Origin of the sequence: Pseudomonas alloputida (assembly GCF_021283545.2) — a bacterium.
Classification (GTDB): Bacteria; Pseudomonadota; Gammaproteobacteria; order Pseudomonadales; family Pseudomonadaceae; genus Aquipseudomonas; species Aquipseudomonas alloputida.
Genome location: NZ_CP128540.1, coordinates 56,498 through 112,753, shown reverse-complemented (window position 1 = coordinate 112,753; position 56,256 = coordinate 56,498). Strand labels below are relative to the sequence as shown.

General features: G+C 61.8%; 55 protein-coding genes (1 of these 55 running past the window's edge). 26 read left to right on the top strand and 29 right to left on the bottom strand.

Annotation, left to right across the window (positions count from 1 at the left end; translation table 11 throughout):
* The first annotated feature begins 8 nt into the window (after positions 1-8).
* Genes LU682_RS00545 through LU682_RS00535 form a run of 3 tightly spaced genes read left to right on the top strand, consistent with a single transcriptional unit; the run spans position 9 to position 2,611 of the window.
* Positions 9-302, top strand: coding sequence for a DUF2388 domain-containing protein (locus LU682_RS00545; RefSeq protein ID WP_010951544.1), 294 nt, complete (start codon positions 9-11; stop codon positions 300-302).
* 36 nt (positions 303-338) lie between these two features.
* Positions 339-659, top strand: coding sequence for a DUF2388 domain-containing protein (locus LU682_RS00540; RefSeq protein ID WP_003252932.1), 321 nt, complete (start codon positions 339-341; stop codon positions 657-659).
* Positions 656-2,611: a DUF7844 domain-containing protein gene (locus LU682_RS00535; RefSeq protein WP_232914919.1), complete on the top strand. Its 1,956-nt coding sequence runs from the start codon at positions 656-658 to the stop codon at positions 2,609-2,611. Before LU682_RS00540 ends, LU682_RS00535 begins: the two co-directional genes overlap by 4 nt.
* 38 nt (positions 2,612-2,649) lie before the next feature.
* On the opposite strand, the gene LU682_RS00530 is transcribed toward LU682_RS00535, so the two are convergent.
* Positions 2,650-3,051, bottom strand: a complete 402-nt coding sequence (locus LU682_RS00530) for a GFA family protein (RefSeq protein ID WP_049588409.1) — start codon at positions 3,049-3,051, stop codon at positions 2,650-2,652.
* A 267-nt stretch (positions 3,052-3,318) separates the two neighbouring features.
* On the opposite strand from LU682_RS00530, the gene LU682_RS00525 reads away from it, so the two are divergent.
* The 9 genes from LU682_RS00525 to LU682_RS00485 all read left to right on the top strand — a co-directional run bounded on the left by LU682_RS00525 (position 3,319) and on the right by LU682_RS00485 (position 13,590).
* On the top strand, positions 3,319-4,626 hold the full coding sequence (locus tag LU682_RS00525; RefSeq protein WP_010951541.1) for a CitMHS family transporter: 1,308 nt from the start codon (positions 3,319-3,321) through the stop codon (positions 4,624-4,626).
* Positions 4,627-4,695: 69 nt separating this feature from the next.
* Positions 4,696-5,466, top strand: coding sequence for a TerC family protein (locus tag LU682_RS00520; protein ID WP_049588412.1), 771 nt, complete (start codon positions 4,696-4,698; stop codon positions 5,464-5,466).
* Positions 5,467-5,748: 282 nt separating this feature from the next.
* A complete protein-coding gene (locus tag LU682_RS00515; protein WP_010951539.1) occupies positions 5,749-7,407 on the top strand; it encodes a Na/Pi cotransporter family protein in 1,659 nt (552 codons plus the stop codon).
* A 30-nt stretch (positions 7,408-7,437) separates the two neighbouring features.
* On the top strand, positions 7,438-8,844 hold the full coding sequence (locus LU682_RS00510) for a M16 family metallopeptidase (RefSeq protein ID WP_010951538.1): 1,407 nt from the start codon (positions 7,438-7,440) through the stop codon (positions 8,842-8,844).
* Between the two features lie 93 nt (positions 8,845-8,937).
* Positions 8,938-9,963, top strand: coding sequence for a DUF5924 family protein (locus LU682_RS00505; RefSeq protein ID WP_010951537.1), 1,026 nt, complete (start codon positions 8,938-8,940; stop codon positions 9,961-9,963).
* A 131-nt stretch (positions 9,964-10,094) separates the two neighbouring features.
* On the top strand, positions 10,095-11,228 hold the full coding sequence (locus LU682_RS00500; RefSeq protein ID WP_010951536.1) for an ABC transporter permease: 1,134 nt from the start codon (positions 10,095-10,097) through the stop codon (positions 11,226-11,228).
* Complete coding sequence (locus LU682_RS00495; RefSeq protein WP_010951535.1) at positions 11,225-12,016, top strand: ABC transporter ATP-binding protein; 792 nt, start codon at positions 11,225-11,227, stop codon at positions 12,014-12,016. The genes LU682_RS00500 and LU682_RS00495 overlap by 4 nt, the downstream gene beginning before the upstream one ends.
* A gap of 3 nt (positions 12,017-12,019) precedes the next feature.
* Complete coding sequence (locus tag LU682_RS00490; protein ID WP_010951534.1) at positions 12,020-12,958, top strand: MlaD family protein; 939 nt, start codon at positions 12,020-12,022, stop codon at positions 12,956-12,958.
* Positions 12,955-13,590: an ABC-type transport auxiliary lipoprotein family protein gene (locus LU682_RS00485; RefSeq protein WP_010951533.1), complete on the top strand. Its 636-nt coding sequence runs from the start codon at positions 12,955-12,957 to the stop codon at positions 13,588-13,590. Before LU682_RS00490 ends, LU682_RS00485 begins: the two co-directional genes overlap by 4 nt.
* Here the strand turns inward: LU682_RS00485 and LU682_RS00480 are convergent.
* From LU682_RS00480 to LU682_RS00455, 6 genes are all read right to left on the bottom strand, one after another.
* Complete coding sequence (locus tag LU682_RS00480; protein ID WP_010951532.1) at positions 13,572-14,801, bottom strand: nucleoside recognition domain-containing protein; 1,230 nt, start codon at positions 14,799-14,801, stop codon at positions 13,572-13,574. The two genes, LU682_RS00485 and LU682_RS00480, sit on opposite strands and share 19 nt — an antisense overlap.
* A 147-nt stretch (positions 14,802-14,948) precedes the next feature.
* Entirely contained in the window at positions 14,949-16,277 is a 1,329-nt protein-coding gene (gene gltP, locus LU682_RS00475; RefSeq protein WP_010951531.1) for a glutamate/aspartate:proton symporter GltP, read from the bottom strand.
* 745 nt (positions 16,278-17,022) lie between these two features.
* Entirely contained in the window at positions 17,023-17,493 is a 471-nt protein-coding gene (locus LU682_RS00470; protein ID WP_010951530.1) for an inhibitor of vertebrate lysozyme family protein, read from the bottom strand.
* A 2-nt stretch (positions 17,494-17,495) separates the two neighbouring features.
* The gene (locus tag LU682_RS00465) at positions 17,496-17,657 is read right to left on the bottom strand and encodes a DUF1328 domain-containing protein (RefSeq protein WP_003252966.1); all 162 of its coding nucleotides are present in this window, start codon (positions 17,655-17,657) and stop codon (positions 17,496-17,498) included.
* Between the two features lie 43 nt (positions 17,658-17,700).
* Positions 17,701-17,991 (bottom strand): hypothetical protein, encoded by a 291-nt coding sequence (locus LU682_RS00460; RefSeq protein ID WP_049588414.1) that lies wholly within the window; start codon positions 17,989-17,991, stop codon positions 17,701-17,703.
* A 174-nt stretch (positions 17,992-18,165) separates the two neighbouring features.
* A complete protein-coding gene (locus LU682_RS00455; protein WP_010951529.1) occupies positions 18,166-18,987 on the bottom strand; it encodes a BON domain-containing protein in 822 nt (273 codons plus the stop codon).
* A 210-nt stretch (positions 18,988-19,197) separates the two neighbouring features.
* Between LU682_RS00455 and algB the strand changes: the two genes are divergently transcribed.
* A complete protein-coding gene (gene algB, locus LU682_RS00450; protein WP_010951528.1) occupies positions 19,198-20,544 on the top strand; it encodes a sigma-54-dependent response regulator transcription factor AlgB in 1,347 nt (448 codons plus the stop codon).
* Positions 20,541-22,322 carry a KinB sensor domain-containing domain gene (locus tag LU682_RS00445; protein WP_010951527.1) on the top strand — a complete coding sequence of 594 codons (1,782 nt, stop codon included), beginning with the start codon at positions 20,541-20,543 and terminating at the stop codon, positions 22,320-22,322. Before algB ends, LU682_RS00445 begins: the two co-directional genes overlap by 4 nt.
* A 14-nt stretch (positions 22,323-22,336) precedes the next feature.
* Here the strand turns inward: LU682_RS00445 and LU682_RS00440 are convergent, their stop codons facing one another.
* The 7 genes from LU682_RS00440 to LU682_RS00410 form a co-directional block, all read right to left on the bottom strand.
* Positions 22,337-23,935 (bottom strand): EAL domain-containing protein, encoded by a 1,599-nt coding sequence (locus LU682_RS00440; RefSeq protein ID WP_019437393.1) that lies wholly within the window; start codon positions 23,933-23,935, stop codon positions 22,337-22,339.
* Positions 23,936-24,139: 204 nt separating this feature from the next.
* Entirely contained in the window at positions 24,140-24,928 is a 789-nt protein-coding gene (locus tag LU682_RS00435) for an N-acetylmuramoyl-L-alanine amidase (protein WP_010951525.1), read from the bottom strand.
* A 73-nt stretch (positions 24,929-25,001) separates the two neighbouring features.
* On the bottom strand, positions 25,002-26,939 hold the full coding sequence (locus LU682_RS00430) for a GGDEF domain-containing protein (RefSeq protein WP_010951524.1): 1,938 nt from the start codon (positions 26,937-26,939) through the stop codon (positions 25,002-25,004).
* A 27-nt stretch (positions 26,940-26,966) separates the two neighbouring features.
* A complete protein-coding gene (locus tag LU682_RS00425; RefSeq protein ID WP_003252985.1) occupies positions 26,967-27,821 on the bottom strand; it encodes an endonuclease/exonuclease/phosphatase family protein in 855 nt (284 codons plus the stop codon).
* Positions 27,822-27,833: 12 nt separating this feature from the next.
* Positions 27,834-28,466, bottom strand: coding sequence for a thiol:disulfide interchange protein DsbA (gene dsbA, locus LU682_RS00420; RefSeq protein ID WP_010951523.1), 633 nt, complete (start codon positions 28,464-28,466; stop codon positions 27,834-27,836).
* 151 nt (positions 28,467-28,617) lie between these two features.
* Entirely contained in the window at positions 28,618-29,235 is a 618-nt protein-coding gene (locus tag LU682_RS00415; RefSeq protein WP_003252989.1) for a c-type cytochrome, read from the bottom strand.
* A gap of 31 nt (positions 29,236-29,266) precedes the next feature.
* Positions 29,267-29,569, bottom strand: a complete 303-nt coding sequence (locus LU682_RS00410; protein WP_003252992.1) for a c-type cytochrome — start codon at positions 29,567-29,569, stop codon at positions 29,267-29,269.
* Between the two features lie 201 nt (positions 29,570-29,770).
* Between LU682_RS00410 and yihA the strand changes: the two genes are divergently transcribed.
* Complete coding sequence (yihA, locus tag LU682_RS00405; protein WP_010951522.1) at positions 29,771-30,403, top strand: ribosome biogenesis GTP-binding protein YihA/YsxC; 633 nt, start codon at positions 29,771-29,773, stop codon at positions 30,401-30,403.
* Between the two features lie 370 nt (positions 30,404-30,773).
* Here yihA and polA read toward each other — a convergent pair whose 3' ends face one another.
* Positions 30,774-33,521, bottom strand: a complete 2,748-nt coding sequence (gene polA, locus LU682_RS00400) for a DNA polymerase I (RefSeq protein WP_010951521.1) — start codon at positions 33,519-33,521, stop codon at positions 30,774-30,776.
* Between the two features lie 75 nt (positions 33,522-33,596).
* Between polA and LU682_RS00395 the strand changes: the two genes are divergently transcribed.
* Together LU682_RS00395 and LU682_RS00390 are read left to right on the top strand one after the other, a co-directional pair.
* The gene (locus LU682_RS00395) at positions 33,597-33,884 is read left to right on the top strand and encodes a DUF2782 domain-containing protein (protein WP_010951520.1); all 288 of its coding nucleotides are present in this window, start codon (positions 33,597-33,599) and stop codon (positions 33,882-33,884) included.
* A gap of 69 nt (positions 33,885-33,953) precedes the next feature.
* On the top strand, positions 33,954-34,904 hold the full coding sequence (locus LU682_RS00390) for a homoserine kinase (protein ID WP_003252998.1): 951 nt from the start codon (positions 33,954-33,956) through the stop codon (positions 34,902-34,904).
* Between the two features lie 49 nt (positions 34,905-34,953).
* On the opposite strand, the gene LU682_RS00385 is transcribed toward LU682_RS00390, so the two are convergent.
* Positions 34,954-35,862, bottom strand: coding sequence for a zinc ABC transporter substrate-binding protein (locus LU682_RS00385; protein ID WP_010951519.1), 909 nt, complete (start codon positions 35,860-35,862; stop codon positions 34,954-34,956).
* A gap of 66 nt (positions 35,863-35,928) precedes the next feature.
* Here LU682_RS00385 and zur point away from each other — a divergent pair, with 66 nt between their 5' ends.
* The 4 genes from zur to LU682_RS00365 all read left to right on the top strand — a co-directional run bounded on the left by zur (position 35,929) and on the right by LU682_RS00365 (position 38,793).
* Complete coding sequence (zur, locus tag LU682_RS00380) at positions 35,929-36,414, top strand: zinc uptake transcriptional repressor Zur (RefSeq protein WP_003253002.1); 486 nt, start codon at positions 35,929-35,931, stop codon at positions 36,412-36,414.
* Positions 36,411-37,184: a zinc ABC transporter ATP-binding protein ZnuC gene (gene znuC / locus LU682_RS00375; RefSeq protein ID WP_010951517.1), complete on the top strand. Its 774-nt coding sequence runs from the start codon at positions 36,411-36,413 to the stop codon at positions 37,182-37,184. The genes zur and znuC overlap by 4 nt, the downstream gene beginning before the upstream one ends.
* Positions 37,177-37,959 carry a zinc ABC transporter permease subunit ZnuB gene (gene znuB, locus LU682_RS00370; protein WP_010951516.1) on the top strand — a complete coding sequence of 261 codons (783 nt, stop codon included), beginning with the start codon at positions 37,177-37,179 and terminating at the stop codon, positions 37,957-37,959. The genes znuC and znuB overlap by 8 nt, the downstream gene beginning before the upstream one ends.
* Positions 37,960-38,085: 126 nt before the next feature.
* Complete coding sequence (locus LU682_RS00365; RefSeq protein WP_010951515.1) at positions 38,086-38,793, top strand: PA5502 family lipoprotein; 708 nt, start codon at positions 38,086-38,088, stop codon at positions 38,791-38,793.
* 60 nt (positions 38,794-38,853) lie between these two features.
* Here LU682_RS00365 and katE read toward each other — a convergent pair whose 3' ends face one another.
* On the bottom strand, positions 38,854-40,989 hold the full coding sequence (katE, locus tag LU682_RS00360) for a catalase HPII (RefSeq protein WP_010951514.1): 2,136 nt from the start codon (positions 40,987-40,989) through the stop codon (positions 38,854-38,856).
* A 227-nt stretch (positions 40,990-41,216) separates the two neighbouring features.
* Here katE and LU682_RS00355 point away from each other — a divergent pair, with 227 nt between their 5' ends.
* The 3 genes from LU682_RS00355 to LU682_RS00345 all read left to right on the top strand — a co-directional run bounded on the left by LU682_RS00355 (position 41,217) and on the right by LU682_RS00345 (position 43,730).
* On the top strand, positions 41,217-42,224 hold the full coding sequence (locus LU682_RS00355) for a methionine ABC transporter ATP-binding protein (protein WP_003253013.1): 1,008 nt from the start codon (positions 41,217-41,219) through the stop codon (positions 42,222-42,224).
* Positions 42,224-42,895 carry a methionine ABC transporter permease gene (locus LU682_RS00350; RefSeq protein ID WP_010951513.1) on the top strand — a complete coding sequence of 224 codons (672 nt, stop codon included), beginning with the start codon at positions 42,224-42,226 and terminating at the stop codon, positions 42,893-42,895. The genes LU682_RS00355 and LU682_RS00350 overlap by 1 nt, the downstream gene beginning before the upstream one ends.
* A gap of 64 nt (positions 42,896-42,959) precedes the next feature.
* The gene (locus tag LU682_RS00345) at positions 42,960-43,730 is read left to right on the top strand and encodes a MetQ/NlpA family ABC transporter substrate-binding protein (RefSeq protein WP_010951512.1); all 771 of its coding nucleotides are present in this window, start codon (positions 42,960-42,962) and stop codon (positions 43,728-43,730) included.
* Positions 43,731-43,823: 93 nt separating this feature from the next.
* Here the strand turns inward: LU682_RS00345 and LU682_RS00340 are convergent, their stop codons facing one another.
* From LU682_RS00340 to LU682_RS00320, 5 genes are read right to left on the bottom strand one after another with little or no spacing between them, the layout of a single operon-like run.
* Positions 43,824-44,456, bottom strand: a complete 633-nt coding sequence (locus LU682_RS00340) for an SCO family protein (RefSeq protein ID WP_060489468.1) — start codon at positions 44,454-44,456, stop codon at positions 43,824-43,826.
* Complete coding sequence (cyoE, locus tag LU682_RS00335; protein WP_010951511.1) at positions 44,453-45,346, bottom strand: heme o synthase; 894 nt, start codon at positions 45,344-45,346, stop codon at positions 44,453-44,455. Before cyoE ends, LU682_RS00340 begins: the two co-directional genes overlap by 4 nt.
* Positions 45,331-46,410: a COX15/CtaA family protein gene (locus LU682_RS00330; RefSeq protein ID WP_010951510.1), complete on the bottom strand. Its 1,080-nt coding sequence runs from the start codon at positions 46,408-46,410 to the stop codon at positions 45,331-45,333. The genes cyoE and LU682_RS00330 overlap by 16 nt, the downstream gene beginning before the upstream one ends.
* 9 nt (positions 46,411-46,419) lie before the next feature.
* A complete protein-coding gene (locus LU682_RS00325; RefSeq protein ID WP_010951509.1) occupies positions 46,420-47,001 on the bottom strand; it encodes a PA_0111/PP_0108 family redox-active disulfide protein in 582 nt (193 codons plus the stop codon).
* The gene (locus tag LU682_RS00320) at positions 46,970-47,707 is read right to left on the bottom strand and encodes an SURF1 family protein (RefSeq protein WP_049588418.1); all 738 of its coding nucleotides are present in this window, start codon (positions 47,705-47,707) and stop codon (positions 46,970-46,972) included. Before LU682_RS00320 ends, LU682_RS00325 begins: the two co-directional genes overlap by 32 nt.
* A 51-nt stretch (positions 47,708-47,758) precedes the next feature.
* On the opposite strand from LU682_RS00320, the gene LU682_RS00315 reads away from it, so the two are divergent.
* A complete protein-coding gene (locus LU682_RS00315; RefSeq protein WP_003253030.1) occupies positions 47,759-47,962 on the top strand; it encodes a twin transmembrane helix small protein in 204 nt (67 codons plus the stop codon).
* Positions 47,963-47,993: 31 nt separating this feature from the next.
* On the opposite strand, the gene LU682_RS00310 is transcribed toward LU682_RS00315, so the two are convergent.
* The 4 genes from LU682_RS00310 to coxB are packed head-to-tail and all read right to left on the bottom strand — an operon-like array spanning position 47,994 to position 52,234.
* Positions 47,994-48,881 (bottom strand): cytochrome c oxidase subunit 3, encoded by an 888-nt coding sequence (locus tag LU682_RS00310; RefSeq protein ID WP_010951507.1) that lies wholly within the window; start codon positions 48,879-48,881, stop codon positions 47,994-47,996.
* A gap of 16 nt (positions 48,882-48,897) precedes the next feature.
* The gene (locus LU682_RS00305) at positions 48,898-49,464 is read right to left on the bottom strand and encodes a cytochrome c oxidase assembly protein (protein WP_003253035.1); all 567 of its coding nucleotides are present in this window, start codon (positions 49,462-49,464) and stop codon (positions 48,898-48,900) included.
* A 9-nt stretch (positions 49,465-49,473) separates the two neighbouring features.
* The gene (gene ctaD, locus LU682_RS00300) at positions 49,474-51,063 is read right to left on the bottom strand and encodes a cytochrome c oxidase subunit I (protein ID WP_010951506.1); all 1,590 of its coding nucleotides are present in this window, start codon (positions 51,061-51,063) and stop codon (positions 49,474-49,476) included.
* 43 nt (positions 51,064-51,106) lie between these two features.
* Complete coding sequence (gene coxB / locus LU682_RS00295) at positions 51,107-52,234, bottom strand: cytochrome c oxidase subunit II (RefSeq protein WP_010951505.1); 1,128 nt, start codon at positions 52,232-52,234, stop codon at positions 51,107-51,109.
* 369 nt (positions 52,235-52,603) lie between these two features.
* Between coxB and LU682_RS00290 the strand changes: the two genes are divergently transcribed.
* Complete coding sequence (locus LU682_RS00290; RefSeq protein WP_014861534.1) at positions 52,604-53,245, top strand: hypothetical protein; 642 nt, start codon at positions 52,604-52,606, stop codon at positions 53,243-53,245.
* A 147-nt stretch (positions 53,246-53,392) separates the two neighbouring features.
* On the opposite strand, the gene LU682_RS00285 is transcribed toward LU682_RS00290, so the two are convergent.
* The 3 genes from LU682_RS00285 to LU682_RS00275 form a co-directional block, all read right to left on the bottom strand.
* On the bottom strand, positions 53,393-54,925 hold the full coding sequence (locus LU682_RS00285; protein WP_020191557.1) for a SulP family inorganic anion transporter: 1,533 nt from the start codon (positions 54,923-54,925) through the stop codon (positions 53,393-53,395).
* A 192-nt stretch (positions 54,926-55,117) separates the two neighbouring features.
* Positions 55,118-55,837 carry a carbonic anhydrase gene (locus LU682_RS00280; RefSeq protein WP_003253046.1) on the bottom strand — a complete coding sequence of 240 codons (720 nt, stop codon included), beginning with the start codon at positions 55,835-55,837 and terminating at the stop codon, positions 55,118-55,120.
* 306 nt (positions 55,838-56,143) lie between these two features.
* On the bottom strand, positions 56,144-56,256 hold the final stretch of the coding sequence (locus LU682_RS00275) for a PA0069 family radical SAM protein (RefSeq protein WP_010951502.1). The gene runs 946 nt beyond the window's last position; 113 of the gene's 1,059 nt are visible here — the last part of the coding sequence; its start codon lies beyond the right edge, outside the window; the stop codon is at positions 56,144-56,146.

Below are 56,256 nucleotides of genomic sequence, written 5' to 3'. Positions count from 1 at the left end.
GAAAGCTCATGCGTTATCTGTTGCCATTGCTGTTCGCCGCCGCAGGCATGGCCAGCGCCCATGCCATGGATACCACCACACAAAGCCTGGTCATCACCGGCTATGTCACCAGCCAGGTCACAGTCGCACCATTCGATCGCAAACTGCTTACACAGGCCCGCGACGATGCCGCCGCATTCGTTGCCAGCGACGGGCTGATCCGTGGTGCACGCCTGGAAGCCGCCCTGGAATCATTACGCCACAATTGCGCACGGCACGCCGTCGGCGATCTGGAACTGGCGCAGGCAATTCTCGTCCAATAACTACATCTGACTCCCTGTATTTTTCGGAGATGCTCCATGCGCAAACCGCTGATTGCCGCTTCCCTCGGCATGCTGCTGCTGGCCGACCTGGCCCAGGCACAGACCCTGGTGGCCACCAGCAACATCATCGTGCGTGCCTTTGGCCGTTCGATCGACTTCACCTCAGACACCACCACCTCGATCCGCGACTCCAAAGTGGTGCGCGAAGCCCACGACGACGCTGCAAGCTTCGTCGCCAGCAACGGTGACATCCGCGGCGTACAACTCGAGGCGGCCTTCAATACCCTGCGCGAGCGAGTACCGGAAGCGCGCGGCGCCAGCGACCAGGTATTGGCTGAAGCCATACTCGCACTGTGAAGCGCGTGCGTGCCTGGCTGCTTGGCTGCGCCCTGACGCTGCTCGGCACGCCCGCCTTGGCCGACCTGCAGCTTGAGCTGCAGGCGTCCGGCCTCGACCCACAACAAACTAAAGCCTCCCAAGCCCTGCTCGACGAGGCCATGGGCAAGCTGCCACCGCGCTTCAAGCAACAGCTGGACCGCCGCGTGCGGGTCAGCTGGAGCGACAACATGCCTGCCGACGCCTATGGGCAGGCATCACTGCTATCCACCCTCGAGCTCAACCGCCGCTTGCTGCCCAGCCTCGCCGATGGCAGCGCCGCCGCTAAGCGCACCGACCGCCCACATGGCACGGTGCGTGAAGAGCTGCTGGCCACCGTGCTGCACGAGCTCACCCATCTCTACGACCGTGCCCGCCTGTGGCCCAGCGCCGAAAATGCGCTGATTGCACGCTGCAAACGCCAGCAAGGCACGCTGGGCAAGGTCGGCCTGCCGGAAGAATGCCGCGGGCAGGCCGAGCGCCGCTTCACCCTGAGCGACGACCCACGCCTGCTCGACCTGGCCGGGTGGCAGCAGTACGTGGGCCGACGAGGCGAGCGCGAACAGCACAATGGCCAATTCGTGCGCAGCCCCGACAGCTATGAGTTGAGCAGCCCCAAGGAATACATCGCGGTCAACATGGAGTATTTCCTCCTCGACCCGAGCTACAACTGCCGTCGCCCGGCGCTGTATCAGTACCTTCGCGAACACTTCGGCTGGGCACCCCAACAGGACACCTGTGCCAAGGGCCTGCCATTCATCAATGCCGGCAGCGACTTCGCCCGCCAGCCCCTAGGTGAAATAGACCCGGAAAGGGTCTACGAAGTGGACTATCTGCTGGCTGAAGCCAATCAGAACCTGGTCAGCCGCTGGGGGCACAGCATGCTGCGCCTGGTGATCTGCAAGCCGGGCCGCCCACGCGGACCAGACTGCCGCCTGGACCTCGATCAAAGCCTGGTGCTGTCGTACCGCGCCTTCGTCAACGACGTGCAACTGTCCAGCTGGGACGGCCTTGTCGGCAACTACCCGTCGAGGCTATTCGTGCTGCCGCTGGGCCAGGTGATCGACGAATACACCAAGACCGAGCTGCGCAGCCTGGCCTCGGTGCCCTTGAAGCTCAACCGCGACGAAATCGAGAACCTGGTGCGCCAGGCCGCCGAGATGCACTGGAGCTATGACGGCAACTACTGGTTCCTGTCCAACAACTGTGCCGTGGAGTCGTTGAAGCTGCTGCGCAGCGGCACCGCCAATCCACGCCTCAACGACCTGGACAGCATCATGCCCAACGGTTTGCTGGCCGTGCTCAAGGGCAGGGGACTGGCAGATACCAGCGTGCTTGATAACCCGCGCGAAGCGTTACGCCTGGGCTACCGCTTCGATTCTTACCGCGACCGGTACCAGGCCATGTTCGAGGTGCTGAGAAAGCAGTTACCAATCAAGCAAGCTCTGGTTGAAGACTGGCTGGCCCTCAATGCCGAGCAGCGCCGTAGCTGGTTCGCCAAGGCTGACCTGCGCACCAGCGCGGCACTGCTTCTGCTTGAACAGGCCAGCCTGCGCCGGCAGCTTCTGCTGGCCCAGGACGAGGTCAAGCAGCGTTACCTGAATGCCGCAGCCTTGAAGGATGGCAGCATCAACAAAGCCGATGCCACGCTCAAGCAAATGCTTGCCAACAGCGGTTTTCTCAGCCGCCCGGCAGAGTTGCTCGATTCCAAAGGCTACGGACTGCCGCAGCCAGAAGAGCGCAAGCACCTGGAGCAGGTGAGCAGAGAGCGCCAGGCACAGCTGTTGCGCTTGAGCACCAGCCTGGACAAAGAGGTGAGGGCGCTGCTGGAGCCGTCGCGAGCCAAGGAAATCGCAGCGGTCGAGGCCAACGTGAAGCAGATCGGCCAGCACTTGCGGGCGTTGCACAAGGCTGCTGGTGGCCTGCAGTTGTGATGTATGAAGGGCTGGCCCTTTCGCGGGCGAGCCCACGCCTACAGGCGCTCCTCATCTTCCGAGGGCAAATCCTCATCCAGATGCAACCAAGGCAACCGGCTGCCTGCCCAGATATGTCGGTTGGCTCGTACCCGCTCAGGGTGATCCAGCGTCGCCACCGTCACATCGATCGTCTGCGGGCTATGCGTGGTCACCAGCGCCACATGCGCCCCACACTGCCCACAGAAGTAGCGGCTGCAACTGGCAGGCGCCACATAGCAGCTCGGCTCGCCCGTTAACCACTGGAACCCAGAACGGGGCAGGGTAAGCCAGGTGACCACCAGTCCACCGCTGACCCGCCTGCAGATCGAACAATGACAGTGGGCAATGTCCGTCAGGTTGCCCTCCAGCCGATAACGCAGGGCTCCACAATGGCAGCCACCTTCGGTTACATCCTGCATCACCTACCTCTCGTCACCTTTGCTTCAGCGAAAGCTGGCTGAAAGCTTGCCCTTTTAGGATAGCGCCCACTACCGGCACAAGACCGGTCAGCCAGGGCACCCGGTCAATACCGCGCCCGGCCCAATCAACAACAACAATGGTGATTCTGATGTATTCCTGTGCCCGCCTTTTCGTAGTCCCCCTCCGCATGCTCCCCGCACAGCGCCCTACGCGCTGATACGCCCGAATCGACTGTCCTTTCGCCGCGCCACGCCTGGAGTATTGCCATGCTGACCTTCCTCGGCTTTGCCATGGTCATCACGTTCATGTACCTGATCATGACCAAGCGCCTTTCGGCCTTGATCGCGCTGATTCTGGTACCGATCCTGTTCGCCCTGTTCGGTGGTTTTTCCGCCAAGATCGGCCCCATGATGCTAGAGGGCATCAGCAAGCTCGCACCTACCGGCGTGATGCTGATGTTCGCCATCCTCTATTTCGCCCTGATGATCGATTCCGGCCTGTTCGACCCGGCCGTTCGCAAGATCCTCAAGCTGGTCAAGGGCGATCCGCTGAAAGTCTCGGTCGGCACCGCTGTACTGGCCCTGGTGGTCTCGCTCGACGGTGACGGTGCCACCACCTACATGATCTGCTGCGCCGCCATGCTGCCGATGTACAGCCGCCTGGGCATGAGCCCGCGGATCATGGCCGGCCTGATCATCCTTGCCGGCGGCGTGATGAACATGACCCCATGGGGTGGGCCGACCGCGCGTGCTGCCAGCGCCCTGCACGTAGACCCGTCAGACATCTTCGTACCGATGATCCCGGCCATGTTGTTCGGTGTACTGGCGATCCTGGCCATTGCCTACATGTATGGCAAGCGTGAGCGTGCCCGCCTGGGCGAACTGCATCTGCCTACCGACGACATCGACCACAGCGAAATCACCGTCTCGCAGTACCCGGACGCACGCCGGCCCAAGCTGCTGTACTTCAACGGTGCCCTGACCGCTGCCCTGATGGTCGCGCTGATCGCCGGCCTGCTGCCGCTGCCAGTGCTGTTCATGATTGCCTTCAGTATCGCCATGATCGTCAACTACCCGTGCCTGCAACAGCAGAAGGACCGCATCGCCGCCCACGCCGGCAGCGTACTGGCCGTGACCGGGCTGATCTTCGCCGCCGGCATCTTCACCGGCATCCTGTCCGGCACCGGCATGGTCGACGCCATGTCCAAGAGCCTGCTGGCGGTCATCCCCGAGGCGCTGGGCCCATACCTGGCCGTGATCACCGCGATCGTGAGCATGCCGTTCACGTTCTTCATGTCCAACGATGCATTCTACTACGGCGTGCTGCCGGTGCTGGCCGAAGCCGCCAGCCACTATGGCATCACCCCGGTGGAAATGGCCCGTGCGTCGATCGTCGGGCAGCCGGTACACCTGCTCAGCCCGCTGGTACCCTCCACCTACCTGCTGGTAGCCCTGGCCGGTATCGAGTTCGGCGATCATCAGCGCTTCACGCTCAAGTGGGCAGTGCTGGTATGCCTGTGCATAATGCTCGGCGCACTGCTGATGGGGATTTTCCCGCTGTTCAGTAGTCTTTAATACATCCGTATCACGTACGCGACGCGCCCTGACCGGGGCGCGTTGCCATTACCGCTCGAAGGAAAATACATGGAATGGCTGACCAGCCCGGAAATCTGGGTTGCCTTTTTCACCCTTACCGCGCTTGAGATCGTCCTCGGTATCGACAACATCATCATGATCTCGATTCTGGTCAGCCGCATGCCCAAGCACATGCAGCCACGCACCCGGATCTTCGGCCTGGCCCTGGCCATGGTCACCCGTATCATGCTGCTGCTGTCGATTACCTGGGTCATGCGCCTCACCGCCGACCTGTTCGTGGTCTTTGGCCAAGGCATCTCCGGGCGTGACCTGATCCTGTTCTTCGGTGGCCTGTTCCTGCTGTGGAAGAGCTCGCAAGAGATCTACCACGGTCTGGAAGGCGAGGACGAGAACGTAGAGGAGCCCAAAGGCGCAGGTGGCAAGTTCTTCTACACCATCATCCAGATCGCCATCATCGACATCGTGTTCTCGCTGGACTCGGTGATCACCGCTGTGGGCATGGTTTCCCACGTACCGGTGATGATCGCCGCCATCGTTGTGGCCGTGCTGGTGATGATGCTGTGCGCCGGCGCCATCAGCAATTTCATCGACAAGCACCCGTCGCTGAAGATGCTCGCGCTGTCGTTCCTGATCGTGGTCGGTACTGTACTGATCGCTGAAGCGTTCGAAGTGCATGTGCCGAAGGGCTATGTCTACTTCGCCATGGCCTTCTCGCTGGCGGTGGAAGCCATCAACATCCGCATGCGCACCGCCATGGCCCGCAAGGATGGCAAGGATCATGAACCGGTGAAACTGCGCAAGGACATTCCGGGTCAATAAGGCCAAGGAAGTGCAGCACAACAAGGGCCCTTCGCAGGGCCCTTTTTAATGCCTTTTTTCTGTGCGTTTTTTCCTGCGCGTTGTCACTGTGGTGGCTTGCCCGCGAAGCAGCCCCCACGGGCAGTCATTCGTTTCAAGATCTGTTTCAAATAAATGACTGCCATGCGAAGCTGGCGACAGCTGGGCAAAACAGCTAAAGCTTTGAGTGAGCACCGAAAATTCTTCAAACGCTCACGTTTCTTTTCTTGGCCCGATGGGCCTATGCAACAGGGGGCCTTCGCCATGCTGACCCTGCTCAACCTGCTCTCGGCCGTAACGCTTCTGGTCTGGGGTACCCACATTGTGCGCACCGGTATCCTCCGGGTATTCGGCTCGAACCTGCGACGCATCATCAGCCAGAACATGGACAAGCGCCCGCTGGCATTCATCGCCGGTATTCTGGTCACGGCCATGGTTCAAAGCAGCAACGCTACGGCCATGCTGGTCACCTCGTTCGTCGGCCAAGGCCTGATGGCCATGACCCCGGCGTTGGCGATCATGCTGGGTGCCGATGTGGGTACCGCACTGATGGCCCGGGTACTGACCTTCGACCTGTCCTGGCTGTCGCCACTGCTGATCTTCCTTGGCGTGATCTTCTTCCTTTCGCGCAAGCAGACACGGGCCGGCCAACTGGGCCGGGTGGGCATCGGGCTTGGCCTGATCATCCTGGCACTCGAACTTATCGTGCAGGCAGCGGCGCCGATCACCCAAGCCCAAGGCGTGAAAGTGCTGTTTGCCTCACTGACCGGCGACATCATGCTCGACGCTCTGGTCGGGGCAATGTTCGCCATGATTTCCTATTCCAGCCTGGCCGCCGTTCTGCTCACAGCGACACTGGCCGGCGCCGAACTGATCAGCCTGCCGGTCGCCATCGGGCTGGTGGTCGGCGCCAACATCGGCAGCGGGCTGCTGGCCTTCATCAGTACCAGCATGCAGAACGCCGCCGGGCGCCGGGTGGCCTTGGGCAGCCTGCTGTACAAGCTGATCGGCCTGGTGCTGATCATCCCTGTGCTGCACCCGCTGGTGGCATGGATGGACTCGCTGAGTTTCAGCCCTCAGGAACTGGTCATCGGCTTTCACCTGCTCTACAACACGCTGCGCTGTCTGATCATGCTGCCCACGGTCAAACCGATGGGTCGGCTGTGCAACGCCCTGCTACCTGAACGGGAAATCGGCAATGGTCAGGTGCGCCCGCGCCACCTTGACGCCTCGGCCCTGGAAACGCCCAGCCTGGCCCTGGCCAACGCCGCCCGCGAGACCTTGCGCCTGGGGGACATCGTCGACAGCCTGCTCGAAGCCATGCTTGGAGCTCTGCGTGGCACCCAGACCGCCTTGCCACAGCAAGTTCGCGCCTTGGGCGAAGACGCCGAAGCCCTGTACAGCGCAATCAAGCTGTACCTGGCGCAGATGTCACGGGAAGACCTCAGCGAACAGGACAACCGCCGCTGGGCCGAAATCATCGAGCTGTCAATTAACCTCAAACTCGCCTGTGACCTGATCGAACGCATGCTGCGCAAGGTCCAGCAGCAGAAAACCAGCCAGCGACGGGAGTTTTCCCAGGTAGGCCTGGAAGAGCTGACCGGCCTGCAGGAGCAATTGCTGGCCAACCTGCGCCTGGGCCTGTCGGTGTTCCTCAGTGCCGACCCGGAAAGCGCCCGCTTGCTGCTGCGGGAAAAACGCCGGTTCCGTGCCCAGGAACGGCGCCTCGCCCACGCCCATGTCAGCCGCCTGCAGCGCAAGGTCGTGCAAAGTATCGAGACCAGTTCGCTACACTTGGAGCTGATCGCCGACATGAAGCGGTTGAACTCTTTGTTCTGTAGCAGTGCCTATGTGGTACTGGGCGGCTCGGACACCGGAGGGCTGATGCTCGACAGTGTGCCCGATGAAGCCCGCCTGCCGTGATTTCTCCTAGCTGAGGACCCTCGCTCGCCCATGCGTTGCCTGATGTTCGTTTGCCTGCTGATCTGCAGCCTGCCCTCGTTCGCCCTCGACCGCTCGCGGGTTGAAGGCTACCTGTTGCCCAATGGTCTGCAGGTCATCCTGAAAGACGGCTACGAACGTGACCATGTGGCGATTCGTCTGGTGGTCGGCGTGGGCCTGGATGATTTCGACTGCGAGCAGAAAGAGCTGCCACACCTGCTTGAGCACCTGCTGTTCAGTGGCATCGACGAAACAGGCGAAGGCGGGCTGGAAGAGCGCCTGCAAGCGCTCGGCGGAGAGTGGAACGCCTATACCAGCAGTGCCGACACAACCTTTGTCATCGAGGCCCCGGCACGCAACCAGCGCAAGGTCCTCGACCTGCTGTTGGCAGTCATCCGCGATACCACCATCGACGCCAAGGCCCTGGCCACCGCCAAGCGCATCATAGAGCGCGAGGACGGCGGCCACTATGGCCATCTGCAGCGCTGGCTCGACCGCCAGGACATCGGCCACCCCGCCAGCGACCAGTTGGCCACCGAGCTGGGGCTGAAATGCCCGGAGCGCTCCAACCTCGACGACATGACCTTGGCGCAAGTTCAGGCGTTGCGTGACCGCTGGTACGCCGCCAACAACATGACCCTGATCATGGTCGGTGGCCTCGACCGCCTGCTTCCGGCCTATCTGGAGCGGTCGTTTGGCGAACTGCCCGCCACTGAACCCGAAGAGCGCCGCAACCTTGAAAGCATCACCCGACAGGCCGAGCAGCGTCGCAACCTGACCCGCGGCTGGCTGGGTGATGGCGTCAAATTGCACTGGCTGTTCATCGAGCCGGTGCTGGACAACGACCACCAAGCCACCCTCGACCTGCTGTCGCGCTACCTGGACTGGGCGCTGTACGACCAGCTGCGCCTGCGCAACGAGCTGTCCTACGGCCCCTCCGTGCAGCGTGAGAGCTTTGGCGACACCGGCCTGCTCAGCCTCAATGCGGACCTTGAGCGCGATGACATCGACAAGGCTGTCAAGGTGATGCAGGCCCTGTTCGACCACCTGCGCAAGGAAGGCCTGGACCCGGACACCTTCGCCCGCATCAAGGAAGCCAGCATCGCCAAGGAAAGCTGGAGCACCCAAGGCAACAGCGCCTTGGCCGACTACTACTGGGGGGCGCTGAACGACTATACCGACGGGCGCTTTGCCAACCCGATGCGCAAGCTGCGCCAGGTCAGCCTGGAACAGGCCAACGAGGCATTGAAGGATCTGCTCAAGGAAGATGGCTATGTGCGCATCGAAAAGCCGTTGCTAGGCTATGACGAGCTCTACGGGTTGATGGCCTTGCTTGTGGGGCTGGGCCTGGCGGCGGGGCTGTTGCGCTGGCGGCGGCATGGACCTGAACGGCCCAGTGGTGCTACACGGCAGCGGTAAATCGGCGGTATCCTTTTGCCAGTACCGACCCTTTCGCGGGCTTGCCCGCGAAGAGGCTGGCACAGCCACCTCACTTTTCTGTCGTAGCCCCCAATGCCCCAAATCCCCCATATCGTCCAGCGCATCATCGAACTACTCAAGCGCTACCCGGGCATCATTGCGCTCGGCGGTTTCCTCTCCGGTATCGGCAGCTTCATCCTGGTCGACCGCCAGGCTGGCCTGGCCAGCTGGGTCGCCGTGCTCATGCTGGTCAGCTGGGTCTGGCTGATGCTGGAGAACACCCTCACCGGGCTGTTCGCGCGCACTTTCAACCGCGAGATTCCTCAGCCGCTGCTGCGCTACGCAACGCAGATGATCCACCAGGAAACGCTGTTCTTCGTGCTGCCGTTCTTTTTCATCACCACCACCTGGAACAGCGGTCAGCTGGTCTTCACCGGCTTGCTCGGCGCCGCTGGCCTGGTTTCGATCACCGACCCGCTGTACTACAAGTGGCTGGCACCACGGCGCTGGCTGTTCCTGGCGCTGCATACCCTGACGTTGTTTGCCGCTCTGCTGACCGCGCTACCGATCATCCTGCACCTGACCACCGCACAAAGCTTCAAGCTGGCCCTGATCGCGGCCATGGCTCTGTCATTCCCCAGCCTGGCCAGCAGCTTCCCGATCAGCAACTGGCGCCGCGCCGTGGCACTGGTGCTGGTTACCCTGTCGGTCGGTGCCGGCGGCTGGCTGCTGCGCTCCTGGGTACCGCCGGCAACCCTGTGGATGACCGAGGTGGCGGTGAGTACCGAAGTAATGAACCGCCAACCGGGCGACTCGCTGGACGAAATTGCCGCCAGCCGCATCCGCAGCAGTGGCCTGTATGCCTACACCGCCATCAACGCGCCACGCGGCCTGAACGAGCGGATCTACCACGTGTGGCAGAAGGACGGCCAAGAGGTCGACCGCATTGCCCTGGACATCCACGGCGGGCGCAAGGAAGGCTATCGTGCCTGGACCCACAAGCAGAACTTCCCGCCCAACCCGGTAGGCAAGTGGCAGGTGAGGGTGCTGACCGAGGATGGGCAAGTGATCGGCGTGCTGCGGTTCAAGGTGGTCAATGATGCCCCCGCGGGTAGTTGACCCCCTGCCTTGCGCAGCACAAGGCGGCTGCAGGTCACTGTTGCCAAGCGTACACACAGCACATAATCACCAAACAGCCCATGCCCCCTGCGCTATGATCAGCCCCTAAGCCTTAGCGCCGAGTCAATTGCATGGAGCCTATGACCAACCCCAGCGCCACCCTGGACACCAGCAGCCAACCGGCCTGCCTGCGTATTACCGGTGACTGGACCCTGGCACACTACGCCAACCTCAAGCGCGAGAGCGAGCGCCTGCGCTCGCATTGCCCTGCCGACACCGTCGCCGACCTCAGCCAGCTGGGCCGCCTGGACACTGCCGGCGCTTCGCTGCTGGCCGAACTGCTAGGCTCCGAGCGCCTGTCGCACTGCACCCACGCGCTGCCTGAAGCCAGCCAGGCGCTGCTGAAAAACGTCTACTGCTCGGTCCAGGATTACTGCATCCCGGTCAAGGAGCCCGAGCGCAATGTGCTGTTGCTGCTGCTGGAGCGTATCGGCCGCGCCGTCGGCACGCTGTGGCAGGACAGCATGCAGCTGCTTGGTTTCGTCGGTGTGATTCTGGAAACCTTGCTGCGCCGCGCCTTCCAGCCACATCGCTGGCGCTTCACTCCTGTGGTGGCACATATTGAGCAGACCGGGCTGGACGCCGCGCCCATCGTTGCGTTGCTGACCTTTCTGGTAGGCGCCGTAGTCGCTTTTCTCGGTGCCACGGTGCTGGCCGACTTCGGCGCGACCATTTTCACCGTCGACCTGGTTGCGTTCTCGTTCCTGCGCGAGTTCGCCGTGCTGCTGACAGCCATTCTCATGGCCGGCCGCACTGCCAGCGCGTTCACCGCGCAGATCGGCTCGATGAAGGCCAACGAAGAAATTGACGCCATCCGCACGCTGGGCCTCAACCCCATGGAGCTGCTGGTGGTGCCGCGGGTACTGGCCCTGCTGATTTCGCTGCCGTTGCTCACCTTTGTCGCCATGATCTGCGGCATCGTTGGCGGGGCGGTGGTATGCGCCCTGACACTGGATATTTCGCCGGCCATGTTCCTGTCGCTGCTGCAAAGCGACATTGGCGTGCAGCACTTCCTGGTAGGCCTGGCCAAGGCACCGTTCTTTGCCTTCCTGATCGCCGCCATCGGCTGCCTGGAAGGCTTCAAGGTCAGCGGCAGCGCCGAGTCGGTGGGGGCACACACCACCTCGGCAGTGGTGCAGTCGATTTTTGTGGTCATCGTGCTGGATGCGGTGGCAGCGCTGTTCTTCATGGAGATGGGCTGGTGAGTGGCCAGAATTGCGTAATCGAAGCCCGCGGCATCTGCAACCGCTTCGGCCGCCAGGTGGTGCATGAAAACCTTGACCTTGACCTGTACCGCGGCGAAATCCTCGCCGTGGTAGGCGGTTCAGGCAGCGGCAAATCGGTGCTTCTGCGCAGCATCATTGGGCTGCGCCGGCCCAATGAAGGGCAGATCAAGGTGCTCGGCCAGGACCTGACCGGCCTGCGCGAAGAACAGCGTTCACTGGTCGAGCGGCGCTTTGGCGTGCTGTTCCAGAAGGGGGCGCTGTTCTCTTCGCTGACGGTGACCGAAAACGTGGCCTTGCCGCTGATCGAGCACGCTGGGCTGTCTCGTAGCGATGCCGAGCACCTGGCCGGGGTGAAACTGGCCCTTGCCGGGTTGCCGATCTCGGCTGCCGACAAGTACCCGGCCTCGTTGTCGGGGGGCATGATCAAGCGCGCAGCGCTGGCCCGCGCCTTGGCCCTGGACCCGGACATCCTGTTCCTCGACGAACCCACGGCTGGCCTGGACCCGATCGGTGCCGCGGCATTTGACCAGTTGATCCTTACCCTGCGCGATGCGCTGGGCCTGTCGGTGTTCCTGATCACCCACGACCTCGACACCCTGTACACCATCACCGACCGCATCGCGGTGCTGTCGCAAAAGAAGGTCCTGGTGGCCGGCCCGCTGGCCGAGGTCGAGAAGACCAACGACACCTGGATCCAAGAATACTTTCACGGCCCACGCGGGCGCGCAGCCGAACAGGCTGCCACCCGTGCCGGGCAGGAGCGCTGAGCAATGGAAACCCGAGCCCATCACGTCCTCATAGGCCTGGTCACCGTTCTGGTGGTGACAGGGGCCATGCTGTTCGGCCTGTGGCTGGCCAAGTCCAGTGTCGACGACGCCTTCAAGGATTACGAAGTGGTGTTCAACGAAGCCGTGTCCGGCCTTTCTCCCGGCAGCACGGTCCAGTACAACGGCATCAAGGTGGGCGATGTGTCCACCCTGCGTCTGGACCCGAAAGACCCGCGCCGGGTACTGGCACGCGTGCGCCTGAGCGCCGATACCCCCGTGAAGGAAGACACGCAGGCCAAGCTGACCCTGGCCGGCGTCACCGGCAACTCGTTCATCCAGCTCAGCGGCGGCACCCCGCAAAGCCCCGAGCTTAAAGGCAAGGATGGCAAGCTGCCGGTGATCATCGCTTCGCCATCGCCAATCTCGCGTCTGCTCAACGACAGCAGCGACCTGGTGACCAACATCAACATGCTGCTCCATAACGCCAACCAGATGTTCTCCGAGGACAACATAGGCCACCTCAGCAACACGCTGGCCAACCTCGACAAGACCACCGGCGCCTTTGCCGGCCAGCACGGCAGCATCGCCGAGGCCATCGCACAGCTGGTGCAGGTGGGCAAGCAGGCCAGCGCCACTCTGGCCGAAACCCAGGCATTGATGCGCAATGCCAACGGCCTGCTGGATAGCGAAGGCAAACAGGCGATCGGCAGCGCCGAACAGGCCATGCAGTCACTGGCCCAAAGCACGGCAACCATCAATAACCTGCTCCAGAACAACAGCGAGGCTATCGGTGACGGCGCCCAGAGCCTGAACCAGCTTGCCCCGGCCATTCGTGAACTGCGCGAAACCCTGAACGCACTCAAAGGCATTTCCCGGCAACTGGAGGCCGACCCAAGCGGCTATCTGCTTGGCCGCGACAACAACAAGGAGTTCCAGCCATGAATCCGTCGCTGCGCCTGCTGACCCTGGCGGCCTCGCTGAGCCTGGCCAGTGCCTGCTCGATCCTGCCGCAGAGCGAACCTGTGGATCATTATCGCCTGCCGGTGAACCAGCCCAGCCGCACAGCGCCGCCGCTGGACTGGTCATTGCGCCTGAACAAGCCGCTGGCCAGTGAAGTGTTGGCCGGGCCAAGGATTGCCGTGGTTCCCCAGGGCAATGTGGTGAGCAGCTACAAGGGCGCGCGCTGGAGCGATGCGGCCCCGGTGCTGCTGCGTAACCGCTTGCTCGACGGGTTCCAGCGTGAGGGCCAGGTACAGCGCCTGAGCGCTGACGACAGTAACCTGCAGGCAGACTACGAACTGGCCGGCGAGCTGCAGGCCTTTCAGAGTGAATACCGCACGGATGGGGCAGTGGAGGTGGTGATCCGCTATGACGCTCGCTTGGTCCAGGGCCGCAACCAACGCATCCTGGCCAGCAAGCGCTTCGAAATCCGCCAACCGCTGGACGACAAACAGGTATCAGCAGTGGTCGCCGGCTTCGGCCAGGCCAGCGACCAGCTGGTGGGGCAAGTCGTGAACTGGACCATCACCCAGGCCAATCAGGCACAACTGAAGCTTCAGGCAAAGAACCAGTAGCAGACGAAGATCGCCGCGACTACCCCTGAAAACTCGGCCAGCAGTGCGCAACCGACCGCATGGCGCACGCGCTGGATGCCCACGGCACCAAAGTACACGGCCAGTACGTAGAAGGTGGTTTCGGTGCTGCCCTGAATCGTCGCTGCCACCAAGGCAGGGAAACTGTCCACGCCTTGGGTCTGCATGGTCTCGATCAGCATTGCCCGCGCTGCGCTGCCAGAGAACGGCTTGACCAGCGCGGTGGGCAGGCCCTCGACGAAGCGCGTGTCCAGGCCCATCCAGCTAACCGCATGGCGGATACCGTCCAGGGCCAGCTCCAGGGCACCAGAGGCGCGCAGCACACCCACCGCCACCAGCATCGCCACCAGGTAGGGCAGCAGGCTCTTGGCCACATCGAAGCCTTCCGTGGCGCCTTCGACAAAGGCTTCATACACCTTCACCCGTTTCAGGGCGCCCACCACCAGGAACAGCATGATCACGCCAAACAGCGTGAGGTTGCCCAGGAGCGACGACAGGCTGGCCAGCGCGGCGGCCGACAGGGTGCCAAGAAAAGCCATGAAGCCTCCCAGCAGCAAAGCGCCGGGGATGAAGTAGGCAAGCACCACCGGGTCCCACAGACGCAAACGCTGCATCACTGCCACCGACAGCAGACCAACCAGGGTCGAGACGCTGGTCGCTAGCAGGATCGGCAGAAACACCATGGTCGGGTCTGGCGCGCCTTGCTGGGCCCGGTACATGAAGACGGTTACCGGCAGCAGGGTCAGCGACGAGGCGTTGAGCACCAGGAACAGGATCTGCGCGTTGCTCGCGGTAGTGCTGCCGGGGTTCAGCTCCTGCAGCGCGCGCATGGCCTTCAGGCCAATCGGCGTAGCAGCGTTGTCCAGTCCCAGGCCGTTGGCAGCGAAGTTCATGGTGATCAGGCCCAGGGCTGGGTGGCCGGGCGGCACCTCCGGCATCAGGCGGGCGAACAGCGGGCCTAGCACCTTGGCCAGCCACTCGACGATACCGGCCTTCTCGGCGATCTTCAGAAAGCCCAGCCACAGGGTCAGTGTGCCGAACAGCAGCACCATCACCTCGACCGACAGCTTGGCCATGGCGAAGATGCTTTCGACCATTGCCGCGAAGATGCCTGCGTTGCCACCCACCAGCCATTGGGCCATGGCGGACACCGCCGCCACCAGGAAAAAGCCGAGCCAAAGGCCGTTGAGCATCCGTATGTTCCCCCTGAAAAGTGCCCGAATAATAGCGTATCGCAGCCTGTGACTGGCGATCGCGAGCCTTTGTAGGCGCGGCTCAAGATCTCGCAGATAACAAAAAGCCCCGACAAGTCGGGGCTCTTGGTCAAACAGCCATCAGGCTCAGCGCTTGGCGGTTTCGCCAACCACTACAGCTCCCTGCTTCTCGGCCATCAGCGAGGCGTAGTACTGCTCGCCCTTGACCGCGTCGTACATGCCTTCCCAGCGAGCAATGACCAATGCAGCCAAGGCGTTGCCCACAACGTTCAGTGCAGTACGGGCCATGTCCATGATGCGGTCCACGCCCGCGATGAAGGCCAGGCCTTCCAGCGGAATGCCCACGCTGCCCAAGGTGGCCAGCAGTACCACGAACGATACGCCCGGCACACCCGCGATACCTTTGGAAGTGACCATCAGGGTCAGCACCAGCAGCAGCTGCTGGCTCCACGACAGGTCGATACCGTACAACTGGGCAATGAAGATCGCCGCGATGCTCTGGTACAGGGTCGAACCGTCTAGGTTGAACGAATAGCCGGTCGGTACCACGAACGAGCAGATCGACTTCGGCGCGCCGTACTTCTCCATCTTCTCGATCACCCGCGGCAGCACGGTTTCCGAACTGGAGGTGGAGTAGGCCAGGATCAGCTCATCTTTCATGATGCGCATGATCTTGATCACCGAGAAGCCGAACAGGCGGGCAACCAGGCCCAGTACCATGAAGGCGAAGAAGGCAATGGCGAAGTACACCAGCACCACCAGCTTGGCCAGCGGCAGCAGCGAGCTGAAACCGAAGTTGGCCACGGTCACCGCAATCAGGGCGAACACGCCGATCGGGGCGTAGTTCATGATCATGTGGGTGACCTTGAACATGGTCTCCGAAACAGCCTGGAAGGTACGCACCAGCGGGTCACGCAGCTCTGCCTGCAGGCTCGACAGACCCAGGCCGAACATCACCGAGAAGAAGATGATCGGCAGCATTTCGCCACGCATCAGCGCTGCGAAGATGTTCGACGGAATCAGGTTGAGCAGGGTTTCGATGAACGCGTGCTCATGTTGTACTTCGGCCGCTGTCGCCTGGTACTTGGAGATATCCACAGTGCCCAGGGTGCTCATGTCGATGCCGGCACCCGGATGGAACAGGTTGGCCAGCACAAGGCCTACGACGATGGCGATCGTGGTCACCACTTCGAAGTAGATGATGGTCTTCAGGCCGATGCTGCCCAGTTTCTTCGCGTCGCCAACACCGGCGATGCCCACGATCAGCGACGAAATCACGATCGGGACGACGATCATCTTGATCAGGCGGATGAAGATGTCACCAGCGGGCTGAAGGACGTTGCTGATCCACCATGCCTTTTCTGCACTGAAATGATTCAGTAGCGCGCCGATTGCAACACCCAGGACCAGACCGATGACGATCTGCCAGGCGAGGCTCAGTTTTGCCTTCTTCATGTCTTTACCCTTTGTTTTAGTGGTCATGGCACCTGGCGGAAACACGCGTAACAGAGCCATGGGCAAGGTCACGGGCAATAAAGGCTTCCGTCAGGCGACGTCATGTAAGGACACCGCAGGCGAGCGACAGGGCGCTCTGGCCAGCGAAAAAGGCGGCAACTATTGCGACGGCAAGGGGCGAAAGCTAATGCCTGAAACGCATAGCCCATGCCGTTTATGCATACTGTTTTCGACCTAGCCGGCAGCTTCGCAAGTGCTTGATTTATAACATTCGGAATCCCGAACAAGACCAAACCGCCATATTTCGGCAGATTTGGCGGGACAGATAGGAAACGAAAGATGGCCTGTTCGACAATCCGAATGGCGGAAATGCCACTTGTAGCAGCACCGAGAAGGTCGAAAAAAATTTGATGTACGGTCGAGACAAAATGTGTCCCAGGGGAAAAAACGCGCAAGGGAAGCGACGTTTCCTACATGGCTCCTCGGAAGTCAGGTCTGGCAAGGTATCCCTGTGACACCGCCGACCTGAGACTTCCGATTCCGCCTTTCCTGACCCGGCCCATTACTGGAGGCACTCCCTGTACCCCTAGGCCACTCCGGTCCTGTAACAATCAGAGCAGCCCGACCCCTTGGTCATGTGCTACCCCTCCTCGGGGCGGCGCATCATAGAAGGCTGAACTATAGAAAGCTTCAGCTTCTATTACGTGACAGTGAGTGACCTTTCATCCGTACCGGCAACAAATGCTCAGTACCAGTTCGGGTCACGCTTGAGCTGCTCCTGCAGCATTGCCTTCATGCCGTCGTCAGGTTCGCCCAGCCAGCGGTACTGCGCATGACGGGTGGGCGACTTGTCGCTCGGCAAACCTTCGGGCACCTCGACGAGCATCCCGTAGGCATCATCCTTGTCCCAGCTGAACGCCACGATCAGCCGCTTGTAGGTGCAATTGTCCTGTTTTTCGCACAGCGGGCCGACCAGGTACTTGTCGCCGTCCTCAGTAACGGCAGACATCTGCTGCTGAGAACTGCCGGTCAGATTGACCACCCAATCGGGCAGGCGTTCCTCGCCTTCGAGGGTGTCCTGCCAGGTTTCCCGGTACTCCGGGTCCGAGCCGAGCAGTTGGTCGACCCGAACCTGGCCGTCATTGGCCGCCATGGCCGCCGCGCTGCCGCCCAGCAGCAGGGCGGCGACCACGGCTGAACGAAGCTTCCTGCTCATCTTCAACCTCGTCCGCGTCCAAAGAAGAAGGAGGCTACAAACAACACCAGGAAGACAATGAACAGGATCTTGGCGATACCTGTAGCAGCGCCCGCGATACCACCGAAGCCCAATACAGCGGCGACAATGGCGATGATGAGGAAAGTGATAGCCCAACTCAGCATGGTAGTTCTCCTTTCTTTTTGCGGAATCGATCCGGCCGCCTGGTCAGAAAACCCAGCGCTCCTGGGGAACAACTTTTTCCACAGTGGCCGGTGAGACAATGGCCTGGCCAGCGGGCTGCCAGTCAGCGGCCTTGACCAAGGTGTTGGCACGAGTTGCCTGAATTTGCGTCAACAGGGCAGTCTGAGCCGCCACCTGCTCAGCCAGACGCGCCGTCTGCAAGCTGTAATAGAAGAGGCCAGCGGCCAAGGTCAGCAGCATCGCCATGCCGAGTGTCAGCATCTGGCGCAAAGGCAGTGCAGCGCTCTGCGAGCGGTTGACGGATTGGCGGTTCATGCTGGCTCCTCCTGCTGTATTTTTTGTTCAAACCTGAACAGGTAATTGCAGCCTGCATGCCAGCCTTTTGATTTAAATAAAATCCTTATAAATCAACTATTTAGTGATTATTAAAAAACACTGTGAGGACGTATCCTGCACGATGACGCCTGTGTGGTCGTGCGAATTGCACGATCAGCCTTCCACCTTGGTCGCGACTTTCAGCAGGTCAGCATCCACGCCCCGTACGCCGATGATTTGCCGGGCGATCTCCACGGCGATGGTTTTCTGCTCCGCGCTGACCACCTCGCCCGAGAGCCGCACCATGCCTGCTTCGCTGGCCACCTTCAGGTTCAGGCCATCGAGGTTGCGGCTGAAGCGATAACTGCTCTGGATCTTGTCGATGATCCAGCTGTCGCTTGGCTGCGGCCCGATTGGCGCGCCCGCCGGTGTTTCCCGCGCCTTGGCCATGGCGGCGGTATCGAGGCTGACCAGGTTGTTGACCAGGTACACGCCGTCGGTGGTACGCGCTACCACGCCCGCCAGCTCCTTGGCTTCGGCACTGTCGACCTTGCCACGCAACGTCACCACACCCTCGCTGCTCTGTACTTCTATAGGTGCCTTTTCGGTGGTACGGCTCCACAACAGCCGAGCACGGATCACCGCCGCCAGGGTCACGTCCTCCAGGCGCTGGGCGTAGGCACGCAGCTCCTGCGGACGCTCCACCAGTTGGGCATTGAGCTGCAGCAGGTTCTCTACCTGTTCGATGCCCCGGGTAGCACGGGCCACGTCCTCGGCCAGCTGCCGCTCGACCTCGTTCTCCACCTCACCGGAAAGCCGCGCCTGCTTGCCGTCCACTTCAACCTTGATGCGAAATGAATCAAGCATGCGGTTCAGTGACAAGGCGGTTTGCAGGGCGCCTTCCAGGCGCGCGTCCTGCACAGGGTCGGCGAATGCCGGGGTAAAGATTGGCAGCAGGGTGGCGGCCAAAACGGCTGTACGCAGGGAAAAGGGCATGACAGCGCCTCCTTCGTGGGCAAAATCTGAAAATCATCGCAACCAATGTGCCAGCGCGTGCCTCTAAGCAAATCATTGAAGAATCACGGCTTGTAGACATCGTTTGGCCACTGGCTAGCATGCAAAGGACAGAATCCTTCAGAATTGACCATGCAACTTGCCCGATTTTTCCCACACTAAATAAAGATCTTTCCCTAAGGAGCACAGGAAATGGAATCAGCCCAGGACAACCAAGGCCGAATTCTGCTGGTGGATGACGAGTCCGCGATCCTGCGCACGTTCCGCTACTGCCTGGAAGACGAGGGCTACAGCGTGGCCACGGCGAACAGCGCCGCCCAGGCAGAAACCCTACTGCAACGCCAGGTGTTCGACCTATGCTTCCTCGATTTGCGCCTGGGTGAAGACAACGGCCTCGACGTGCTGGCACAGATGCGTATCCAGGCCCCGTGGATGCGGGTGGTGATCGTCACCGCGCACTCGGCGATCGACACTGCAGTAGACGCAATCCAGGCCGGCGCTGCAGACTACTTGGTCAAGCCATGCAGCCCCGACCAGTTGCGCCTGGCCACTGCCAAGCAATTGGAGGTGCGCCAGCTTTCTGCACGCCTGGAAGCGCTGGAAGGTGAAATACGCAAACCCAAGGACGGCCTCGACTCCCATAGCCCGGCCATGATGGCGGTGCTTGAAACCGCCCGCCAAGTCGCCATCACTGACGCCAACATCCTCATCCTTGGCGAATCGGGTACCGGCAAGGGCGAGCTGGCACGGGCCATCCATGGTTGGAGCAAGCGTGCACGCAAAGCCTGCGTGACCATCAACTGCCCGTCGCTTAACGCCGAGCTGATGGAAAGCGAGCTATTCGGTCATACCCGCGGCGCCTTCACCGGCGCCAGCGAAAGCACCCTCGGGCGGGTCAGCCAGGCTGACGGGGGCACGCTATTCCTCGACGAGATCGGCGATTTCCCGCTGACCTTGCAGCCCAAACTGTTGCGTTTCATCCAGGACAAGGAATACGAACGCGTCGGCGACCCGGTTACCCGGCGTGCCGATGTACGTATCCTGGCTGCCACCAACCTCAACCTTGAAGAGATGGTGCGCGAAAGCCGCTTTCGCGAAGACCTGCTGTATCGCTTGAACGTGATTACCCTGCACCTGCCCCCGCTGCGCGAGCGCAGTGAAGACATCCTCATCCTGGCCGACCGCTTCCTCGCCCGTTTCGTCAAGGAATACTCCCGGCCCGCCCGCGGTTTCAGTGACGAGGCGCGAACCGCCCTGCTCAACTACCGCTGGCCTGGCAACATTCGTGAACTGCGCAACGTAGTGGAACGGGCCAGCATCATCTGCCCGCAGGAACGCGTGGAGATCAGCCACCTGGGCATGGGTGAACAACCCGCCGGCAGTGCCCCGCGCGTAGGTGCCGCACTTAGCCTGGATGAGCTGGAGCGTGCCCATATCGGTGCCGTACTGGCCGCCAGCGATACCCTCGACCAAGCCGCCAAGACCTTGGGCATCGATGCTTCTACCCTGTACCGCAAGCGCAAGCAGTACAACCTATGAAATGGCCGCCCATGAAGCTGCGTACGCGGCTTTTCCTCAGCATCTCGACGCTCGTCACCGTGGCGTTGCTGGGGCTGCTGCTGGGTCTGGTCAGCATGCTGCAGATGGCTACAGTGCAACAGCGACTGGTGCGCGATACCACCCATGCCCTGGAAGTGGGGCTGAAGTTGCGCCAGAACCTGGGCGAACAGCTGATGCTGATTCTCGATGAAGACACCGCCCCAGAAAGCCTGCGGCTGCTGCAGGACAACTTCCAGGACCTGCTCAACCAAGGGCTGGAACAAGGCGGTGAGCGCACCGGTTTCAGCAAGGCGAGCAGCAATTACCAGGCCTTCCTCCAGACCTATCGCGACAGCGCCACACCCGCTCGCAGCATGGGTGTCGATCAGCCTCTTGGGGCCGCGTTCAATCAGGTGCGCACCGACCTCATCGATTCCCACAAGCAGGCATTGGACCTGATTACCCGTAGCGAGGAACGCACCCGTGACCGCGCATTGCTGGTCAGTGGTGTACTCGGCCTGATGGGGTTGGTGGTGTTGGTACTGGGCTTTATCACCGCGCACAACATCGCCCGGCGTTTCGGCCAGCCGATCGAAGCCTTGGCCAAGGCGGCCGACCAGTTGGGCAAGGGCAATTTCGATGTGACCTTGCCGGTCACCCAGGCCGCCGAGCTCAACCAGCTGACCCGCCGTTTTGGTCTGATGGCCGATGCCTTGCGCAAGCACCAGGCCACCAACGTCGACGAGCTGCTGGCCGGCCAGCAGCGTTTACAGGCGGTACTCGACAGCATCGACGACGGCCTGCTGATCATCGACCGTCAGGGCCGCCTCGAGCACCTCAACCCGGTGGCGCAGCGCCAGCTGGGCTGGAACGACAGCCGCTTGGGCAGCAGCCTGGTCGAAGCCCTGCAGCGCCCCGAGCTTGAGCAACAACTGCGCCAGGTTCTGCGCGGGGGCAGCCTCGACCGCCCACCGGACGACCTGAACATGGAGGTCGATGAAGAATCACGTCTGCTCACCTACAGCCTGACCCCGGTCAGCCACCCGCAGGGACCAATCCTCGGCGCGGTGATGGTGCTGCACGATGTGACCGAGCAAAGGGCCTTCGAGCGGGTGCGCAGCGAATTCGTGCTGCGCGCCTCCCACGAACTGCGTACCCCGGTGACCGGCATGCACATGGCCTTCGGCCTGCTGCGCGAGCGGGTCAAGTTCCCGCCCGAAGCCCGCGAGAACGACCTGCTGGAAACCATCGGCGAAGAAATGCAGCGTCTTACCCAACTGATCAACGACCTGCTCAACTTCTCCCGTTATCAGAGCGGTTTGCAAAAGCTCGAGCTGGCCCCCTGTGCCATCGACGACCTGCTGGACCACGCGCAATCGCGCTTTGCCGAACAGGCCGCGCACAAGCAGATCGAGTTGATCAAGGAACTGGACCCGCCGCTACCGCGTATCCAGGCCGACGTCGCCCAGTTGGACCGAGTGCTGGACAACCTGCTGCACAACGCCATCCGCCATACCGCCAACGGCGGGCGCATCCGCCTGCATGCCAGACGGCATGCAGAACGGGTGATCATCAGCGTCGAGGACAACGGAGAGGGCATTTCCTATGGGCAACAAGCGCGCATCTTCGAGCCTTTCGTGCAGGTAGGTCGCAAGAAAGGCGGCGCTGGGCTGGGGCTCGCGCTGTGCAAGGAAATTGTGCAGCTGCACGGCGGGCGCATGGGCGTGTTTTCGCGGCCGGGGCAGGGGACCCAGTTCTACATGGCGTTGCCGGTCTGATCGCTTCGACGCGCCTACACCCGCCGCGGCAGGTGCCCACGAGTCACCAACTCGGCAAACTGCCGGGCGTTCAGCGGCCGGGCAAACAACCAGCCCTGGCCATAATTGACCCCCTCGCTGTTCAGCAGCACCGCCTGGTCCTCGAACTCGATTCCTTCGGCAATTACCCGCAGGTGCAAGTCATGGGCCATGCGGATGATATGCGGGGCCACACCGCTACTGGCGGCATCGTGGCCCAGAGCGTCGATGAATGCCTTGTCGATTTTCAGGCAGTCCACTGGCAGGGTTTGCAGGTAGGCCAGGCTGCAATAACCGGTACCAAAGTCGTCGATCAGCACCTGGTGCCCCACGGCACGTAGCGCCTGCAGATTGTCACGGGCGACCACCACGTCGATCAGGCCGCGCTCGGTCACCTCGAAGGCAATCTGGCTGGGCGCCACTCGATGCAAGGCCAACAAGCGCGCCGCCACCCGGCCAATACGTGGCACCATCACATCGCAGGCCGCCAGGTTTATCGATATGTATAGCTTGGGGTGCGAGCGCAGTAGCTGTCCGAGCTGTTCAAGCACACGCTGCAGGACAAAGTCGGTGATCTGGCGAATCTGCCCGGTATTCTCCGCCAGCGGAATGAAAAGGTCCGGGCTGGTCAGGGTGCCGTCCGGGCGGCGCCAGCGCACCAAGGCCTCGGCGCCCACACAGCGCCGGCTGTCGAGCTCGATGATTGGCTGGTAGAGCACCTGCAGCTCTCCACGACGCAAGGCATTCTGCAACTCTGAACTCATCGACCGTCGTTGCAGAATCAACTGCAGTACCAACCAACCGATGCAGCAGGCCGCCAGCACGCTACCGGGGAACAGCAACCAGAGCATGCCGTTCATCTTCAACGGCAGACTGGCCCTCGGGGCAATCAGCACCAACTGGTAATCCGGCGACTTGGTCGGCATTCGGTAGATCAGCCGATCACTGAGTTCCAACAGAGACTTGTGGCTGGTCGACCAGGCCGAGGGTGGTGGCCATACCTGTGGCGGGCCGAGCACCGGAATGGCCCGGGCGCCGTTGTCCAGCACCACCACCAGGCTGCCACCTGGGGGCAGGTCCACCACATCGGTCAAATGCCCACGGGAGGTGGAAACCAGAAACTTGCCCCGACCCAGCATCAGTGCTGCCAGGTTCTCGTTCGGCTCGGTGGTGGTGTTAAGCCAGTAGCTGTACGTCGGCCCCTGGATATCTGGCGCCCGCAAGGGAACGAACGCTCGCTCATCACCGCGGTTGGAGCAGGCAACATTGCCATCTACATAAGCCGCTTCATAGATGAACCGCGAGTTCAGGCCAACCTGCTGCAAGGCTGCCAACATTGCCGGGCTGCAGCCGCGCAAGGGTTGGGCCTGCAGCAGATCGACCCCTTCGCGCAGTTGGCCGAACACCTGTTCGAGCCGTTCCAGAAAACGCTCGCCCTGGGCATTCATCTGTTCGCTTTCGCTTTGTTTCATTTGTTGCAGGGCAATGCCGATGCTGGCAGAGAGCAACACCGCGGCGCTGGCCAGCGCTGCCAAAGTGGCCAGCATCCAGGGACGGTAAAAAATTTGGCGCAGCAAGGCGATGAAGGCTGACATCGAAGGCATCCAGTTGATAACCAAGGTATAGCAACGGAATCAATAATCACCCTCACCGTTTGGCGCTTCGCTGCAATCCACCCACGCGCTTTGTAGAAACAGCCTTGTGGCTGCGATGCGACCGTTAAGTCGATACAACTGCGTCGACCCAACTCGCCTCTTCGCAGCGCAAGGCTTTGCAACAAGGACCCCGCCCGCCGTGACTCAACGCATGCGGTTAAGTACCTGCAGCATCGCTGCTGTCTGCGCATCCGGCATACCGTCGAAGCGCTGCGGGCGGAAGCGCATCTGGAAGGCGGCGACCACATGACGTGTGGCGACATCCAGCACGCCGGTCTGCTCGATCTGATAGCCAAACCGTGCCAGCTCCTGCTGGTACCAGCCAACGCTTGGCGGGTTGACGCTGAAGTAGGCTTGCTGCCGTGCCACCGCGTTGGCATCCGGCCAGATACCCAGCCCGGCGTCGGCCAGGCGCTTCCACGGGAACAATGGCCCCGGGTCCAGCTTGCGCAGCGGGGCGATGTCACTATGGCCGATGATATGGCGTGGTTCGATGTTGTTGCGTTTGACAATGTCCTTGAGCAGCGCGATCAGCGCCTGGACCTGCGCCTCGCTGTAAGGGTGCCAGACCCGGCCGTTCGGGGTGTCGGTGAAGCCCGGGTTGACGATCTCGATACCAATGGACGAGGAGTTCAGCCAGGTGCGCCCCTGCCACTGGCTCTCACCGGCATGCCAGGCGCGACGGTTTTCATCTACCAGCTGATACACCGTAGCCGGGCCATCGCCGATCAGGTAATGGCTGCTGACTTCACCATGGGTAAGCAGCGCCAGCGAGCGCTCCAGCGAAGCATTGGTGTAATGCAGGACAACGAACTGGATGCGGTTGTCCTGATTGGCCGAAGGGTGACTGCGGTCGATGCGCAGGCCCGTCGAGCAACCGGCGACAGACAATAGCAAAAAGGAAATCAGGGTTTTTTTAAGCGTGGAAAGCACGTCAGTGGCCTCAGCGTATGAGCGCTACAGTATAACGTGCTCACCTGCGCTGTGCCTGCCGGACAGCGGCTGGCTAACCATGCTCGACGCGATTACGCCCCAGCTCCTTTGCCCGGTACAGCGCTGCATCGGCCCTTTTGAGCACCTGGTCGCTGCGTTCGCCAGAACGGAATGCACCCAGGCCGATGGAGGTGGTGATCACCACCCGTTCTCCCTTGAAGTGGAATGGGCAGGCTTCGACTGTGGCACGCAACACCTCGGCCACTTGCGCAGCGACTGCGGGCGTAGTCTGCGGCAGCAGCATGACGAATTCCTCGCCGCCAAAACGGGCGATGAAATCACGGCCCCGCAGACGCTTGCGCAACTGGTCGGCCACGATCTTGAGGACCTTGTCCCCAGCCAGATGACCATAGTTGTCGTTGATGCGTTTGAAATGGTCCAGATCAAGAATCGCCATCGCCAGATGGCCGCCGTTTTCCTGCCAGTCAAGCATTTCGCGTTCGACTCGCTCGCTCCAGGCCGCACGGTTGGGCAGGCCGGTGAGCGGGTCCAGCAGGGCTTTCTGGCGCTGTTCTTCCAGGTGCTCGCGATAGCCAAGCGCCTCATGCTCCATGCTCGCCACCCGCTCCGACAAGCCTTGCAGGCGACCGGCCAGTTCCTGCTCGCGGCGATCACGCTCGTGCTTGTGCTCGTCCATCGTCACCAGCAAGCCTTCCAGGCGGTTTTCCAGAATGTGCTTGAGGCTGTCTACATCGGCGGCACCTTGCACGCTGCTCTGCAGGCCGTCGACGTGCTCACGCAGTTGGCTATCCAGCTCGCGGGCAGCGGTGCTATTGTCCGCGTGGCCGGCGCTGGCCTCGTGCAGGTGGCTCTGGAAACCTTCCAGGCGTTCATTGAGCTGCTGCAGGTAGGTTTCGAATTCGTGCTGCCCGCTGTCGGTGATCGCCAGCATGAGTACTGCCAAGTCATCCAGCACCGGGATCAGTTCATACCAGTTCAAGCCGCGAGCAACCCGCTCGCGCATTTCCTGCGCCTGAGCCTTGTGTCGCTCGGGCAGGCTGAGGTCATCGAGCAGACCGATCAGGGTCTGCTCGATGTGCGCGGCAACCTGGCTGTAAGGCGGCTCCACTGCGTAGGGCAGGGCATAGGGGCCGTCTTCACCAAAGGTTTCTTCAAGGGCTTGTAAGGGTTCTGCCTCAGCCAACGACTCGCTGGCGGAAACTTCAGCTTCCGGCAATGGCGTCTTGTCCCTTGGCAACGGGGCTGGCGGCATTTCGGCCGTTTCGATCAGCGCCGGGCCAAATGCCTCCAGCTCAAGCTCGGGCGCTTCGGCCACCTCGGCAGTCGGAACAGCAGGGGCCGGCAACGGTTGTAGCGCATCGACGTCATCGTGCCGCGAGGGCTCGGCACTGCCGGCTGCCTGGGGTACAACCTCGGCAGCAGGTAACGCTACCGGCGCAAGCTCTGCTCCTGCCTGTGCATCTTCCTCGCGGCTTCCAAACAACCGCTGCAGAAAACCGGGTCGGGCTTCTTCACTCGGCTTGCCAAGGGCCGACAGCGCGCGCCCCTGCAAGCCGCTCAACTCGCCCAACAGCGGCGGCAGCTCGCGTGACTGGGCAACCCCGCCCTCGAGCTTCTTCGCCAGTTTTTTCAATGGCCGCGAGATATCGCTGGGCAGGGGCAGGCCTTGCAGTTGGCCAACCAGTGCGGTCAGCGCATCGCTGACCTGGTTCATGCGGGTTTCGCGACGCTGTTCGGAATCCAGTACCGCTTTCTCAAGGCGCGGAATCAAGCCAGCGAGGCCGGCGTCCATGTTGTCGCTGCGAATGACATCGCGCATTTCCTTCATGCACTCGTCTACCACCTTGTCACTGCCTTCAGCAGCCAGGGTGCTGCGCACCAGGCCTCGGCGCAACAGGTCAAGACGGGCATCCCAACGGCGCTCGAGCTTTTCTTGCTGCTCGATGCTTTTAAGGTATTTTTCTTTCCAGCGCTCAGCGTCTTCAGTCATGCCCGGGTCCGCAAACGGTGATGGCAATTAGCTCAAAACCGGCAGCGTATCCACAGTCAATGCATCAGGCAATCGAATCTCGACAGCAACGGGAAGGTGGTCCGAAATTGGCTGCGCCAGCACCTCGACACGCTCCAGCGTGAGGCTTGAACTGAGCAGAATATGATCGAGGCAACGCTGCGGTCGCCAGCTGGGGAAGGTGGCCTCGACTTGTGGGGCGACCAGGCCCAAATCGCGTAGCGGCGAATGCTCCAGCAGGTCAGTGGCATGGGTGTTCATGTCACCCATCAGCACCTGGTGACGGTAACCGCCTATCAGCTCGCGGATATAACCCAGCTGCAGGGCCCGGGTCTTGGCCCCCAATGCCAGGTGCATCATCACCACTATCAGCGCATCTTCGCCTTCGCCAAACCGCACCAGAATCGCGCCACGCCCGGCCGGGCCAGGCAACGGATGGTCTTCGAGCAGTTGCGGCTTCAGGCGGCTGAGCACACCGTTGCTGTGCTGGGCAAAACGCCCAAGGTTGCGGTTGAGCTGCTGGTACCAGTAGGGGAAGGCCCCCAAGTGGGCCAGGTGTTCGACCTGGTTGACGTAGCCCGAGCGCAGGCTGCCACCATCGGCTTCCTGCAGGGCCACCAGGTCGAAGTCGCCCAGCAGCCTGCCGATCTTCTGCAGGTTACCGGCACGCCCGTTATGCGGCAGCAGGTGCTGCCAGCTACGCGTCAGGTAATGGCGGTAGCGCTCGGTGCTGATGCCCACCTGGATGTTGAAACTGAGCAGCCGCAGACGGCCATCCTCGGGCAGGCCCGGGGCCTGCAGGTGATGCTCGTTGACCTGCGGCTCGTGCAGGCCAATGCCACGCGTAGCTCTGAAGCGGGGCATGGGTGACGCCGCCTACTTGGCAGCGCGCTCCTTGTCGATCAGCTGGTCGGCGACATTCAGCACGCCTTCCGGTCCGCCGGCAGTCCCCAGGTCGAAGCGGTACTTGCCGTTGACGACCAGGCTCGGTACGCCGGTGATCTCATACTTCTTCGCCAATTCCTTGGCCTGTTTGACCTGGCCCTTGATGGCGAACGAGTCGAAGGTGGCGAGGAACTTGTCCTTGTCCACACCTTGAGTGGCGAGGAAGTCGGCCATCTCGTTCTTATCGGTCAGACGCTTGTGCTGGTTCTGGATGGCATCGAACACCGCAGCATGAACCTTGTGCTCGACGCCCATGGCTTCGAGGGTCAGGAACATCTGGCCGTGTGCATCCCACGGGCCACCGAACATGGCCGGTACGCGCTTGAAGTTGACGTCCTTCGGCAGCTTTTCAGCCCAAGGGTTGATGGTCGGCTCGAAGTGGTAGCAGTGTGGGCAGCCGTACCAGAACAGCTCGACGACTTCGATCTTGCCAGGCACGGAAACCGGAACAGGGTTGCTCAGCTCGATGTATTCCTTGCCGGCGACAGGCTCGGCAGCCTGAACGGCAGTCATACCGAATACGCTGGCGGCGACCAGCGCAGCGCTGAGAATCAGTTTACGCATGCTTTACTCCTGAGCAGTCATGGGTCGCCACGACGCGACCTGCACTGAGACAGGCCGGGAAGGGCTCGAGTTCTGTAGTGTAACGGCTGCGGACGGAAAAAAGGGCAGCCCGGCCGCCCTTTCATCATTGACCTACAACATTAACCGAAAGTTAATGCAGGCCCTGGATGTAGCTGGCCAACGCTTCGATGTCATGGTTGCTCAGCTTGCCAGCGATGGTGCGCATGGTCATGGCATCGCCATCGTTGGTGCGGTTGCCTTCGCGGAAGTCAGTGAGCTGCTTGGCCACGTACTGCGAGTGTTGCCCGCCCAGGTGCGGGAAGCCGGCCAGGGCGATGCCCGCGCCGTTGGGCGAGTGGCAGCCAGTGCAGGCCGGCATGCCCTTTTCCAGGTCGCCGCCATTGAACAACGCGCGGCCGCGCTCGACCAGCTTGGGATCGGCGGCCCCCACGCTGCCTTTTTGGCTGGAGAAGTAGGCGGCGATATCGGCCAGATCCTGGTCGCTGAATGCGGCCAGCATGCCGGTCATTTCCAGCACGGTACGCTTGCCCGACTTGATATCGTGAAGTTGTTTTTCGAGATAGCGCTGGCCTTGGCCGGCCAGTTTCGGGAAGTTCGGTGCCAGGCTGTTGCCGTCGGGATTGTGGCAGGCGCCACACACGGCGGTCTTGGCCTGGCCAGCGGCGGCATCGCCTTTGATAGGTTGCGCAGCAGTGGCCGCACCAGCGACACCCAAGGTCAACAGCAGACTCACGACTAGTTTGTTCATCAGCTAATCCAACACGGCTAAGGGTGAAATGTTATGTATCGGGACTGCCGCTCATCCAAAGGATGACCAAACGGTAGTCCTCGGCACTGCAGTCCATGCACAATCCACGCGGCGGCATAGCCTTGAAACCCTGGGTCACGTGCTTCACCAGTACATCCATGCCTTGCGCCAGCCTTGGCTCCCATGCTGCCCGGTCACCCCGTCTGGGTGCCTGTGGCAACTGCCCGGTGTGACAGGCCGCACACGTGCGGTTGTACAACACCTCGGGATCCTGTGTAGCCTGTGCGCTGAAAAACGGCAGGAACATACCGACAGCAAGCAGCCATTTCGCCATGCGGAACGACCTTCAGGGTTGGGGGCCGCGCTGCGTTCTGTTGCGCGAGCTATTGTTCGACACCCCATGCCCGTTCTCCTTCGCTGGGAGAATGAGCACACAAAAACTGGGGCATTATATACTTCCGCCATCCAAACGGAAACGACACCGCTTGCCAGGCTTGGCTCTACAAAGTCAGGCAACACCCACATCGGATATCCCATGCAAGTCAAGAACCCCATCCTCGGCCTCTGCCAGAAAGCCAAATTCGCCCTCAGCGCAGCCAAGGTCGAACAATGCCCGGACGACCAGGGTTACGAGGTGGCTTTTGCCGGCCGTTCCAACGCCGGCAAATCCAGCGCCCTCAATACCCTGACCCATGCCAGCCTGGCGCGTACCTCGAAGACTCCCGGGCGCACCCAGCTGTTGAATTTCTTCAGTCTGGACGATGAACGGCGTTTGGTCGACCTGCCGGGCTATGGTTATGCAAAAGTCCCGATTCCGCTCAAGCAGCACTGGCAGAAACACCTGGAAGCCTACCTGGGCAGCCGTGAGTGCCTGCGTGGCGTGATCCTGATGATGGACGTGCGTCACCCGATGACCGACTTCGACAAGATGATGCTCGACTGGGCCAAGGCCAGCAGCATGCCGATGCACATCCTGCTGACCAAGGCCGACAAGCTGACCCACGGCGCCGGCAAGAACACATTGCTGAAAGTGCAGTCGGAAATCCGCAAGGGCTGGGGGGATGGCGTGACCATCCAGCTGTTCTCGGCACCCAAGCGCCTGGGCGTGGAAGACGCCTACCGTGTGCTGGCGGACTGGATGGAACTGGAAGACAAGCCGGTCGTTTAGTGGTTTGCGCCTGACCCGGGTTTACCCGCGAATGCGGCGGTGTATTCGACATCGCATTCGCGAGAAAACCCGCTCCCGGCAAATTCCGGGCAAAAAAAACCCCGGACTTCGTATGGGGAGGGGGAAGTTCGGGGTCCAAGTCCGGACCGCTAGGGCGGGGTCCAGATATCTGCCAACACTTAACACAACATAGGAGCATCGAAGGGCTTCACCAGCCATTCAGTTACTCTGAGTTCCGCTTCACCGGTTTAGTTCCGAAGCCCATAAAACTATTTGCGATAGTTTCATGAAACTTAAGCACCCCCGGCACTGAGCGGTGCACGGATCCGCGTCACTACGTCGCAGATCCTACACAGTTTTACCTGCTCAATCAGTGAGCTTCGTCCCAATTCGCACCAACGCCTGCTTCGACAAGCAGCGGCACATCCAGCTGCGCGGCCTGGCTCATGTGCTGGCGAATTTCATCTTTCACCTGCTGCACCAGGTCCTCGCGTACTTCAAGCACCAGTTCGTCGTGCACCTGCAGGATCACCCGGGCATCCAGCCCGCTCTCGCTCAACCAGTTATCTACCTTGACCATGGCCCGCTTGATGATGTCGGCAGCAGTACCCTGCATCGGGGCGTTGATCGCCGTGCGCTCGGCGCCCTTGCGCAGGGCAGGGTTCTTGGCATTGATGTCTGGCAAGTACAGGCGGCGGCCAAACAGGGTTTCGACAAAGCCTTGCTCGGCCGCCTGGGCGCGGGTGCGCTCCATGTAGGCCAGCACGCCTGGGTAGCGGGCAAAGTAGCGGTCGATATAGTCCTGTGACTGCTTGCGGTCGACGCCGATCTGCTTGGCCAGGCCAAAGGCGCTCATGCCGTAGATCAGGCCGAAGTTGATGGCCTTGGCGCTGCGGCGCTGGTCGGTGGTCACGTCTTCCAGGGCCACACCGAACACTTCGGCTGCTGTGGCGCGGTGCACGTCCAGGTCATTGCGGAAGGCATGCAGCAAGCCTTCGTCCTTGGCCAGGTGGGCCATGATACGCAGCTCGATCTGTGAATAGTCCGCCGCCAGAAGCTTGTAACCCGGACTGGCGATGAACGCCTGGCGGATACGCCGCCCTTCAGCGGTGCGGATCGGGATGTTCTGCAAGTTCGGGTCGCTCGACGACAACCGGCCGGTGGCCGCCACGGCCTGCTGGTAGGACGTGTGGATACGCCCGGTGCGCGGGTTGATCTGCCCCGGTAACTTGTCGGTGTAGGTGCTCTTGAGCTTGCTCAGGCTGCGGTACTGCATCAGCACCTCTGGCAGCGGGTAGCCTTGCAAGGCCAGTTCGTCGAGCACTGCTTCGGCGGTGGATGGCTGGCCCTTGGCGGTCTTGCTCAACACCGGCATGCCCAGCTTGTCGTAAAGGATCGTGCCCAGCTGCTTGGGCGAGCCGAGGTTGAACGTCTCACCGGCGAGCTCGTAGGCACGCAGCTCCAGCTCAGCCATCTTCACGCCCAGCTCACCGCTCTGTACTTTCAACAGCTCGGCATCGACCAGTGCACCCTGGCGCTCGATCCTGGCCAGCACCGGCACCAGCGGCATCTCGATATCCATCAGCACCGGTTGCACGCTCGGCGTCTGTGCCAGGCGGGCCTGCAATGCATGGTGCAGGCGCAGGGTGATGTCGGCGTCCTCGGCGGCGTAGGGGCCGGCCTTGTCCAGGTTGATCTGGTTGAAGGTAAGCTGCTTGGCACCCTTGCCGGCGATGTCCTCGAAGGCGATCGTGGTGTGGTCGAGGTACTTCTGCGCCAGGCTGTCCATGTCATGACGGGTGGCGGTGGAGTTCAGCACGTACGACTCGAGCATGGTGTCGTAGGCCACACCGCGCATCTCGATGGCGGGGGAGCCATTGGCGAGGATGTTGATGTCGTACTTGGCGTTCTGCCCGACCTTGGCCTTGGCCGGGTCCTCCAGCAGTGGTTTCAGCGCCAGCAGCACGGCCTCGCGGTCCAGCTGGACCGGCGCGCCTTCGTAATCGTGGGCCAGCGGCACATAGGCCGCTTCATGCGGCTCGACTGCGAAGGACAGGCCGACCAACTGCGCCTGCTGGGCGTCCAGGCCGGTGGTCTCGGTGTCGAAGGCAAACAGCGGTGCCTGGCGCAGCTTCTCCAGCCAGGCGTCGAAACGGGCCTGGTCGAGAATGGTTTCGTATTTGGCCTCGACCTTGACCGCAGGCTCCACGGCCGGGGCAACATCGTCACCGGCCTTGGCCGCATCGCGCTGCAATTCGGCGACCCAGCTCTTGAACTCCATCTCGGTGTACAACGCCAGCAGCGCCTCGCGGTCAGGTTCACCGCACACCAGCGCCTCGACCTCCACATCCAGCGGCACGTCAACCTTGATGGTGGCCAGTTCGTAGGACAGGAATGCCGCGTCGCGGTGCTCCTCCAGCTTGGCCGGCAAGGTCTTGGCGCCGCGAATGGCCAGCGCTGGCACTTTGTCCAGGTTGGCGTAAAGGTCGCTGAGACCGCCGCCGATGCCGGTCAACAGCCCCACCGCCGTTTTTTCGCCCACGCCCGGCACGCCGGGGATGTTGTCGACCTTGTCACCCATCAGGGCCAGGAAGTCGATAATGTGTTCCGGGCCGACGCCGAATTTCTCGTGCACGCCAGCCACGTCCAGCACGCTTCCGGTCATGGTGTTGACCAAGGTAATGTGCCCGTCCACCAGTTGCGCCATGTCCTTGTCACCGGTCGAGATGATCACCGGGCGACCCAGGGCGGCACTGCTGCGCGCCAGGGTGCCGATCACGTCGTCAGCCTCGACACCCTCCACGCACAGCAGCGGGTAGCCCAGCGCCTTGACGCTGGCGTGCAGCGGCTCGATCTGTACCCGCAGGTCATCCGGCATGCTGGGGCGGTTGGCCTTGTACTCAGCGAACATGGCATCGCGGAAAGTGCCGCCCTTGGCGTCGAACACCACGGCGAACAGGCTGTCGGGATATTGCTTGCGCAGGCTCTTGAGCATGTTCAGCACACCCTTCACCGCACCGGTCGGCATGCCCTTGGACGTGGTCAGCGGTGGCAGCGCGTGGAAGGCGCGATAAAGGTAGGAGGAACCGTCCACCAGGACGAGGGGCGCTTGGCTCATGAGCAGAATCAACCTTTTCGACGGGTCCGGCGCTAGAATAGCCAGAATCATTGACGACAAAGGGACTAGGTTATCATGCGCACACTCAATCGCCTGTTACTGCTCGGCCTGTTGGCAACCATGCCTGTCGTCACCCTGGCGGCGGACGACGCCCCCTCGGCCGATCCCGAGGTGACCATTCGCACGGAAGGCGATAAAACCATCCAGGAATACCGGCAGAACGGCTTCCTGTATGCGATCAAGATCACGCCGAAAAACGGCAAGCCTTATTTTCTGGTACGCGCTGATGGCACTGATGCCAATTTCATTCGATCCGACCAGCCGGACATGCTGATTCCGTCCTGGAAGATCTTCGAGTGGTAAGCTGACGCGCACCGTTCACATCAACCCGGCACTTCCCGGCGGAAGTGCCCGTATGGGCAATTTTTCATCATGTCAGTCTTCACCCCCGTGACCCGGCCTGAGCTGGAAACCTTTCTGGCGCCGTACGAGCTGGGCCGTCTGCTCGACTTCCAGGGCATTGCCGCCGGTACCGAGAACAGCAATTTCTTCGTCAGCCTCGAACAGGGGGAGTTCGTCCTGACGCTGATCGAGCGTGGGCCCAGCGAGGACATGCCGTTCTTCATCGAGCTGCTCGATACCCTGCACGGTGCCGACATGCCGGTGCCCTATGCCATTCGTGATCGCGACGGCAACGGCCTGCGCGAGCTGTGCGGCAAGCCGGCATTGCTGCAGCCCAGGCTGTCGGGCAAACACATCAAGGCACCCAACAACCAGCACTGCGCCCAGGTCGGCGAACTACTGGCACACATTCACCTGGCCACCCGCGAGCACATCATCGAGCGCCGCACCGACCGCGGCCTGGACTGGATGCTGGCCTCGGGTGCCGAGCTACTGCCACGCCTGACTGCGGAGCAAGCCGCATTGCTGCAGCCAGCGCTGGACGAAATCAGCGCACACAAGGCGCAGATCCTGGCCTTGCCGCGGGCCAACCTGCATGCCGACCTGTTCCGCGACAACGTGATGTTCGAAGGCACCCACCTGACCGGTGTGATCGACTTCTACAATGCCTGCTCCGGGCCGATGCTGTATGACATCGCCATCACCGTGAACGACTGGTGCCTGGATGAGCAGGGCGCGGTGGATGTACCACGCGCCCAGGCGCTGCTGGCAGCTTATGCGGCGCTACGGCCGTTCACTGCAGCCGAAGCCGAGCTGTGGCCGGAAATGTTGCGGGTAGGCTGCGTGCGTTTCTGGCTGTCGCGCCTGATTGCGGCCGAGTCGTTCGCCGGGATGGATGTGATGATCCACGATCCGAGCGAGTTCGAAGTGCGTCTGGCGCAGCGCCAGCAGGTGGCATTGCACCTGCCGTTCGCGCTGTAGACCGCGTCTGCTTCTTCGCGGGCGTGCCCGCGAAGGGGCCGGCACAGGCTTACAACTGCTCCAGGCAGCCTGCCAGGTCACCGCCCAGCTTCTCCAGCAAGCGCTCATACCCTTTGCCATCCACCGGATCGGTGCCACCCAAGGCATCCAGCTCGGCAAGGCGTACCGGCAACCCGGCAGTCAGGGTCTCGGCCAATCGCGGCCGAAGTGGCGGCTCGCTGAACACGCAGGTCTTGCCCACTTCCTGAAGACGCTTGCGCATGGCCGCCACATGCTGCGCCCCAGGTTGCACCTCGGATGCCACGCTGAACACGCCCGCGTGCTTCAAGCCATATTCAGCTTCAAAATAGTCGAAGGCTTCGTGGAAGACGAAGTACGGCTTGCCGGCAATACCGGCCACGCGCGCCTTGATACGCCCATCCAACGCATCCAGGCGTTCATCGAAGGCCTTCAGGTTGCTCTGATAGCGAGCCGCATTGGCCGGGTCGACCTGGGCCAGGTCAGCTGCCATTTTTGCCGCGATCACTCGCGCATTGACCGACGATAGCCACAGATGCGCATCCAGGCTACCTGGGCGGTGATCGTGGTCATGATCGTCATGGTCTTCTTCCTCATGGGAATGGCTGTCCTCGCCAAAGTGGCGCAGCTTCATGCCCGGCAGCGACTGCACAGCCACTGTGGCCTTGCTACGGCTTCCCAGCACACGCGCAAGGAAGTTTTCCATGTCCGGGCCGATCCAGTACAACAGGTCGGCATCGCCTACCCGCCGCACGTCGGAGGGGCGCAGCGCATAGTGGTGGGGGGATGCGCCGGGCGGCAGCAGCACGTCAGGGCTGCCAACACCCTCCTGCACGGCAGCGGCAATCTGCTGCAAGGGCTTGATAGTGGTGAGCACACGCACGTCGGCCTGCGCGGATAATGCGATGAAAGCGACAAACAGAGCCAGGAATCGGGACACGGTGGATACTCGAATCTTCAGAAACAGGTAACATAATAACGTCTCTGTCCAGAACCGTCGCTGCCCATGTCCATCACACCGCTGGCCAACCGTCCTCACGACCACTCCCATTGCGTACACAGCGCACTGGCTGAAGCCGACGCCTTGTGCACCCGCCAGGGCCTGCGCCTGACAGCCCTGCGCCGCCGTGTGCTGGAGCTGGTGTGGCAGAGCCACAAGCCACTGGGCGCCTACGACATCCTCGCTGTGCTCAGTGAGCAGGACGGCCGCCGCGCCGCGCCGCCCACGGTGTACCGTGCGCTGGACTTCCTGCTGGAAAACGGCCTGGTACATCGCATCGCATCGCTGAACGCCTTCATCGGCTGCAGCCACCCCGAGCACGTGCACCAAGGCCAGTTCCTGATCTGTCGGGCCTGCCATGTGGCCATCGAGCTCGAGCAGAGCAGCATCAGCGAGGCCATCATCAACAGCGCCAAAGGCGTGGGTTTCACGGTCGAGACCCAGACCGTGGAAGTGGTCGGCCTGTGCGGTAACTGCCGGAGCGCGGCATGAGCGACGCCCTGATTCGCCTGGATCAGGTCGGCGTCACCTTTGGCGGCGAGGCGGTGCTCGACAGCATCGACCTGTCGGTCGCCCCAGGCCAGATCGTCACCCTGATTGGCCCCAATGGGGCAGGCAAGACGACCCTGGTGCGCGCCGTACTTGGCCTGCTCAAGCCACATCGCGGCAAGGTATGGCGCAAGCCCAAGCTGCGCATTGGCTACATGCCGCAGAAGATTCAGGTTGATGCCACGCTGCCGCTGTCGGTGCTGCGCTTCCTGCGCCTGGTGCCCGGCGTAGACCGCGCGGCAGCCTTGTCGGCGCTGCAGGAAGTGGGCGCCGAGCAGGTCATCGACAGCCCGATCCAGACTATTTCCGGCGGCGAAATGCAACGTGTGCTGCTGGCCCGCGCCTTGCTGCGCGAACCCCAGTTGCTGGTGCTCGACGAACCGGTACAAGGTGTGGACGTGGTCGGCCAGACCGAGCTTTACAACCTCATCACCCGCCTGCGCGACCGCCACGGCTGCGGCGTGCTGATGGTGTCCCACGACCTGCACCTGGTCATGAGCGCCACCGACCAGGTGGTGTGCCTGAACCGCCACGTGTGCTGCTCGGGCCACCCTGAGCAAGTCAGCGGTGACCCGGCGTTCGTCGAGCTGTTCGGCAAGACCGCACCGAGCCTGGCCATCTACCACCACCATCACGACCACAGCCATGACCTGCATGGCTCGGTGGTCGCCCCTGGCACCCATGTTCACGGAGAGCACTGCAAGCATGGCTGATTTTCTTCTCTACGCCTTGCTTGCCGGCTTGTCCCTGGCACTGGTTGCAGGTCCACTGGGCTCCTTCGTGGTATGGCGGCGCATGGCCTATTTTGGCGACACCCTGTCTCACGCCGCGCTGCTCGGTGTGGCCTTGGGCTTTGCCCTGGATGTCAGCCCCGCACTGGCGGTAACCGTGGGCTGCCTGTTGCTGGCGATTCTGCTGGTGACATTGCAGCAACGCCAGCCGCTGGCCTCCGACACCCTCCTGGGTATCCTGGCCCCCAGCACCTTGTCGCTGGGCCTGGTGGTGCTGAGCTTCATGCACGATGTGCGCATCGACCTGATGGCTTACCTGTTCGGCGATCTGCTGGCCATCAGCACCACCGACCTGGCCTGGATCCTCGGTGGCAGCGCACTGGTCCTGCTGCTGCTCGCTGCGCTGTGGCGGCCGCTGCTGGCGGTTACCGTGCACGAAGAACTGGCCATGGTTGAAGGCCTGCCCGTGGCCGGCCTGCGCTTGGCGCTGATGCTGCTGATCGCAGTGGTAATTGCGGTTGCCATGAAAATCGTTGGCGTGTTGCTGATTACCTCACTGCTGATCATTCCTGCCGCTGCGGCACAGCGCCACGCCCGCTCACCAGAGCAGATGGCCCTGGGTGCCAGCCTGATGGGTGTCACCGCGGTGTGCGGCGGCCTGGCCATGTCCTGGTTCAAGGACACCCCCGCCGGGCCCTCAATCGTGGTCTGCGCCGCAGTGCTATTCTTGCTGAGCCTGGCCCTGCCAAAACGCTGAAAAGCAAGGCGTGTGCAGGCACGCCTTGCAACCTTCGGCCCGTAAAGGGTCTGTAAGGCCTATTTTCGAGCGTGCGCACCTGGGTGTAGACTTGCTCGCTTTTTGCGCAAATAGAGAGTCGCAGGAATGAAGCCGTTCGCCTCCCGTTATCTGCTTGTTGCCGCGTTTTCCCTGATCCTGGCTGCCTGTTCCAATGCGCCGGTCGAACAGGCCACCGCACCTGCTCAAGCAGATGCCTGGCAGCAGTTGCAACAGAACATCGCCAGCAACGAGCTGGCTACCGCCGAAGACCAGCTTGCAGCTCTGCAGGCCCAGTCGCCGGATGATGCACGCCTGGAACAATACCAGCGCCAACTGGCCGAAGCTTACCTGCAACGTAGCCAGATCGTCCTGCAGAAGGGCGATGTGAACGCGGCAGCTACCGCGCTGGCCCGTGCCCGGGCCCTGATGCCGCAGGCGCCAGCGGTCACTGGCGGGGATGCCGTGACCCAGGCTCGCAAGGCCGAGCTGGAAAAGGCTGAAGCGGCGCTGAAAGCCGCCGAAGCCAAGCCCGAGGCACGCATCATCGACCCGACAGCGCCAAGTACCGTGGTGGCCTTGAAGACCACTGACAGCCGTGCGCTGCGCCGCCAACTGGACGACATTGCCGCCGATGTGGTGAGTTACCAGTGTGAGGTGGTATTCCAGGTACCGCGCACCGAGGATGCGCCTTGGCTGAAGACTTTGCTGGAAAAGCGCGTGCGCAAGATTGACAGTGGGTTCGAGCTGAAGCAGAAGCATCAGATCCAGCGCTCGCTGCCGGCACAGGTGGTGCTGGTCCCGCATCAGCAGTAAACGCTTCGCGGGTAAACCCGCTCCTACATCAGGAGGGGGTTTACCCGCGAAAAGGCCTTGTCAGGCAGGAACAGCTTCAGCCGCCGCCTCCCGCTCCCACACCCGGTGGCCTTCTACCGCTTTGACAAAGGCATCCACTGCCTTCTGCTCATCCCCGAGCAACAGCCCCTTGTCCTCCTTTAGCCCCAACGCTTTCGCCAATTCCTTGGTCAGCACCAGCGCCTTCAAGTGCTTGTAACCCTCCAGTACGAAGTGCTTGGCCAATCCGCTAGCCGCCAGCGCATCCGTAGAGGCCTTGCCCGCTGGCACGACAATCCCGTCGAACATGATCGAAGGCATCCCCTCCATCGACGCCGCTACTGGCAGTTGCTTGCCATCCGCCGCCTTCACCGGCGCCGAGGTCGGCCCCAGCAGCATCGGCCGGGCACTGTGCGCTTCCAGGGCCTTGACCAGTTTGTCCACGCTGGCAGCGTCCACGCCATCGGCCACCAGCACAGCAATCTTGCGCCCCTTGATACCCACCGAACCTGGGTGGTTCATCTGGCTCAGCGCAGGCGATTGCGCCAACTGGCTACCCTTCACCTTCACCGTACCCGCTTTCGGCGCAGGGAGGCCCAGGTTGGCCGCAACTGCCGCCGCCAGCTTCAGGTCGATGTTGGCGAGAATTTCATTCACTTCCCGGGCGCGGATATGTTCACGCTCCACTTTGCCCAATTCGAAGCTGTAAGCCTTGATGATGTGCTGTTGCTCGGTCGGACTCATGCTATGGAAGAACAGCCGAGCCTGCGAGAAGTGATCGCCGAACGACTCACTGCGCTGGCGAATCTTGTGCGCATCGATACGCTCCTGATAGCTCTCGAAGCCGCCGTCTTGCGCCGCAGGCGGGGTTTCCTTCGGCCAGCCGCCGTCAATCGAGTTGGGCTCGTAGGAAGCCCGGCCCTTGTGCACGACGTGCTGGTGCAGCGCATCACGCTGGTTGTTGTGGTTCGGCGCTACCGGCCGGTTGATCGGGATCTGGTGGAAGTTCGGCCCACCCAGGCGGCTGATCTGGGTATCGGTGTACGAGAACAGCCGGCCCTGCAGCAGCGGGTCGTTGGTAAAGTCGATACCCTGTACGATATGGCCCGGGCAGAACGCCACCTGTTCGACCTCGGCAAAGAAATTGTCCGGGTTGCGGTTGAGCACCATCTTGCCCAGCGGCGTGACGGGTACCAGTTCCTCCGGGATTATCTTGGTCGGGTCCAACAGGTCGAAGTCGAATTTGTGTTCGTCTGCCTCAGGCACAATCTGCACGCCCAGTTCCCATTCCGGGTAGTCACCGGTTTCGATGGCTTCCCATAGGTCACGGCGCTGGAAGTCGGTGTCCTTGCCCGCCAGCTTCTGGGCTTCGTCCCACAGCAGGGAATGCACGCCCTGACGTGGTTTCCAATGAAACTTGACGAAGCTGGCCACGCCCTCGGCATTGATCAGGCGGAAGGTATGCACGCCAAAGCCTTCCATCATTCGAAGGCTGCGCGGGATGGCGCGGTCAGACATGGCCCACATGACCATATGAGCCGACTCCGGCACCAGCGAGACGAAATCCCAGAAGGTGTCATGAGCCGAACCGCCGGTCGGTATCTCGTTGTGTGGCTCTGGCTTCACCGCGTGGACAAAATCGGGGAACTTGATGGCATCCTGGATGAAAAACACCGGCATATTGTTGCCGACCAAGTCGAAATTGCCTTCATCTGTATAGAACTTGACGGCAAAGCCCCGCACATCTCGCACCGTATCGCCAGAACCGCGTGGGCCCTGAACCGTCGAGAAGCGGACAAAAACCGGGGTGATCTTTTCCGGATCTTGCAGGAAGCCGGCCTTGGTCAGCTCGGCGTGGTTGCCATAGCTCTGGAAGAACCCGTGTGCCCCGGTACCGCGGGCGTGCACGATGCGCTCGGGGATACGCTCATGGTCGAAGTGGGTGATTTTCTCGCGCATGATGAAGTCTTCAAGCAGCGAAGGTCCGCGATCACCCGCCTTGAGGGAGTTCTGGTTGTCAGCAATGCGCACGCCTTGGTTGGTCCGCAGCGCCTGCCCGGTCGCATCGCTGCGGTCGGCCTCCAGGCTCTGCAGCTTGGCATTGGTGTTGGCCCTGTCGGGGGTCTGGGTACCGGCGGCCTCGCTGTGCTTGGGCGCATCCGTTTTCTTGCTGGGCATGATCGGCTCTCCTCATCAGTCTTAAGGCGTGCCCGTTCAGGGCTTGTCCAAGTAGTGACTGGAGGGCGTTGCCGAGCGTTCAATCAGGATTACCGGTTGTCGCGATATGCCCGATGGATTGGTGCATGACGAAATAAATGCTAAGAACAGCTATGGGAAAAGGCTAAAATGCGCGACCCCAGCTAACCGCTGACCCAAATTTCAATGCGCCCCACAAGGTTCGCTACGTGATCGAGTTCCAACAGGTACATAAAACCTACCGCGTTGCCGGTAGGGAAATCCCCGCACTGAATCCGACCAGCCTGACCATCGAAGATGGCCAGGTGTTCGGCCTGATCGGCCATTCCGGCGCTGGCAAAAGCACCATGCTGCGCCTGATCAACCGCCTGGAAGAACCTTCCGGCGGCACGATCATCGTCGACGGCGAAGACGTCACCGCGTTCAACGCCAGCCAGTTGCGCGGCTTCCGCCAGCAGGTCGGGATGATTTTCCAGCACTTCAACCTGCTGGCCTCCAAGACCGTCGCCGACAACGTCGCCCTGCCACTGGCCCTGGCCGGTGAGCTGTCGCGCAGCGAAATCGACAAGCGCGTCACCGAGCTACTGGCTCGCGTTGGCCTGTCGGACCACGCCAAAAAGTACCCGGCGCAGCTGTCCGGCGGCCAGAAGCAGCGCGTCGGCATCGCCCGCGCCCTGTCCACCAACCCGAAGATCCTGCTATGCGACGAGGCCACCAGTGCCCTCGACCCGCAAACCACGGCCTCGGTCCTGCAACTGCTGGCCGAGATCAACCGTGAACTGAAGCTGACCATTGTGCTGATCACTCACGAGATGGACGTGATCCGCCGTGTCTGCGACCGCGTGGCAGTGATGGACGCCGGTCAGATCGTCGAGCAAGGCTCGGTGGCCGAGGTGTTTCTGCACCCGCAGCACCCCACCACCAAGCGCTTCGTCCAGGAAGACGAGCAGGTCGACGAAGGCGAGCAGCGCGACGACTTTGCCCACGTGCCAGGCCGCATCGTACGCCTGACCTTCCAGGGCGACGCCACCTACGCGCCGCTGCTGGGCACCGTGGCCCGCGAAACCGGTGTGGACTACAGCATCCTCGCCGGGCGTATCGACCGCATCAAGGATGTCCCCTATGGCCAGCTCACTCTCGCCCTGATCGGCGGAGACATGGAAGCGGCGTTCGCCCGCTTCAAGGCAGCTGACGTACATATGGAGGTACTGCGTTGATGGACGCCCTGAATTTCTTTGCCAACGTCGACTGGGCCGAAATCTGGCTGGCCACCGTCGATACCATGATCATGCTGTTCGGCTCGCTGTTCTTCACCGTGCTACTGGGCCTGCCACTGGGCGTGCTGCTGTTCCTCTGCGGGCCGAAGCAGATGTTCGAACAGAAGGGCGTCTATGCGCTGCTGTCGCTGGTGGTCAACATCCTGCGCTCGCTGCCATTCATCATTTTGCTGATCGTGATGATCCCGTTCACCGTGCTGATCACCGGTACCTCGCTGGGCGTTGCAGGCGCCATCCCGCCGCTGGTAGTGGGTGCCACGCCGTTCTTTGCGCGCCTGGTTGAAACCGCCTTGCGTGAAGTGGACCGCGGCATCATCGAAGCCACCCAGTCGATGGGCGCCACCACCCGCCAGATCATCACCAGTGCGCTGCTGCCGGAAGCCCGTCCGGGCATCTTCGCGGCCATAACGGTAACCGCCATCACCCTGGTTTCTTACACTGCCATGGCCGGTGTGGTGGGTGCCGGTGGCCTTGGTGACCTGGCTATCCGCTTCGGTTACCAGCGTTTCCAGACCGATGTGATGGTAGTGACCGTGGTACTGCTGCTGGTACTGGTTCAAGTCCTGCAGAGCGTGGGCGACAAACTGGTCGTGCATTTTTCCCGTAAATAACCCCAATGGGGTCGGCCTGGCCGACCCGTTCGGGGGCCGTCGCGGCCCTCACAAGGAGTGATCAATGAAGAAGCTGCTTGCTGTCGCTGCCGCTGTCGCGGCCTTCTCGGCCCAGGCCGATACCCTTACCGTCGCCGCCACCCCGGTGCCGCACGCCGAGATCCTCAACTTCGTCAAACCACAGCTGGCGAAAGAAGGCGTAGAGCTGAAGGTCAAGGAATTCACCGACTACATCCAGCCGAACGTGCAGGTGGCGGAAAAGCGCCTGGACGCCAACTTCTTCCAGCACCAGCCTTACCTGGATGAATTCAACAAGGCCAAGGGCACCAGCCTGGTGAGCGTGGCCGGCGTGCACATCGAGCCACTGGGCGTGTATTCGACCAAGATCAAGAAACTGGACGAGCTGTCCTCCGGCGCCACCGTGGTCATCCCCAACGACGCCACCAACGGCGGCCGCGCCTTGCTGCTGCTGGACAAGGCTGGCGTGATCAAGCTCAAGGACAACAAGAACATCCTGTCGACCGTGAAGGATGTTGCCGAAAACCCGAAAAACGTGAAGTTCCGTGAGCTGGAAGCCGCCACCATCCCGCGTGTGCTGACCCAGGTAGATGCCGCCCTGATCAACACCAACTACGCGCTGGAAGCCAAGCTGAACCCGGAAAAAGACGCGCTGGCCATCGAGGGCAGCGACTCGCCCTACGTGAACATCCTGGTTGCCCGCCCGGACAACAAGGACTCGGACGACATGAAGAAACTGGCGGCTGCACTGCACTCGCCTGAGGTGAAGCAGTTCATCATCGAGAAGTACAAAGGCGCTGTGGTTCCGGCGTTCTGATCCGACCTATCAAGCTCTATTCTTCGCGGGTAAACCCGCCCCTACACACATCGTTGTAGGAGCGGGTTTACCCGCGTAGCTTTTGGGGCTGACTCAATCCCGCTTGACCAGCCCCGGCAACTGCGCCCCCAGCTTCTGGTTGTTGAACGGCGCCCGAATGAACCCACGCTGTCTCCCATCCGGGCCGACAATCGCCAGGTTACCGCTGTGATCCACGGTATACCCCGGCTTGCTGGTATCCGCCGGAATGAACGGAATGCTCAAGGCATTGGCCAGCTTCTGGGTATCCTCGATCGACCCCGCCACGCCGACAAAGTCCTTGTCGAAATAGCCCAGATACTGCTTCAGCTGGTTCGGCGTATCGCGGTTAGGGTCCACGCTCACCAACACCACCTGCAGCAGGTCGACGGCATCCTTGGGCAGCTCGCTCTTCACCTGACGCAGCTGGGCCAGGGTGGTCGGGCAGATGTCCGGGCAGTAGGTGTAGCCAAAGAACAGCAGCGACCATTTGCCCTTGAGGTCATCCATCTGCACCGGCTGGCCGTCCTGGTTGGTCATGGTGACATCGGCCACGGCGCGGCTCTGCGGCAGCAGGATGATGCCCGCATCGATCAGCTCGGCAGGGTTGGGCTGGTCACGACCATTAAGCACCTTGTTGACGGTCAGGCCCAGGATCAACGCGACCAGGGCAACGAGGATGAAGACGGTTTTCTGGGTTCGGGTCATAGGTTCAGCAACAGGTAGTGGTCAAGAAGCAACGCAATGAACAGCGCGAACAGGTAGCCGATAGAGTACTTGAAGGTGCCGATCGCCGCGTGCGGCCGGCTGCTACGGTACAACACCCAAGCCCATTGCAGGAAGCGCAGGCCCAAGGCTAGGGCACAGACCAGGTACAGCGGGCCACTCATGTGGATGGCATACGGGAGCAGGCTCACTGCCAGCAGGATCAGGGTGTACAGCAGGATATGCAGTTTGGTGTAGCGCTCGCCGTGGGTCACCGGCAACATCGGGATATCGGCCTTGGCGTATTCCTCCTTGCGGTGGATGGCCAGCGCCCAGAAATGCGGCGGGGTCCAGGCGAAAATGATCAACACAAGCAGCAAGGGTTCGGCGCTGACATGGCCGCTTACCGCCACCCAGCCGAGCAACGGCGGAGCGGCACCGGCCAGGCCACCGATGACGATGTTCTGTGGCGTGGCGCGCTTGAGAAAGCCGGTGTAGAGCACCGCATAACCGAGTAATGAGGCCAGGGTCAGCCAGGCGGTGAGGGCGTTGGTGAACACCAGCAGCAGGACCATGCCCAGCAGCGCCAGGGCCAAGGCGAACAACAGCGCCGGCAGGGGCTCGACTCGGCCTTGGGCCAAAGGCCGTTTGTGGGTGCGTGCCATCAGCGCATCAATGCGCCGATCCACCACATGATTGACCACTGCCGCACCACCCGCACACAGGCCGATGCCCAGGTTGCCGAACAACAGCACGCTCCAGCTGACGCCCGCCCGGGTGGCCAGGAACATGCCCGCCAGCGAGGTGATCAGCATCAGCACCACCACCTTGGGCTTGGTCAGCTCAAGGTAATCGCGCCAGCGGGCCCGTCGTACGCTTAGAAGCGTCGCCACGAGTCGTTCCTCATATGATGGGAGATACCCACCCCGACCACCGGCCGCAGACGCCAGCCATGGCCGACACCCACTCGAACCTTGTCGACCACTCGAATGCGGTAGTTCACCAGCACCATGCTCAGCAGCAGCATCGCCCCGCCGGCATTGTGCGCAACAGCCACCGCCAGCGGCAGGTGGAACACCACGTTGCTGATGCCCAGGCCCACTTGCAAGGCCAGCGCCAGCAGCACCAGCCGCGACAGGCCGGGGAGACCACAGCGGTGCAGCTTCCAGCTGAGCATCAGCAGCACGCAGGTCACCAGCAGCGCGCCCAGCCTGTGGCTGATGTGGATGGCCGTACGCGCATCACTGTCCAACTGCCCGCCAAGGTAATTGGGGCCGACGTGCTGGGTCAGGTGGAAGCCGTTGCTGAAGTCCGCAGCTGGCCACCACTGGCCATGGCAGGTCGGCAGGTCGATGCAGGCCACGGCGGCGTAGTTGGCGCTGACCCAACCGCCCAGGGCGATCTGGCCGATTACCACCAGCAGCGCCAGCGCAGCGATCCGGCGCAGGCTCAGCGGCAGTTTCGGCAAGGGCGCAAAGGCCCGGGACAGACGCAGAGACAACAGGAACAGCAAGCTCAACGTGGTAAAGCCACCCAGCAAGTGCGCCGTGACCACCTGCGGCCATAGTTTCAGGGTGACCGTCCACATACCGAAGGCTGCCTGGGCCAGCACCACACCCAGTAGCAGCATCGGCAGGCGATAAGGCTGCCCATCGCGTGCATGCCGGCGCATTGCCTGGAAAGCGAGCAGGGCGATCACCACGGCCAGGCTACCGGCAAAGTAGCGGTGGACCATCTCGGCCCAGCCCTTGGCAGCTTCCACCGGGTGCTCAGGAAAGTGCAGCTCGGCATGGGCCAACTGCACGTCAGTCTTGGGCACGCTGATAAAGCCATAACACCCGGGCCAGTCGGGGCAACCGAGGCCGGCGTGGGTCAGGCGGGTATAGGCACCGAGCAGGACGACCAGCAGTGCCAGCAGGGTGGCGAACACAGCAAGGCGAAATCCAGGTCTGGCCATGGCAGGCTCCTAGCCGATATTGGACAGCTTGAGCAGGTGGCGCAGGTCATCCAGCACATGCTTGCCGTTGACCTTGCCGTCGTAGCGCAGCACCAGGTTGCCGTGCGGGTCGACGATCCACAGCTGCGGGCCGGGCTCGGCAACCTTCTGCTGGTAGCGTTGCGCATCCAGCGGGTAGCGCTGCAACTGCGGGTACTCGCGGCCGAGCAGTGCCTGATAGTCGGCACTCAGCGGCTGGGCGGCGGCCAGCGCATGGCTGGCGCGGCTGGCATCACGCCCCAGCCCGACCTGAATCTGCCGAGCCAGGTACACCAGGCGCTGACAGTCTTCGGTGCAGGCCTGGGGTGCGCTGACCAGCAACTGCCAGCGATCGTCCTGCTCCGCCACGCCGAGATCGGCACGGCTTTCCCCATTGCCAATCATGGCGCCATGGTAGCTGCGGCCTTCCGGTACCCAGAATTTAAGCTTGTACATGCTGGTGGCCAGAACCATTGGCCCAAGCACCACCAGCAGGATCAGCAAAAGCTGCAAACGCCCACGGGCTCTGGGTTTGCTACGTTCAGGCGCGTCCAGTGGCGTGGCGGTGGCCATGGCGTTTCTCCTTGTTTTGATGCCAGCCGAAGTAGAGGTAGAGCAGAACCAGAGCGGTAGCCAGGGCAAACCACTGCACGGCATAGCCGACGTGTTTTTCGGGGCTCATGGCGACAACCGGCCAGTCCAGGCGATAGCTCGCAGGGCCCGGCTCCAGGCGCAATTCCTGGGCGAAGCCTTCGCGATCAAGCTGTTGCCATAGCTGCGCGGCATCGATAGCGGTCAACAGATGCGGCCATTGCCCGCCGATGGGGTCCGGGTGCAGTTGGAAGGTGCTACCGGGCGCGACATACACAGAGGCATCCAGCGCCAAGGCCTGGGCAGGGGTTTCGAAGTGCACCGGCACCCGGCGGTCCAGCCATGGCAGCCAGCCACGATTGATCAGCAACCACAGGCCGCTGGCTTGGTCGTGGAAGGGCTGCAGCAGCTCGACACCGGCTTTGCCGTCGCGCATGCGGTTGTCCAGCAGCACGCTGTGCTCGGCGTCGAAGCGGCCATACAGGTGCACGCGGCGGAAGGCGTTGTCTTCTTTCGAGAAGAGCTGGGCGGTGGCTATCGGCGCTTCAATCCGCCGTTCTGCATAGGTGGCCAGCAGCACGCGCTTTTCCTCGGCACGGCCGAGTTGCCAGCAACCAAGCGTAATCAGTCCCGGCAGCAGTGCAAGCACCGCCAGCGTCGGTACCCAGCCTGGGCGAAACGGCCTCACGAGCGCCTCGCTATACTTATCCACATCACCGCATCCCCCCGGAGTGACGCCATGCTCAAGGCCGCGATTGTCCTGATGCTGTTGGCCACGATTGCCAGCCTGTTCAGTGGCCTGGTGTTTCTGGTCAAGGATGATGAAAACTCGACCCGCCTGCTCAAGGCCCTGACCGTACGGGTGACTCTGGCGGCCTTGACAATAGGCCTGGTCGCCTGGGGCTTGATCAGCGGTCAACTGGTCTCCCACGCCCCTTTCTGAAGCGCTCACCCGCCCCTACAGGTTTTTGTATTCACAACACATAAACAAAGATGAACAACCCCACCCACACCACATCGACGAAGTGCCAGTACCAACTGGCTGCCTCGAAGCCGAAGTGTTTTTCCGGGTTGAAATGCCCGCGCAGAATGCGCACGAACATCACAATCAGAATGATCGTGCCCAATGTCACGTGGGCACCGTGGAAGCCGGTCAGCATGAAAAACGTCGCACCGTAGATTCCTGAGCCCAGTGTCAGCCCCAGCTTGGTATAGGCCTCGTAGTACTCGAAGGCCTGCAGCGCGATAAAACTGATGCCCAGGACAATGGTCAGCGCCATCCAGAATTTCAGCGGGCCGCGGTGGTCACGGCGCAAGGCGTGGTGGGCAATGGTGATTGTCACACTGGAACTGACCAGCAGGATGGTGTTGATCAGCGGCAGGTGCCACGGGTCGATCACCTCCTTGGGGGGAGGGAACAGCTTGGGGTCGGGGGTGTGCAGCAGCGGCCAGGTGAATTCGAAGGTTGGCCACAGCATGTGCGTAACACCTTTGGCCCCTTCGCCACCCAGCCACGGCCCCGCCAGTACGCGCACATAGAACAGCGCACCGAAGAAGGCCAGGAAGAACATCACTTCGGAGAAGATGAACCAGCTCATGCCCCAGCGGAACGAGCGGTCCAGTTGCGGGCTGTACAACCCGGCGCGGCTCTCCTTGACCACTGCCCCAAACCAGCCGAACAGCATGTAGGCCAGAAACAACGCACCCACGAAGAAAATCAGCGGCCCGTGGGAATCCGGGTGGCCCGCCTTCATGTCGTTGAACCAGGTGCCCAGGCCGAATACCGTGATGAACATGCCGATGGTGGCGATGATCGGCCATTTGCTCTGCGCCGGAACATAGTAGTGCTCATGACTTGCCATTGCTGTTCTCCTTCCCTTAACGGGCGCCCTGGACGTCCTGCGCCGCAACGTGCGCGACCGGCGGGTGGCGAGCGGTGATGTCGAACAAGGTGTAGGCCAGTGTCAGGTGCTTCACGCTGGCCGGCAGGTCGCGGTCGACGATGAAGCGCACCGGCATCTCGATGCGTTCGCCGGGCTGCAGCACCTGCTGGGTAAAGCAGAAGCACTCGGTCTTGTGGAAGTAGGCCGCGGCCTCGGCCGGGGTAATGCTGGGTATTGCCTGCGCACTCATCGGCCGGTCGGTCGGGTTGTGGGCAATGAAGATCATCTGGTTCACCGCCCCCGGGTTGACCTCCAGCTGGTCGGCAGTGGAGTAGAAGTCCCAGACCATGTCGCTGGCATTGGTCGACATGAACTGCACCCGCACAGCACGCGTCGGGTCACTGACCTGGCTACCTTCGTATTGGCCGCCGGTCTTGCCGTTGATACCGAAGGCTTTGCACATGACGTCGTAGATCGGCACCAGCGCGAAGCCGAAGGCGAACATCACCACCGTCAGCATCAACAGGCGCGTTACCAGGCGTTTCACCGACAGGCCGTTCATGGCGGGTTCCTATTTCACTTCCGGGGGTGTCTGGAAGGTGTGGTAGGGCGCAGGCGAGGGTATCGACCACTCAAGGCCCTCGGCGCCATCCCAGGGTTTGGCCGGTGCCGGCGCGCCACCGCGGATGCACTTGATGACAATGAACAGGAAGAAGATCTGCGTGGCGCCGAACATGAACGCGCCGATCGACGACACCATGTTGAAATCGGCGAACTGCAGGTTGTAGTCGGGGATGCGCCGTGGCATGCCGGCCAAGCCTACGAAGTGCATGGGGAAGAAGGCCATGTTCATGCCGACGAACGACAGCCAGAAGTGCAGTTTGCCGAGGGTTTCGTCGTACATGTGGCCGGTCCATTTCGGCAGCCAGTAGTAGGCCGAGGCAAAGATGCCGAAAATTGCACCAGGCACCAGTACGTAGTGGAAATGCGCCACCACGAAGTAAGTGTCGTGGTACTGGAAGTCTGCCGGGGCGATCGCCAGCATCAACCCGGAGAAACCCCCGATGGTGAACAGGATGACAAAGGCGATGGCGAACAGCATCGGCGTTTCGAAGGTGAGCGAACCTTCCCACATGGTGCTGACCCAGTTGAATACCTTCACCCCGGTGGGCACGGCAATCAGCATGGTGGCGTACATGAAGAACAACTCGCCGACCACCGGGATACCGACCACAAACATATGGTGGGCCCAGACGATGAATGACAGGAAGGCAATGGCGCCGGTGGCATACACCATCGAGGTATAACCGAACAGCGGCTTGCGCGAGAACGCCGGGATGATCGAGCTGACCGCACCGAAGGCGGGCAGGATCATGATGTAAACCTCAGGGTGGCCGAAGAACCAGAACACATGCTGGAACAGCACCGGGTCACCGCCACCTGCGGCACTGAAAAAGCTGGTACCGAAGTGGATATCCATCAGCATCATGGTTACCACGCCGGCCAGTACTGGCATCACCGCAATCAGCAGGAACGCGGTGATCAGCCAGGTCCAGACGAACAGCGGCATTTTCATCAGCGTCATGCCGGGGGCACGCAGGTTGAGGATGGTGGCAATCACGTTGATCGCCCCCATGATCGAGCTGATACCCATCAGGTGGATGGCGAAGATGAAGAAGGTGACGCTGGCTGGCGCATAGGTGGTGGAAAGCGGAGCGTAGAAGGTCCAGCCAAAGTTTGGCCCTCCGCCCGGGCTGAACAGCGTCGATACCAGCAGCAGGAAGGCCGCCGGCAGCAGCCAGAAGCTGAAGTTGTTCATCCGTGGCAGTGCCATGTCGGGCGCGCCGATCATCAGCGGAATCATCCAGTTGGCCAGGCCGACGAAGGCCGGCATCACCGCGCCAAACACCATGATCAGGCCATGCATGGTGGTCATCTGGTTGAAGAACGCCGGCTCCACGATCTGCAAACCCGGCTGGAACAGCTCAGCGCGGATCACCATGGCAAACGAGCCACCGAGCAGGAACATGATGAAACTGAACCACAGGTACATCGTGCCGATGTCTTTATGGTTGGTGGTCAGCACCCAGCGCATCAGGCCCTTGGCCGGGCCGTGCGCATGGTCGTGGCCGTGGGCGTGGTCGTCGATCACTGCACTCATGTCCTGTCTCCTGCAATCCATTGATTGCCGCGAGTAACCCGGTTCACTTGGCTTCTGCCTGCTTCAGCGCCAGCACGTCCTTCGGCGTCACCATGTCGCCTTTGTTGTTGCCCCAGGCATTGCGCTCGTAGGTGACTACAGCAGCGATGTCGACTTCCGACAGCTGCTTGCCGAAAGCGGCCATGGCCGTGCCGGGCTTGCCATGGAAGACAATGCTCAGGTGGCCTTCCTTCGGCCCGGTGGCAATCTTCGAGCCTTTGAGCGCCGGGAACATTGGCGGCAGGCCCTGGCCTTCGGCCTGGTGACAGGCCACGCAGGTGGTGTGGTAGACCTTGTCGCCGCGCTCCACCAGCTCTTCCAGGGTCCATTCCTTGCTGGTCAGCTCCTTGAGCTTGGCGGCTTCAGCCTTGCGCTCGCCAAGCCAGGTGTCGTAATCCGCCTTGGACTTGACCTCGACCACCACCGGCATGAAGCCGTGGTCCTTGCCGCACAGCTCGGTGCACTGGCCGCGGTAGATGCCTGGCTTTTCGATCCGGGTCCAGGCTTCGTTGACAAAGCCTGGGATGGCGTCGCGTTTGACCGCGAAGGCCGGCACCCACCAGGAGTGGATCACATCGGCAGCAGTGACCAGGAAGCGCACTTTCGCGCCCACCGGCAGCACCAGCGGCTGGTCGACTTCCAGCAGGTAGTGCTCATCCTTTGGCGCCTTGTTGTGGATCTGGTCGGTGGGGGTGGCCAGGTTGCTGAAGAACTCCACGTCCTGGCCCAGGTATTTGTAGTGCCATTTCCACTGGTAGCCGGTGACCTGGACGTCGATGTCCGACTCGCTGGCGTCATAGATGTCGATCAGGGTCTTGGTAGCCGGAATGGCCATCACCACCAGAATCAGGAAGGGCACCACCGTCCAGAGAATTTCCACCCACGTGTGCTCGTGGAAATGCGCGGCCTGCTGGCCAGTGGAGCGGCGGTGGATGACCATCGACCAGAACATCGCGCCAAACACCACGATGCCAATGATCACGCAGATCCAGAAGATGGTCATGTGCAGGTCGAAGACGGCGTTGGAGACTTCCGTCGCCCCTGGGTGCATGTTCACGGTCCAGGCGGCGTTGGCCTGACCAAAAACCGACCACAACAGGAGGCCCATCCAGACATGTGGATGTCGCATCATTGCGGGTTCCCCTTCTAATTCTTGTTGTCCCGGAGGCATGGCCTGCGGCAAGAGGGAACGGCGGTCAAGACTGCATGGCTTCGACGACCGAGCCCCTGCTAAAAGCAGTCGGGCCTCATCAACGAATCACGTTCAACGGGAGTATAGACAGCGACCAATGGCACGCAATGAAGCCTGTGAAATGAACTTCATGAAATGACCGAATGGCCGGAAAACCGCGTGCTTGACAGGGCATGGCGTAATAATGGCACGTCGATATGCCTGATAGCGCACACGTTTGCGAGGCTTATAACAAATACGTCTTAGGTATTCTGTATACCGAGCTAATTTAGTGTCTTCCGTTTGAAACGTAATGTCCCTGGAGTTGTCATGAACATCGCTGCTGTACGCGAGCAGGTAAGCCAAGCCCATCAACATGAAGGCCAGACCGGCCAATTGAAACAGCGTCTCGAGCTGCAACTGCCCCACCTGCACCCCTCGATCCAACTGCCTGAGCAGGACGCCCAGGGTACTTTGGCGCGCTTCGTCAGCGCCTACATCGATCAGGTTCCGGAATTGCTGGAGGCCGCCCACGAGGTCGCCCGCGAAGCCGGGATCGAATCGCAGATCAAACCTGTACTGAAAATTGCCGAAGCCTACTTCCTGCAGCCGCCCAGCGTGATGCAAGGGCATGTAGGCCTGGACTGCCTTCTGGATGAAGCCTACCTGGCGCACCGCCTGGTGGAAGAGGTGAATGACTTGTACATCCGCCACTTCCAGCAGCCGTTGATCCCGGTCGACACCACGGTCGCCAACCTGATTGCCCACCAGTTGATTGGCGAAAGCTTTGCCAACCAGCTGGATGAGGTGGTGCACCACTCGGTCGACGAAATGCTTAATGATGAGAGCTTTGCCGTTGAATCGGTGGAGGCTTATCGAGAGAAGCTGAGCAGCCCGGCAACTGGCGCGGCGTGGAAGCGCTGGCCGTGCCTGTCGCGCCAACTGGGTGTCGAGCTGGGTCAGCCGGCCTGATATACCTGTCAAGGCCTAGGTGCATCGGTGGTTCGGCGCAGGCCGTCGTAGGAGCGGGTTCACCCGCGAAAGGGCCGGCCCTGCTGGCCAATCTCCACCCGCCGATCACCGTTGCCGCCGCTACCGTATTCGCGGGTAAACCCGCTCCTACGCCCCAACCCCCGCCGTCGTCCGCAACCGCCCCTCGATCCGACGCTTCAGGCGCCGCTGCTCGATCAACAAGCGCGAACCATTGGCAGAATTACTGCGGCTCCAGTCCTCCAGCAACTCAAGGCACGAGTGGTCGATATAACTCAGGTTCCCCAGCGGCACATGCAGCGTGGTGCCCGCCGGTACGGTATCCAGCACCTGGGTCAGCGCCGGCACCTTCAGGAAGGTCGCCGCGCCACTGAGGCGAAGTTCCATGTGCCCATCCTTGGCCAGGCTCACCAGGTTGATCTTCAGCCGCGCCGCCTTGAACGCCAGCTTCAGCAAGGTCAGGGCAAAGCCCAGCAGTACACCGGTCAGCAGGTCGGTAAAGATAATCGCCAGCGCAGTCGCCGCGTAGGTAAACATCGGCATGCGCCCATAACGGCCCAGCCCGCGGAACGCCTTGAAGTCGACCAGTTTGACCCCGGTAAACACCAACACCCCCGCCAAACTCGCCACCGGGATCTGCTGCAGCACGCTGCTCAGCGCCACCACGAAGGCCAGCAACCACAAGCCATGGAAGATTGCCGACGCCCGGGTTTGCGCCCCCGCCTGGACGTTGGCCGAGCTGCGCACGATTACCCCGGTCATCGGCAGGGCACCCAGCACCCCGCACAGCATGTTGCCGATGCCCTGGGCCGACAGTTCGCGGTCGAAGTCCGAACGCTGGCCGCTGTGCATGCGGTCTACTGCTGCGGCCGACAGCAAGGTTTCGGCGCTGGCAATGAACGCCAGGGCAAAGGCGGCGACCAGCAGGGTAGGGTCGGCCAGTTGCAACAGGTCCTCCGGACGAAGCCAGTCGATGGCCTCGGACAGGTCGGCCGGTACCTGCACGCGGTTCACCGGCAAGGCCAGCCACATGCTGATAGCGGTCATGCTGGCCACGCCGAGTAATGCTCCCGGCACGAAACGCAGCCGCTGCGGCCGCAAGCGCTCCCAGCCCCACATGATGGCGATGGTCCCCAGGCCCAGCGCACCGGCCATCCAGCCGGCGCCGGTGCTCTCCTGAGGCAGGGCTGCCGACAAAGTTGCCGGGAACTCCAGCAGGTTCTGCAGGCCCGACGGTTGCGGCGCGGTGTCGAACATCACATGCACCTGCGAAAGCACGATCAACACGCCAATCCCGGCGAGCATGCCGTAAACCACCGCCGGCGCGGTCACGCGGAACCAGCAGCCCAGGCGCAAGCGACCGGCCAGCAACTGCAACAGACCGGCCAGCAACAGGATTGGCCCGAGCATGGCCATGCCGTGCTGGCGTACCAGCTCGAACACCAGTACCGCCAGACCGGCAGCAGGGCCGCTGACCTGTAGCGGCGATCCAGCAAGGAAACCGACGACAATGCCGCCGATAATCCCAGTAATCAGGCCTTTTGCCGGCGGCATGCCAGAAGCGATCGCAATGCCCATGCACAACGGCAAGGCCACCAGGAAGACCACCACCGACGCCAGCAACTCACGCGGCAGGGCCGCTTTCAACTGTGTAATGTTCACCGTGTTTCTCCTTTCTCTAGTCGCACGGCCATTCCCCTGGCCGTGGGCACGTTTGCCCCTGACAAGCGCGCAGGCGCGGGCCGCCAGCGAGCACGCCGGCAGGGCAGTCAGGGAATTCAAGGCAGCCGAAGGCCGCGCCACACCCCTGAAGGGTGCAGCCGGCTATCAAGGTTCTAGCGGCGGACGGGTCGCTTAGTAGCGGCCTCTCGGAGTGGCGCAGGGAACGGGTTCACCCGCGGCCAAGGGCAGGAAGCTGTCGCTGGCGGCGTCGTAGGCTTCGATCTTGCTGGTCTCGATGTCGTACACCCAACCATGAATGAACAGCTCACCGGCTGCCAGGCGCGAGGCCACCGAAGGATGGGTGCGCAAGTGATGCAGCTGGGCGATGACGTTCTCTTTGGTCAGCACTTGCATCGTCTCGTGTTCGCTGCCGCAGGAGCAGTTGTTCTCGACCACGGTGCGGGCCACTTCAGCGTGGCGCAACCAGGCGCCAACAGTAGGCATCTTGGTCAGCGACTGCGGGTTCAGTACCGCACGCATGGCGCCACAGTCGGAGTGGCCACAGATGATGATGTGGTGCACTTTAAGCGCCATTACGGCGTACTCGATGGCGCTGGAAACGCCCCCGTTCATCTGGCCATAAGGCGGTACCACGTTACCCACGTTACGGGTCACGAACAGGTCGCCTGGCGAGCTCTGGGTGATCAGCTCGGGAACGATGCGCGAGTCGGCACAGGTGATGAACATGGCGCGTGGGGTTTGCGCGGTGGCGAGCTTCTTGAACAGCTCTTGCTGATCAGGGAAAACATCATGGTGAAAGCGCAGGAAGCCGTCGACGATGTGCTTGAGGGCAGCATCGGCGCTTTCCGCGGGGACCTGCGGTACGACCTTGGATGGGTCCTTGACGGGCATGATTCATCCTCTTGACGGTGTGTAGGTAAATCCATTTTACCGGTGAAAGATTCAGGCTATGCAGGGTTTTAGATGACACGCACGGGCCATAGATCACAGTCGGTGTGGACTTGTTACCTACGCTAGCGGGGAAAACTTAACTGAAACTTAATTCGAAGGCTCTAGAACGGGCGTTCCAGATGAAAAAGGCGGGAACTGGATAATAGCAAAAAAACATCAGTTGCCAATATGTATTAGCGCAATTATTGGTTGTTATTAGTTGCGTTGTGAGCAATGCGCAGCCCCCTGTGGGGGGTGGGGTTCATGTCAGAACAGCGCCATCTGCCCACCCGGTGGGCAAAACGCCGAGCAATCCAGCTCCTGCGCCTCGCGCCCTTCGAAATCCAGCCGTTTCATTGCCTTGGCAAAGCGCTGCGCCA

Bases quoted from the DNA above. Each gene is read 5' to 3' on its own strand.
- LU682_RS00545 (WP_010951544.1), top strand. From the start codon at position 9: ATGCGTTATCTGTTGCCATTGCTGTTCGCCGCCGCAGGCATGGCCAGC.
- LU682_RS00540 (WP_003252932.1), top strand. From the start codon at position 339: ATGCGCAAACCGCTGATTGCCGCTTCCCTCGGCATGCTGCTGCTGGCC.
- LU682_RS00530 (WP_049588409.1), bottom strand. From the start codon at position 3,051: ATGCAGGATGTAACCGAAGGTGGCTGCCATTGTGGAGCCCTGCGTTAT.
- LU682_RS00525 (WP_010951541.1), top strand. From the start codon at position 3,319: ATGCTGACCTTCCTCGGCTTTGCCATGGTCATCACGTTCATGTACCTG.
- LU682_RS00520 (WP_049588412.1), top strand. From the start codon at position 4,696: ATGGAATGGCTGACCAGCCCGGAAATCTGGGTTGCCTTTTTCACCCTT.
- LU682_RS00515 (WP_010951539.1), top strand. From the start codon at position 5,749: ATGCTGACCCTGCTCAACCTGCTCTCGGCCGTAACGCTTCTGGTCTGG.
- LU682_RS00510 (WP_010951538.1), top strand. From the start codon at position 7,438: ATGCGTTGCCTGATGTTCGTTTGCCTGCTGATCTGCAGCCTGCCCTCG.
- LU682_RS00505 (WP_010951537.1), top strand. From the start codon at position 8,938: ATGCCCCAAATCCCCCATATCGTCCAGCGCATCATCGAACTACTCAAG.
- LU682_RS00500 (WP_010951536.1), top strand. From the start codon at position 10,095: ATGGAGCCTATGACCAACCCCAGCGCCACCCTGGACACCAGCAGCCAA.
- LU682_RS00490 (WP_010951534.1), top strand. From the start codon at position 12,020: ATGGAAACCCGAGCCCATCACGTCCTCATAGGCCTGGTCACCGTTCTG.
- LU682_RS00485 (WP_010951533.1), top strand. From the start codon at position 12,955: ATGAATCCGTCGCTGCGCCTGCTGACCCTGGCGGCCTCGCTGAGCCTG.
- LU682_RS00480 (WP_010951532.1), bottom strand. From the start codon at position 14,801: ATGCTCAACGGCCTTTGGCTCGGCTTTTTCCTGGTGGCGGCGGTGTCC.
- gltP (WP_010951531.1), bottom strand. From the start codon at position 16,277: ATGAAGAAGGCAAAACTGAGCCTCGCCTGGCAGATCGTCATCGGTCTG.
- LU682_RS00470 (WP_010951530.1), bottom strand. From the start codon at position 17,493: ATGAGCAGGAAGCTTCGTTCAGCCGTGGTCGCCGCCCTGCTGCTGGGC.
- LU682_RS00465 (WP_003252966.1), bottom strand. From the start codon at position 17,657: ATGCTGAGTTGGGCTATCACTTTCCTCATCATCGCCATTGTCGCCGCT.
- LU682_RS00460 (WP_049588414.1), bottom strand. From the start codon at position 17,991: ATGAACCGCCAATCCGTCAACCGCTCGCAGAGCGCTGCACTGCCTTTG.
- LU682_RS00455 (WP_010951529.1), bottom strand. From the start codon at position 18,987: ATGCCCTTTTCCCTGCGTACAGCCGTTTTGGCCGCCACCCTGCTGCCA.
- algB (WP_010951528.1), top strand. From the start codon at position 19,198: ATGGAATCAGCCCAGGACAACCAAGGCCGAATTCTGCTGGTGGATGAC.
- LU682_RS00445 (WP_010951527.1), top strand. From the start codon at position 20,541: ATGAAATGGCCGCCCATGAAGCTGCGTACGCGGCTTTTCCTCAGCATC.
- LU682_RS00440 (WP_019437393.1), bottom strand. From the start codon at position 23,935: ATGTCAGCCTTCATCGCCTTGCTGCGCCAAATTTTTTACCGTCCCTGG.
- LU682_RS00430 (WP_010951524.1), bottom strand. From the start codon at position 26,939: ATGACTGAAGACGCTGAGCGCTGGAAAGAAAAATACCTTAAAAGCATC.
- LU682_RS00425 (WP_003252985.1), bottom strand. From the start codon at position 27,821: ATGCCCCGCTTCAGAGCTACGCGTGGCATTGGCCTGCACGAGCCGCAG.
- dsbA (WP_010951523.1), bottom strand. From the start codon at position 28,466: ATGCGTAAACTGATTCTCAGCGCTGCGCTGGTCGCCGCCAGCGTATTC.
- LU682_RS00415 (WP_003252989.1), bottom strand. From the start codon at position 29,235: ATGAACAAACTAGTCGTGAGTCTGCTGTTGACCTTGGGTGTCGCTGGT.
- LU682_RS00410 (WP_003252992.1), bottom strand. From the start codon at position 29,569: ATGGCGAAATGGCTGCTTGCTGTCGGTATGTTCCTGCCGTTTTTCAGC.
- yihA (WP_010951522.1), top strand. From the start codon at position 29,771: ATGCAAGTCAAGAACCCCATCCTCGGCCTCTGCCAGAAAGCCAAATTC.
- polA (WP_010951521.1), bottom strand. From the start codon at position 33,521: ATGAGCCAAGCGCCCCTCGTCCTGGTGGACGGTTCCTCCTACCTTTAT.
- LU682_RS00395 (WP_010951520.1), top strand. From the start codon at position 33,597: ATGCGCACACTCAATCGCCTGTTACTGCTCGGCCTGTTGGCAACCATG.
- LU682_RS00390 (WP_003252998.1), top strand. From the start codon at position 33,954: ATGTCAGTCTTCACCCCCGTGACCCGGCCTGAGCTGGAAACCTTTCTG.
- zur (WP_003253002.1), top strand. From the start codon at position 35,929: ATGTCCATCACACCGCTGGCCAACCGTCCTCACGACCACTCCCATTGC.
- znuC (WP_010951517.1), top strand. From the start codon at position 36,411: ATGAGCGACGCCCTGATTCGCCTGGATCAGGTCGGCGTCACCTTTGGC.
- znuB (WP_010951516.1), top strand. From the start codon at position 37,177: ATGGCTGATTTTCTTCTCTACGCCTTGCTTGCCGGCTTGTCCCTGGCA.
- LU682_RS00365 (WP_010951515.1), top strand. From the start codon at position 38,086: ATGAAGCCGTTCGCCTCCCGTTATCTGCTTGTTGCCGCGTTTTCCCTG.
- katE (WP_010951514.1), bottom strand. From the start codon at position 40,989: ATGCCCAGCAAGAAAACGGATGCGCCCAAGCACAGCGAGGCCGCCGGT.
- LU682_RS00350 (WP_010951513.1), top strand. From the start codon at position 42,224: ATGGACGCCCTGAATTTCTTTGCCAACGTCGACTGGGCCGAAATCTGG.
- LU682_RS00345 (WP_010951512.1), top strand. From the start codon at position 42,960: ATGAAGAAGCTGCTTGCTGTCGCTGCCGCTGTCGCGGCCTTCTCGGCC.
- LU682_RS00340 (WP_060489468.1), bottom strand. From the start codon at position 44,456: ATGACCCGAACCCAGAAAACCGTCTTCATCCTCGTTGCCCTGGTCGCG.
- LU682_RS00330 (WP_010951510.1), bottom strand. From the start codon at position 46,410: ATGGCCAGACCTGGATTTCGCCTTGCTGTGTTCGCCACCCTGCTGGCA.
- LU682_RS00325 (WP_010951509.1), bottom strand. From the start codon at position 47,001: ATGGCCACCGCCACGCCACTGGACGCGCCTGAACGTAGCAAACCCAGA.
- LU682_RS00315 (WP_003253030.1), top strand. From the start codon at position 47,759: ATGCTCAAGGCCGCGATTGTCCTGATGCTGTTGGCCACGATTGCCAGC.
- LU682_RS00310 (WP_010951507.1), bottom strand. From the start codon at position 48,881: ATGGCAAGTCATGAGCACTACTATGTTCCGGCGCAGAGCAAATGGCCG.
- LU682_RS00305 (WP_003253035.1), bottom strand. From the start codon at position 49,464: ATGAACGGCCTGTCGGTGAAACGCCTGGTAACGCGCCTGTTGATGCTG.
- ctaD (WP_010951506.1), bottom strand. From the start codon at position 51,063: ATGAGTGCAGTGATCGACGACCACGCCCACGGCCACGACCATGCGCAC.
- coxB (WP_010951505.1), bottom strand. From the start codon at position 52,234: ATGATGCGACATCCACATGTCTGGATGGGCCTCCTGTTGTGGTCGGTT.
- LU682_RS00290 (WP_014861534.1), top strand. From the start codon at position 52,604: ATGAACATCGCTGCTGTACGCGAGCAGGTAAGCCAAGCCCATCAACAT.
- LU682_RS00280 (WP_003253046.1), bottom strand. From the start codon at position 55,837: ATGCCCGTCAAGGACCCATCCAAGGTCGTACCGCAGGTCCCCGCGGAA.